At 40.5% G+C, this 57671-nt stretch carries 54 protein-coding genes and 1 tRNA gene (1 of these 55 running past the window's edge); 25 read left to right on the forward strand and 30 right to left on the reverse strand.

The annotated features are described in order from the left end of the window. From OU683_RS14650 to pruA, 3 genes are all read right to left on the reverse strand, one after another. Positions 1–1013: HYR-like domain-containing protein (locus tag OU683_RS14650; protein ID WP_442800856.1), on the reverse strand; the 1013-nt coding region annotated here is incomplete at its 3' end. A gap of 193 nt (positions 1014–1206) precedes the next feature. Continuing rightward, the gene (locus OU683_RS14655) at positions 1207–12006 is read right to left on the reverse strand and encodes a DUF8693 domain-containing protein (protein WP_268139610.1); all 10800 of its coding nucleotides are present in this window, start codon (positions 12004–12006) and stop codon (positions 1207–1209) included. A gap of 306 nt (positions 12007–12312) precedes the next feature. After that, entirely contained in the window at positions 12313–13938 is a 1626-nt protein-coding gene (gene pruA / locus OU683_RS14660; RefSeq protein WP_268139612.1) for an L-glutamate gamma-semialdehyde dehydrogenase, read from the reverse strand. A gap of 137 nt (positions 13939–14075) precedes the next feature. Here pruA and OU683_RS14665 point away from each other — a divergent pair, with 137 nt between their 5' ends. Next, positions 14076–14780: an NRDE family protein gene (locus OU683_RS14665; protein ID WP_268139614.1), complete on the forward strand. Its 705-nt coding sequence runs from the start codon at positions 14076–14078 to the stop codon at positions 14778–14780. Positions 14781–14964: 184 nt separating this feature from the next. On the opposite strand, the gene apaG is transcribed toward OU683_RS14665, so the two are convergent. From apaG to OU683_RS14680, 3 genes are read right to left on the reverse strand one after another with little or no spacing between them, the layout of a single operon-like run. Further along, complete coding sequence (apaG, locus tag OU683_RS14670; RefSeq protein WP_268139616.1) at positions 14965–15351, reverse strand: Co2+/Mg2+ efflux protein ApaG; 387 nt, start codon at positions 15349–15351, stop codon at positions 14965–14967. 1 nt (position 15352) lies between these two features. Further along, positions 15353–16447, reverse strand: coding sequence for a DUF3667 domain-containing protein (locus tag OU683_RS14675; RefSeq protein ID WP_268139618.1), 1095 nt, complete (start codon positions 16445–16447; stop codon positions 15353–15355). A 16-nt stretch (positions 16448–16463) separates the two neighbouring features. Next, positions 16464–17717, reverse strand: a complete 1254-nt coding sequence (locus tag OU683_RS14680) for a type IX secretion system plug protein (protein ID WP_268139620.1) — start codon at positions 17715–17717, stop codon at positions 16464–16466. 160 nt (positions 17718–17877) lie between these two features. Between OU683_RS14680 and OU683_RS14685 the strand changes: the two genes are divergently transcribed. From OU683_RS14685 to OU683_RS14720, 8 genes are all read left to right on the forward strand, one after another. Next, positions 17878–19224, forward strand: coding sequence for a Na(+)-translocating NADH-quinone reductase subunit A (locus tag OU683_RS14685; RefSeq protein ID WP_268139622.1), 1347 nt, complete (start codon positions 17878–17880; stop codon positions 19222–19224). A 10-nt stretch (positions 19225–19234) separates the two neighbouring features. Continuing rightward, positions 19235–20419 carry an NADH:ubiquinone reductase (Na(+)-transporting) subunit B gene (locus OU683_RS14690; RefSeq protein ID WP_268139624.1) on the forward strand — a complete coding sequence of 395 codons (1185 nt, stop codon included), beginning with the start codon at positions 19235–19237 and terminating at the stop codon, positions 20417–20419. A 2-nt stretch (positions 20420–20421) separates the two neighbouring features. Further along, positions 20422–21165, forward strand: a complete 744-nt coding sequence (locus OU683_RS14695) for a Na(+)-translocating NADH-quinone reductase subunit C (protein WP_268139626.1) — start codon at positions 20422–20424, stop codon at positions 21163–21165. 2 nt (positions 21166–21167) lie between these two features. Continuing rightward, a complete protein-coding gene (locus OU683_RS14700; RefSeq protein WP_268139628.1) occupies positions 21168–21926 on the forward strand; it encodes an NADH:ubiquinone reductase (Na(+)-transporting) subunit D in 759 nt (252 codons plus the stop codon). 24 nt (positions 21927–21950) lie between these two features. Beyond that, the gene (gene nqrE, locus OU683_RS14705; protein WP_268139630.1) at positions 21951–22565 is read left to right on the forward strand and encodes an NADH:ubiquinone reductase (Na(+)-transporting) subunit E; all 615 of its coding nucleotides are present in this window, start codon (positions 21951–21953) and stop codon (positions 22563–22565) included. A gap of 10 nt (positions 22566–22575) precedes the next feature. Then, positions 22576–23865 carry an NADH:ubiquinone reductase (Na(+)-transporting) subunit F gene (gene nqrF, locus OU683_RS14710; protein WP_268139632.1) on the forward strand — a complete coding sequence of 430 codons (1290 nt, stop codon included), beginning with the start codon at positions 22576–22578 and terminating at the stop codon, positions 23863–23865. Positions 23866–23955: 90 nt separating this feature from the next. Beyond that, a complete protein-coding gene (locus OU683_RS14715; protein WP_268139634.1) occupies positions 23956–24312 on the forward strand; it encodes a DUF8840 domain-containing protein in 357 nt (118 codons plus the stop codon). Positions 24313–24314: 2 nt separating this feature from the next. Next, entirely contained in the window at positions 24315–25328 is a 1014-nt protein-coding gene (locus OU683_RS14720; protein WP_268139636.1) for an FAD:protein FMN transferase, read from the forward strand. A gap of 139 nt (positions 25329–25467) precedes the next feature. On the opposite strand, the gene OU683_RS14725 is transcribed toward OU683_RS14720, so the two are convergent. From OU683_RS14725 to gpmI, 6 genes are read right to left on the reverse strand one after another with little or no spacing between them, the layout of a single operon-like run. Next, the gene (locus OU683_RS14725) at positions 25468–26235 is read right to left on the reverse strand and encodes a class I SAM-dependent methyltransferase (protein WP_442800857.1); all 768 of its coding nucleotides are present in this window, start codon (positions 26233–26235) and stop codon (positions 25468–25470) included. Continuing rightward, entirely contained in the window at positions 26232–26795 is a 564-nt protein-coding gene (locus OU683_RS14730) for an HNH endonuclease (protein ID WP_268139638.1), read from the reverse strand. Before OU683_RS14730 ends, OU683_RS14725 begins: the two co-directional genes overlap by 4 nt. Beyond that, a complete protein-coding gene (gene map / locus OU683_RS14735; RefSeq protein WP_268139640.1) occupies positions 26788–27612 on the reverse strand; it encodes a type I methionyl aminopeptidase in 825 nt (274 codons plus the stop codon). The genes OU683_RS14730 and map overlap by 8 nt, the downstream gene beginning before the upstream one ends. Next, entirely contained in the window at positions 27612–28028 is a 417-nt protein-coding gene (locus OU683_RS14740) for a BT0820 family HAD-type phosphatase (protein WP_268139642.1), read from the reverse strand. The genes map and OU683_RS14740 overlap by 1 nt, the downstream gene beginning before the upstream one ends. Positions 28029–28062: 34 nt before the next feature. Next, positions 28063–28620 (reverse strand): TlpA family protein disulfide reductase, encoded by a 558-nt coding sequence (locus OU683_RS14745; RefSeq protein ID WP_268139644.1) that lies wholly within the window; start codon positions 28618–28620, stop codon positions 28063–28065. 2 nt (positions 28621–28622) lie between these two features. Further along, a complete protein-coding gene (gpmI, locus tag OU683_RS14750) occupies positions 28623–30140 on the reverse strand; it encodes a 2,3-bisphosphoglycerate-independent phosphoglycerate mutase (protein ID WP_268139645.1) in 1518 nt (505 codons plus the stop codon). A 269-nt stretch (positions 30141–30409) separates the two neighbouring features. Here gpmI and OU683_RS14755 point away from each other — a divergent pair, with 269 nt between their 5' ends. Continuing rightward, positions 30410–31165, forward strand: a complete 756-nt coding sequence (locus tag OU683_RS14755; RefSeq protein ID WP_268139647.1) for a murein L,D-transpeptidase catalytic domain family protein — start codon at positions 30410–30412, stop codon at positions 31163–31165. Position 31166: 1 nt separating this feature from the next. Here OU683_RS14755 and OU683_RS14760 read toward each other — a convergent pair whose 3' ends face one another. Genes OU683_RS14760 through OU683_RS14775 form a run of 4 tightly spaced genes read right to left on the reverse strand, consistent with a single transcriptional unit; the run spans position 31167 to position 34091 of the window. Next, the gene (locus tag OU683_RS14760) at positions 31167–32783 is read right to left on the reverse strand and encodes a L,D-transpeptidase family protein (protein WP_268139649.1); all 1617 of its coding nucleotides are present in this window, start codon (positions 32781–32783) and stop codon (positions 31167–31169) included. Further along, positions 32780–33223 (reverse strand): GNAT family N-acetyltransferase, encoded by a 444-nt coding sequence (locus OU683_RS14765; RefSeq protein ID WP_268139651.1) that lies wholly within the window; start codon positions 33221–33223, stop codon positions 32780–32782. The genes OU683_RS14760 and OU683_RS14765 overlap by 4 nt, the downstream gene beginning before the upstream one ends. 8 nt (positions 33224–33231) lie before the next feature. Beyond that, positions 33232–33528: a GNAT family N-acetyltransferase gene (locus OU683_RS14770; RefSeq protein WP_268139653.1), complete on the reverse strand. Its 297-nt coding sequence runs from the start codon at positions 33526–33528 to the stop codon at positions 33232–33234. Between the two features lie 2 nt (positions 33529–33530). After that, positions 33531–34091: a ClpP family protease gene (locus tag OU683_RS14775; RefSeq protein WP_228912594.1), complete on the reverse strand. Its 561-nt coding sequence runs from the start codon at positions 34089–34091 to the stop codon at positions 33531–33533. Between the two features lie 30 nt (positions 34092–34121). On the opposite strand from OU683_RS14775, the gene OU683_RS14780 reads away from it, so the two are divergent. From OU683_RS14780 to OU683_RS14800, 5 genes are all read left to right on the forward strand, one after another. Further along, a complete protein-coding gene (locus OU683_RS14780) occupies positions 34122–34574 on the forward strand; it encodes a GNAT family N-acetyltransferase (protein ID WP_268139655.1) in 453 nt (150 codons plus the stop codon). 53 nt (positions 34575–34627) lie between these two features. Further along, positions 34628–34700 (forward strand) — tRNA-Gly (locus OU683_RS14785). 292 nt (positions 34701–34992) lie between these two features. Continuing rightward, a complete protein-coding gene (locus tag OU683_RS14790) occupies positions 34993–35190 on the forward strand; it encodes a hypothetical protein (protein WP_268139657.1) in 198 nt (65 codons plus the stop codon). A 32-nt stretch (positions 35191–35222) separates the two neighbouring features. Next, a complete protein-coding gene (locus tag OU683_RS14795) occupies positions 35223–36041 on the forward strand; it encodes a GNAT family N-acetyltransferase (protein ID WP_268139659.1) in 819 nt (272 codons plus the stop codon). 192 nt (positions 36042–36233) lie between these two features. After that, complete coding sequence (locus tag OU683_RS14800; RefSeq protein ID WP_268139661.1) at positions 36234–36902, forward strand: CPBP family intramembrane glutamic endopeptidase; 669 nt, start codon at positions 36234–36236, stop codon at positions 36900–36902. Here the strand turns inward: OU683_RS14800 and OU683_RS14805 are convergent. Beyond that, complete coding sequence (locus tag OU683_RS14805) at positions 36883–37644, reverse strand: hypothetical protein (protein ID WP_268139663.1); 762 nt, start codon at positions 37642–37644, stop codon at positions 36883–36885. The genes OU683_RS14800 and OU683_RS14805 overlap by 20 nt on opposite strands. After that, on the reverse strand, positions 37641–38978 hold the full coding sequence (locus tag OU683_RS14810) for a S41 family peptidase (protein WP_268139665.1): 1338 nt from the start codon (positions 38976–38978) through the stop codon (positions 37641–37643). The genes OU683_RS14805 and OU683_RS14810 overlap by 4 nt, the downstream gene beginning before the upstream one ends. A gap of 92 nt (positions 38979–39070) precedes the next feature. Here OU683_RS14810 and OU683_RS14815 point away from each other — a divergent pair, with 92 nt between their 5' ends. Further along, positions 39071–39667 carry an alpha-ketoglutarate-dependent dioxygenase AlkB family protein gene (locus OU683_RS14815; protein WP_268139667.1) on the forward strand — a complete coding sequence of 199 codons (597 nt, stop codon included), beginning with the start codon at positions 39071–39073 and terminating at the stop codon, positions 39665–39667. On the opposite strand, the gene OU683_RS14820 is transcribed toward OU683_RS14815, so the two are convergent. Continuing rightward, on the reverse strand, positions 39657–40586 hold the full coding sequence (locus OU683_RS14820; RefSeq protein WP_268139669.1) for a glutaminase: 930 nt from the start codon (positions 40584–40586) through the stop codon (positions 39657–39659). The genes OU683_RS14815 and OU683_RS14820 overlap by 11 nt on opposite strands. Then, on the reverse strand, positions 40573–41280 hold the full coding sequence (gene pepE / locus OU683_RS14825) for a dipeptidase PepE (RefSeq protein WP_268139671.1): 708 nt from the start codon (positions 41278–41280) through the stop codon (positions 40573–40575). Before pepE ends, OU683_RS14820 begins: the two co-directional genes overlap by 14 nt. A 255-nt stretch (positions 41281–41535) precedes the next feature. Here pepE and OU683_RS14830 point away from each other — a divergent pair, with 255 nt between their 5' ends. Then, the gene (locus OU683_RS14830; protein ID WP_268139673.1) at positions 41536–42327 is read left to right on the forward strand and encodes a BamP family beta-assembly machinery protein; all 792 of its coding nucleotides are present in this window, start codon (positions 41536–41538) and stop codon (positions 42325–42327) included. 162 nt (positions 42328–42489) lie between these two features. Next, positions 42490–43254: a BamP family beta-assembly machinery protein gene (locus tag OU683_RS14835; protein ID WP_268139675.1), complete on the forward strand. Its 765-nt coding sequence runs from the start codon at positions 42490–42492 to the stop codon at positions 43252–43254. Positions 43255–43478: 224 nt separating this feature from the next. On the opposite strand, the gene OU683_RS14840 is transcribed toward OU683_RS14835, so the two are convergent. From OU683_RS14840 to OU683_RS14860, 5 genes are all read right to left on the reverse strand, one after another. Next, positions 43479–44669, reverse strand: a complete 1191-nt coding sequence (locus tag OU683_RS14840) for an ester cyclase (RefSeq protein WP_268139677.1) — start codon at positions 44667–44669, stop codon at positions 43479–43481. Positions 44670–45122: 453 nt separating this feature from the next. Beyond that, positions 45123–45254: a hypothetical protein gene (locus OU683_RS14845; protein ID WP_268139679.1), complete on the reverse strand. Its 132-nt coding sequence runs from the start codon at positions 45252–45254 to the stop codon at positions 45123–45125. A 112-nt stretch (positions 45255–45366) separates the two neighbouring features. Then, positions 45367–45792 carry a hypothetical protein gene (locus tag OU683_RS14850; protein WP_268139681.1) on the reverse strand — a complete coding sequence of 142 codons (426 nt, stop codon included), beginning with the start codon at positions 45790–45792 and terminating at the stop codon, positions 45367–45369. A 90-nt stretch (positions 45793–45882) separates the two neighbouring features. Beyond that, a complete protein-coding gene (locus OU683_RS14855) occupies positions 45883–46653 on the reverse strand; it encodes a hypothetical protein (RefSeq protein WP_268139683.1) in 771 nt (256 codons plus the stop codon). A 119-nt stretch (positions 46654–46772) separates the two neighbouring features. Continuing rightward, a complete protein-coding gene (locus OU683_RS14860) occupies positions 46773–47519 on the reverse strand; it encodes a LytR/AlgR family response regulator transcription factor (protein WP_268139685.1) in 747 nt (248 codons plus the stop codon). A 434-nt stretch (positions 47520–47953) separates the two neighbouring features. Between OU683_RS14860 and OU683_RS14865 the strand changes: the two genes are divergently transcribed. Continuing rightward, a complete protein-coding gene (locus tag OU683_RS14865) occupies positions 47954–48601 on the forward strand; it encodes an NAD(P)/FAD-dependent oxidoreductase (RefSeq protein WP_268139687.1) in 648 nt (215 codons plus the stop codon). A gap of 132 nt (positions 48602–48733) precedes the next feature. On the opposite strand, the gene OU683_RS14870 is transcribed toward OU683_RS14865, so the two are convergent. After that, a complete protein-coding gene (locus tag OU683_RS14870) occupies positions 48734–48910 on the reverse strand; it encodes an Hc1-related histone H1-like protein (RefSeq protein WP_268139689.1) in 177 nt (58 codons plus the stop codon). A gap of 548 nt (positions 48911–49458) precedes the next feature. Between OU683_RS14870 and OU683_RS14875 the strand changes: the two genes are divergently transcribed. Beyond that, positions 49459–49815 (forward strand): hypothetical protein, encoded by a 357-nt coding sequence (locus tag OU683_RS14875; protein WP_268139690.1) that lies wholly within the window; start codon positions 49459–49461, stop codon positions 49813–49815. A 20-nt stretch (positions 49816–49835) separates the two neighbouring features. On the opposite strand, the gene OU683_RS14880 is transcribed toward OU683_RS14875, so the two are convergent. From OU683_RS14880 to OU683_RS14890, 3 genes are all read right to left on the reverse strand, one after another. Next, entirely contained in the window at positions 49836–50600 is a 765-nt protein-coding gene (locus OU683_RS14880) for a TVP38/TMEM64 family protein (protein ID WP_268139692.1), read from the reverse strand. A 74-nt stretch (positions 50601–50674) separates the two neighbouring features. Beyond that, positions 50675–51178: a hypothetical protein gene (locus OU683_RS14885; RefSeq protein ID WP_268139694.1), complete on the reverse strand. Its 504-nt coding sequence runs from the start codon at positions 51176–51178 to the stop codon at positions 50675–50677. A 102-nt stretch (positions 51179–51280) separates the two neighbouring features. Continuing rightward, positions 51281–51613 carry a hypothetical protein gene (locus OU683_RS14890; protein WP_268139696.1) on the reverse strand — a complete coding sequence of 111 codons (333 nt, stop codon included), beginning with the start codon at positions 51611–51613 and terminating at the stop codon, positions 51281–51283. A 198-nt stretch (positions 51614–51811) separates the two neighbouring features. Here OU683_RS14890 and OU683_RS14895 point away from each other — a divergent pair, with 198 nt between their 5' ends. The 5 genes from OU683_RS14895 (at position 51812) to OU683_RS14915 (ending at position 56388) form a co-directional block, all read left to right on the forward strand. Next, positions 51812–52135, forward strand: a complete 324-nt coding sequence (locus OU683_RS14895; RefSeq protein ID WP_268139697.1) for a hypothetical protein — start codon at positions 51812–51814, stop codon at positions 52133–52135. 85 nt (positions 52136–52220) lie between these two features. Further along, on the forward strand, positions 52221–53879 hold the full coding sequence (locus tag OU683_RS14900) for an SLC5/6 family protein (protein WP_442800858.1): 1659 nt from the start codon (positions 52221–52223) through the stop codon (positions 53877–53879). Positions 53880–54049: 170 nt separating this feature from the next. Beyond that, a complete protein-coding gene (locus tag OU683_RS14905) occupies positions 54050–55039 on the forward strand; it encodes a TerC family protein (RefSeq protein ID WP_268139699.1) in 990 nt (329 codons plus the stop codon). A 56-nt stretch (positions 55040–55095) separates the two neighbouring features. Next, on the forward strand, positions 55096–55350 hold the full coding sequence (locus tag OU683_RS14910) for a TFIIB-type zinc ribbon-containing protein (protein WP_268139701.1): 255 nt from the start codon (positions 55096–55098) through the stop codon (positions 55348–55350). 72 nt (positions 55351–55422) lie between these two features. Then, positions 55423–56388, forward strand: a complete 966-nt coding sequence (locus OU683_RS14915; protein WP_268139703.1) for a calcium/sodium antiporter — start codon at positions 55423–55425, stop codon at positions 56386–56388. Between the two features lie 476 nt (positions 56389–56864). Here OU683_RS14915 and OU683_RS14920 read toward each other — a convergent pair whose 3' ends face one another. Next, positions 56865–57671 carry the 3' portion of a sodium-dependent bicarbonate transport family permease gene (locus tag OU683_RS14920; protein ID WP_268139705.1) on the reverse strand. Its footprint extends 153 nt past the window's final position, so the window shows 807 of its 960 coding nt (coding positions 154–960); the start codon falls outside the window, past its right edge — the gene reads right to left on this strand; it ends in the stop codon at positions 56865–56867.

Genomic DNA, 57671 nt, shown 5'->3' on the forward strand with positions numbered 1-57671 from the left:
TCTGTAACTACTGAAATGTCGGGGTTAGGAACATCAGCCGGGCACTGCACATTTATGCCTGCAGGATTACTGGCAGTTGGAACTGTAGTATCATTGACAGTTATAGTTTGAGTTACATTTATAGAATTTCCTGCCTCATCGGTTACACTATATGTTCTTGTAATGACTTCTGGATTGGATTGTCCATTGCTTGAATCAGAAACGAAAGTCACGGTTGGATTTGCAGTACAGTTATCCGCTTCGCTTGTGACTACAGTAATATCAGCTGCAGGGACGTCAGCTGAGCATTGTACGCTTATAGCTGCAGGATTACTTGCGGTAGGATCTGTGGTGTCGTCCACAATTATTGTTTGAGTAACATTAATGGAGTTCCCTGCCTGATCTTTGACGTTATATGTTCTTATAATGATCTCCGGATTGGATTGTCCATTGCTTGAATCAGAAACAAATTCCACGGTAGGATTTGCAGTACAGTTATCTGCTTCGTCTGTAACTACTGAAATGTCTGGGTTAGGAACATCAGCCGAGCACTGCACATTTATGCCTGCAGGATTGCTGGCAGTAGGATCTGTGGTATCGTCCACAGTTATAGTTTGGACAACATCAATTGAATTTCCTGCCTGATCTTTGACACTATATGTTCTTGTAATGACTTCCGGGTTGGATTGTCCATTGCTTGAATCAGAAACGAAAGTCACGGTAGGATTTGCAGTACAGTTATCCGCTTCGTCTGTAACTACTGAAATGTCTGGGTTAGGAACATCAGCCGGGCACTGCGCATTTATGCCTGCAGGATTGCTGGCAGTAGGATCGGTGGTATCACTATTACAGTCATCAAAAGCAACTGCAAAAATGCCATTAGGAGACTCATACCAGGCGACAGAAATTTCGGGATGTTCCTGAGGGTAATCGTAGCTTTCCAGTGCTGGATAACTCCAATAGGAAGCAAGGGCTGAAGAGGTCAGCAGTAGAAAGAAAATCGAAATTTTAAGAGGAGTAAAGTTTTTCTTCATACCAAACCGTTAGAAATCAGGGGGTAAAAGTAGGAAAAAAAAGCACATTTTTTCTTATTTATGTTTTTTTTTGGAGGTAAAGTGCATGTTTTATAGGATTAAGTGTATATAGGAGTCAAATCAGATAGTGGGTTGTTAAAACAAAAAAAGCTGCAAAATGCAGCCTTTTAATTGGTTAGTGAGTTTTAAGGAGTTATTCCAGAATCACCTTTTTGACAATAATTCCCTGCTCGGTATGCACTTTCACAACATAAACTCCCGCGCTGAATCTTTGGACTGGAAGAGGAATTCTTCTTTCCAGAGGAATATTGTAATATACATGCACCTGTTGCCCCAGCATGTTATTCAGATAGACTCTCGAAATTTCCAGCAATTCCGGATTTTTAATTATAATTTCCCTGGTGCCGTTTACGTAGATCACCTCAATGGGACCTTCTTCTATGATTGGTTCTTCGGGTTCCTGAACAGCCCACCTGTCATGGAAGACAATTTGGAACCTGTTAGTGAAAGTTCCAGCCTCCGATTCTGTAACATAATCTTCCTCTCTTAGATCGTGTGTTATCTGTAAAAGGCTATCTCTTAAAAGAATATTCATTTCATCGGGAATATTTCTTAATTCGTCAATGGTTATAGTAAGTTCTCCTTTTTCTTTAACTTTTAACTCTAAATTAAGTTCCTGATCAAGATCAAAATTATTTACTCCCTGGATGACAAACTTATAATTATCAGGAGACCAATACATATCTTCTTCTATGTCCTCTATGAGTGGTGCATCATAACCCAGGTCAAAGCCGCTACTTGCATTAGGATCTGCTGTAACAAGAAGTTGACGATGATACTTCATGGGAGATTTAAATTTTAACCAGATTTTCTTTTGGTCATTTAATGTATTATTAGAAGCCAAACTTTTAATAGTTTTTTTCTCCTGAGTTTGAAAAACAGATCTTCCTTCAGTTTCTGTTTCAAAAGCTCTTTGTGTATTTCTAAGAATTATATTGTCTCCACCTGTCTTCGTGACCACATCTAATTCTCCGTCTTCCCCTAAGGTTGTGCTCATTACTTTGTTTACAAAAAATCCCTGACCTACAGGTATGAACTGTTCTGGTTTAGGCTCTGTGGAAATTTCTCCGGTATTGTTAATTCGTTGATCGACCGAGGAAGCCGCCTGTACTCCTCCAGAGAGGTTATAAGCTGCGTAACCACCAACATACTGTTGAAGATAGTGGCTTTTACCCGCAAAATGAGACCAGAAATAAATGGTGCCATTAAAGTTAGCATTTTCTACAGAAATATTTCCGATATTCATCTCCCCCTCGAGGTTTTCTCGAATGAATTTGTCTGCATCCAAAGCTGAGGGATAGGGATTTCCAATTAGATAGTTGTGATTAAGAGCACCACTAAAGTCTAAGGTAATGTTACCGTTGTGAGGTTTACCTCTAAAGGTGTAATTCTGAGTATTGTCCCATATATCCACTGTGCCATCTGTACCTTTCATGGTATAGCCTTCTCCTGTTTCTATATCACCGGTAGCTCCTATCCACTCCCAATCTGCATATAAACTGGCATAGCCTTTAAACTTCCACATCCAATAAGTGCTTAAAGTCATAGGATTTGTCAGAGGACCATCAGCTGCGGCATATTGGTCTGAGAATTTGATTGCGTCTGGATCATTTTTATGCCTAAAATCCCGTAACACATCGTAAATAGAATATGAAGCATTATTTGGTGTTGAACCCTGAGCACTAACTGGGCTGGACCAATAATTATAATTAAAACTTAGCTTTTTCCCTTGCTGATCCCTTTGCAGCCAACCACCACTGGCATTGTCCAGGATGCTGCCATGATCCTGTAAAAGCTGGGATTCACCTACGAGGTCTATGTTTCCGTTTAAAAGTAGATAATGAGTGATGGTTAATGGATTGTCCTTATTTATACTTAATAATCCTGAATCAGATAACAAACCAAGCATAATGATATTTTTACTCTCCGAAGTAATATTATGTTGAGTTCTGGCAATATTCCAGGTTATTGGTGTACCATCAAAAGTACTATTAGGATAATCCCAAACATCGGGTCGTGCCCAAGTATCTTTATCTGCCCAGATTCCGTCTGCCCCGGAACAATAGGGAGTAGGGGAAGTGTTTTCCTGGTCTGTTGTAATATTCACTAATCTACCAGGGACTTTGTTTATAGCATGGTCTGGTGTTACCCCTCCCGAAGGCTTTAAATTGTCATCAAAGGTTAGGCATTCTACAAGGTTGTCTGGATCAGGATTATCTGAAATTAATCTGTAATATCCGGCCAGGTCACCCCAGGTTTGATTATAAAACTCGACTCCGTCCTGATCCAGGTTGTGAGTATTAGTAGCAGTATCAGTATGGTAACTACTTATACCATCAGGAAGAGTCAAGTTAGGAACTACCTCTCCTTCTATCAGGGAACCGGTCGTTGCGACATCGTTTAGTTTGATACGCTGGTTCATCATAAACCGTAATTCTTTCAAAGTTGGAGGATTGGTCCAGATTCTTAGTTCATCGATCCATCCAGAGAAATGATTTGAAGTAGTTTTGGTGTTAGCATTGTAGCGAGCTCCTATACTGGTATTATTGATACCTGAACCATTCGTGCTAATACCGCCTGGTACACTTACACCATCAACCCATAGATCACCACCATTGGAAACTGCAATATGATACCAGCGAGTATTTTTAGCAATGGCTGCAGAAAGATCTTCCATTTTTATTTCGAATCCTGAGCTACTAAAAATAACACCTTTATTAGCATCGGTTGTGCCTCCTCCATCAATAGCTCTGTCGAAAGGTCTAATCCAGGCTTCAATAAAATAATTACCGTTATAATTGTTTCCCAGATCAACATAATCATCCACTCCATCAAAATCAAGGGTAGTACAGTCTGGGAGGTTGACTTCCACTGGATTAATAATAGGAGGACAACCTGTGTTTTCAATGAGTACATCATTTTCATCTACGACGCTTGGGGTTAGTTCCCATGTGAATGTATAATTGCCGATCTCTGCGCCTTCAAAAATAATGTTGGGGTTATTTACAGGGTTTAATTCGCTTTCAGAATCTGCATTAATAAGAGAATAATCTTCATTAGGTCCTGTGATCACCCATTTTCCGGAATACCCATCTATCGTCTTGAATCCACCTTTAGTAAATTCTTCAGTTACATCTCCCTGAAAAGCTCCTGTTATAGTAGCTACTAAATTCACGATAGTATTTCCACATTCCCCCGTTTCGGCAACTACATCTGTTGTATACTGATCGAAAACAAACACTCTAATAGTCTCCGAATTGTTAATGTCTTCACAAGGATCCCCGTTACTATCTAATATTAATGCCGTTTTAACTTCGAAATCGTTCCATCCTATCTTTCTTGGTGTAAAAGAGACAGTGCTCTCGTTGTCTAACCCTATTTGTTCTAATTCTGTAGTATTAGGATCTTTATCATCATAAAACCATTGTAATAATACATTTTGAGGTCCTTCCGGTACTTTAATATTGTCTACCGCCCATATATCTCCTAATCGTACTCCTCTATATTCAAATCGAACTCGCAGGTTGGACTCCCCAATGTAGCTACCCAAATCAAAGGTCATTTGATTGACCTGCTTCTCACCATAGCCAAAGTGATCCTGAGCACCACTTTTTGCCGGCCCCACCACTTTGTAAAGCTCTTTGTATTCCGATCCATTTTTAAGCAATACTACTCTTATTGAAGCATCGGTGGTTAGATTGTACGCCTGATCAAAAGTTAGCACGGCTTCATCGGTTGCCAATAAATTAAATGGAGGAGTATCCATGTTGGAGTCATAAGTACTCTGTGCAATTGCAAAATGTTCATTCTGTTGACCATCATTACGAGGATTCCACCATTGTTCGCTTGTATTGTAGGGAGAATTTATATCAGCAGTGATAAATTTCCACTTTGGCTGCGTTTTATGCCAGTGAATAGGAGTTCCTGAATCTGCATTTGCATTATAATTGATTTCGTTGCCATTAGGATCTGTAAAATCCCATCCATTATTTTTAATTCCGGCACTTGTAAAATCTCCACCTTCAAATTTTCCAAATTCTGATACATATTTAATTTCAGAACTCAAAGTGATCTCGTTTCCATAACAAAGGACTTCGGGTGTAACTTCAACCGGCTCAGGTTTAATATCTGAGGGGATCACACTTAAAATTGCTGTTTGAGAATAAACACCATTTTCGCAAGCTCCATTAACAATTTTAGCTCTAAAAATTGTTGTTTCCACATTGTTTTCTAAAATCGTTAAAAAATCTGAATTCGATAAAGTGGAACTTTGACTGTCATAAATTTCCCAGGTGAGAGTGGAAGCAGTTCTATATTCCCATTCCAGGATATTCCCGCTAAAATCCTCTAATTTTAAAGATTGCTCTAAATCGTTAGTCTGAATTTCACAGGTTAAAAAGATTCTTTGATACTCTTCCTGAGACCATGATAAAACACCTCCCTCTGGTAAAGCATCAATTGTGACATCAATGTTATTCGAGGACATTTCATCACACACACCGCTTTTTACTATGGCTCTAAATTTTGTAGCGGTTGTTAAATTAGTAAAATCGTAGGTTCCGGACGTATTATTAATAGAAATCCAATTCGTTCCGCCATCTTCAGATTTTTCCCAATATTGCACGTCACCTGTATGTCCGGATAATGTTAATGTACCATTTGGAGAGGTAACACAGACACTTTCCGGACCTGTTAGGGTACCGGGCACCGTTGGTTCATCAACTTCTATAGTAATGTTTCGGGTAGTTGTACAGCCACTTTCAAAACTTCCCGTCAAAATGTAGGTAGAAGCAGAAGTTGGATTGACAGTTAGCTCTGCGGAAGTGCCAATTTCCTGCCCATTTTCATCTTTCCAACTATATGAAGTAGCCCCATTTCCTGTAAGGACAATACTGCTTCCCGAACAGATCAAGGGATTTCCTGCATCTGAAACAGCTGTGGATTCATCAAACGTAATAGATAAGTCAGGAAGAGGATTTATTGTGAGCTTAATTTCCACTCTTTCACTTTCACATCCCTCCGTTGAGATCTGGCTTACCCAATATGAAATAGGGGTTTCAGTGACAGTCTCCGTGTTTGGAACGGGAGCGGATTCTAATGAAGTTGCAGCATCAGCACTGGGATACCAGTTTAAAGTTGCTCCGGTGTCTGCAGTGGCAGTTAAAGCAGGTGCCCCTTCTGCATTATGACAGTAAGCAACATCTGTAACGCCTGGGGCAGCCGGTCTTTGGTTTATGGTAATAGTTGATGGTGCTATAACTTCTGCACAACCGTTGGCCGCGGCAATAGTGTTTGTAACAGTATAAGTTCCAGGAGTACTTCCTGCTATGTCAATCTCTCCTGTTGTGCTATCCACAAAGGTCAATCCAGCAGGACTAGAGGTAAAATTACCTTTTATTGCATTTGCAGCCATTAATGGAAGAGGATTTACGGCATTACTGCAAAATGGAGTCTCTTCATAGGAAAAATCTGCTATTGGTTTTTCTCCTATAGTGAAGGTGAATTTCTTTTCTGCTACAGTACAACCTGCTGTTTGAGGATTTACTGTATATCTATAGGTAATTACATAATCGCCAGGAGTAGTTCCATTTGGTGTAATTGCCCCGGTTGAAGAATTAACCGTTAGTGCTGAATTATCTACTGAAAACACTCCTGTACCATTGGTCAAATTGTCACCGTTAGTATGAGGAGTGTAGGTGGTGTCATCAGTTTCACAAAATTCTCCTGTAGTTGCACTGTTATCTGTTGTGATGTAACTAAACTCAGTTATTACCGGTTGGGGAACAATAGTAACTGTTTTGCTATCTGTAGCTGCAGTACAAATTTGCTCTCCGTCAACTTTAAAAAACGTAGTAAGTGTAAATTCCAACACTTTACCATGATCTCCTTCAACCGGAGCATAGGTTGCAGCAGTTGGACTATTACCGTTCGTAATAGTTCCAAAACCATTACTTGTTGTCCATTCAAAGGAGCTAAAGTTTTCTGCTGTCGCGCCAGTGCCAATTGATATGGAGGTTGCTGTACTGCAAGCCTCAAAATCGTCTCCTGCACCTGCAGTTGGCGGTTCAAATGTGGCAACATTTACAATTTGAGAATATCCGGTATCGCAGGAAAAACCATCCGGACCGTCAATACGTGCACGATACTCTCCTGCCTGGCCAGTTGAAATTTCAGAAAAAAGTTCACCTGTCTCTGTAGCTCCGAAGTTGCTCCAGGCATCTTGTGAAGTGGCTCTGTATTCCCACTGGTATTGTATTGCAGTGTTATCTCCAGACGCCGTAGCCGCAACTCTTAAAATTGTTTCATCACCTGCACATATATTCTGACTTTGCGGCTGATCGTCTTCAGCGATTACAATATTTTCGTCTACAGTCACAGTCACCACCTCAGATGTGACCGGAGAACAGGCACTGTCTCCACTAACAATTACATAATAACTACCTCCGGTAGAAGAAGTTGCGTTGTTGAGTTGCAGGATTGGAGAATCTGTTCCCACTTGAGAATCTGAAGTTGCTCCAACCTTGAACCACTGGTAACTCAAGTTATCTCCCGAAGCTGCCATTTCAAGCTGAGTGGAATTGGCTGTACAAACCGCCACGGGAAAAGGTTCAGAAGTTATTTCTACACTGGTAACAATTGTTATAGGGAGGGTGGCAGCAAGTTCAGAACAACCTCCGGCTTCTCCTAAATAGTAATTCAAAGTATATTCACCAGCAGTAGCATTTGCAGGAGTAAAAGCTCCTGTTTCTTCATTGACGGTTAAACCCTGGGATGAAAACTGTCCCCCGGTGAAGGCTCCAGAACCTGTGAGTGTAGGTGTAAAGGTTCCCTGATAGGTATCATTACAAAAAGTCACCTGATCATTTTCAAAAGAAATGTCAACATCGGGTGTCGGATTCACAATGATCTCAGTAGAACCCGTAATGGTATTTGAACACTCCGGAGCATCAGGATATTCTATACTTACCAGTTCATAGGTGTAGGTTGTAACCTGATCGTTATTCACACTTAAGGCACCAGTTGATAAAGTAACTTCCCCGGCAGCATCCAGTGCTATTGTTTGGTGGCTTCCGCCATTTATGGTGTAGGTAACTATAGCATTAGGAGTTCCATTGGTAAAGAATATATCAGTCATCCCTGCATCACAGATTTCTGTAGTTCCAGAGATCGCTACTGTTGGTATGTTTCTTACTGTGAGAACAGCGGTTTGTGAAGTTACAGGGGAACATATAAAACTTTCGGGTCCGCTAATCACTACGTAGTAATTTCCCGCATCATTCAGAGTTGCTGCGTTGATGTCAAGAGAGGCTGAATTTGTGCCTACTGCAGTACCTGAGCCCGGTGTTCCTTTGAACCACTCATAGTTCAATATCTCATTACCCGATGATGCCTCGACAGATAAAGTTGCGTTTCCACCCACACAAATTGAGGTATTAGCCGGTTGTGCAGTAATAGCGATATCCTCATTGACAGTCAAAGCTACAGCTTGGGAGGATTTCATTGCGCAGGGAGATGTTCCGCCGACTTCTACATAATAATTTCCTGCAACTGCAGGAGAAACATTGTTAAGAGTTAAAGTCGCTGTGGTTCCATTCGCTACAGGAGTTCCGGCTCCGACAGCACCCTTAAACCATTGGTATTTAAGTCCATCACCGGTAGCTGAAACTGAAAACTGAGCATTTTCTCCTTCGCAGACTCTTATATTTGAGGGTTCGGTAGTAATTTGAACCTGCTCATATATGGTAACTTCTGTGGTGCTGATCTCTTCCCCGCACCCTCCATTAGCATCAATGGTATAGGTGACGGTATACGTTCCGGGAGTGACATTTGCAGGACTAAAAGCCCCACTCTCAGCATTAATTTCACCAGATAAAGCCCCACTCGCAGTGAATACCCCTTCATCCCATTCCCCTATACCATCTGTAAAGGAAACTTCTGCAACTGAAACAGAATTACAGTAGGCATCGTCATAGCTGATATCGACGGAAGGAGTAGGAGTAACAGTAATGGTTGCCGAATTATTAATTGTAACCGCTTGCTCACAGCCTAATTCATCAGCGTATTTTACTTTAGTTATTGTATAAATAAAATCAGTGTCAATATTGCTGACAGCATTTAATGTGCCGGTGTTTAATGTTGCTGTACCGCTGCCTCCTACTAAAATAGTTTGTTCTGAGCCATTATTGATGGTGTAAGTTACTGTTGTGTTTGGAGTTGAAGTGATAGTGAGATCAGCAGAATTGCCGTCACAGATTGCTGTTGTACCGACAATTGTAGCTGTGGGGTCAGGTCTGAAAAAGATGATCATTTCATCTTCTCCAGTTCCACAGGCATTTTTACCATTTGGTTTTGGTACTGTCATTTTAATAGTAACACTACCTCTATCAAGATCTGCTTGTAAAGGTGTATAGAAAAAATTAAAAGATCCTGAAACACCACTATTGCCTGGTAGGCCTTGGAAACCTGCATTTGCTGCCCGTCCGGTGGCCGTAAGAGTAGGTGTGAATTTGGAATTTCCAAATTCAACATTCGCGTCTATTCTCACCTGAGCCAGAGTGCTGCAATAAGTTTGATCAGCTCCGACATCGGTAATGATATAATTGTCAATATTAATTGCAAAAGAAGAAGTAAAATCACTCCAGTAGCACCCATTGCCTGCTCTTACCTGAACAATTTCAGTATCATTGTAATTATTTGTTGCACTGGCACTAACCATAACTGAGGTTCCTGCCGTATTAGTATTGGTGATGTTCCAACCGACAGGTACCTTCCACTCATATACCGTAGCGCCATCAACTGGATCAATTTCAAACTGCATCCCCTCATAAGGTGGACAAACATTTGGATTATTTGTAAAATCTTCTGATGACCTTATAATTGCTGGCGCATCCGGAGCCTCGTCTGTACTAACAACAGAGATTTCGATTGGTTCACCACTGTCTCCGCATTCATTCAGAGTATAAACGGAAATTAAGACATCATCTGAGCCTGCATTAACAGTTATCCTATTGGTGTTGGTTCCGCTAATGATGTTCCAGTTTCCCGGTACATTCCAAACGTAATCATCAGCATAATCTACAGCGGGAATTTCATACACGATTCCTGTATCAGTAGCACAAACTTTCTCCGGACCGGAAATAGAGATTCCGGCTGTTGATGGCGCCGGATTCTTAACGGTAACAAAAAAAGAAGCAGAAACTTCACCGCAGTGATCGCTTTTTGCAGTAACTGTGATGTTCCCATCCTGATTAAGGTTTCCGGAAGTGACAGTTAGTTCATTCGTATTCTGACCACTGGTAATTGTCCATCCGCTGGGGACTGTCCAGGTGAAAGTATCAACTTTTGAATCCACAGGAACAGAAAAAACTATTTGGGGAGTCTGTGGACAGAATTCAGAATCATCTGAGGCACTAGTTATAGTAATGTCATCGGGTGAACCATTATCAACATCTATTGACTTTGCGTTGGAAGGACCACTCTCACCGCATTCATTGACTGCAATCACACTTAACAATTTATCGTTGCCCGGTGCACCACTGTTAAAGGTGACTTGAGTAGTTTGCGTAGTTACCTCTGTACCATTTGGAAGGGTCCAAATATACGAGTCTGCATAAGTCACGGATGAAATGGTATAGGTCACATCTGTGTTTGGGCAAACCACAGATTCACCCGATATCGCACTTGGTGTTGCGGGGATAGGATCATGGATTGATAGTGTTACGTTACGAGCATCACTATCCAGACATGCATTTCTTGCAATGACAGAAGCTGTACCATTCTGACCGAAGTTTCCTGCTGTAGCTATAATTTGGTTGGTGCCCGCACCGGAAGCAATACTCCAGCCCGTAGGTAGTGTCCAAAGATATTCATCAACAGAAATATCACTAGGTACACTCAATGTTACTGATCCGCCTTCACAAATAAAATCATTTTCCTGAGAAGTGTCAACAGTGACTGCTCCGGGAGTAGCAGGTTTTCCCGGACCAACATTTATACTAGTCGAATTTTCTGTTGTACCGCAGTCGTTAATTGCTTGAACCTTAACAACCTTTTCATTGCCTATAGCACCTGTAGTTACAGTTACTTGAGTTCCCGTCGTCTGACCTGTCCAACCTGAAGGCAAAGTCCATTTATAAGAGGATGCCCTCGCCACATCTGATATGGACAAAGTAACAGAGGAATTGGGGCAGACCATTCCATCTTCATTTAAACCGTTCGTAATATTAATGGTTCCGGGAACATCTGGAGTTCCCGGTTTTTCTATGAATGTGATTGTATTTGTGCTATAAACAGGATCCACACACGGTACACTGGAGGTAACTAAAAGGCGGATTTGATCTCCTCCTTGTAAGGTGTTATTTGAAAAAGACGCGGCAGTACTGATTGTAGTGGTATTACCGTTTCTGGTCAGCTGCCAGTCGTATTTCGGAGTTGCTCCAAGATTGCCTGGATTTGAAGTAGTGAAGGTGACATTTTCACCAGGGCAAATGTCTGTATTACTTGCGGAAATAGTAATTTTTCCTTCCTTCTTTTCGTAAACTGAAATTATTCCCGATGGGTTGCTGGTTGTTGTTTTATCAATATCAGGCTCCGAGGTGAGACAGTAGGTTACTTTCAACCGAATTCTATTGCTCCCTAATGCCGGATTGTTGTATGACAGAGTAGATTCAATTGCATTGGCGATATCATTCCATTCTCCACTTCCAATTTGTACCTGCCATTGATATGACTTTACAGTATTGGATGGAATAGAAGAGGTGAAAGTAATAGGAGAACTGGTGGTCGTACCATTCTTGCACAAAGTAGATGAGCCGGTGGTATTGGTTATCGTTACTGCGGGTGCGGTAGCAACACATTCCTGCCCCCACCCCACAGCAGAGGTCAGTAATAAAGCCCAAAAAGTAAATACTTTTAGAAGTAATTTTTTTGCCATAAACAGCCTTGTTAGAGTAGGGGGAATTATAAAAAAGAACTCCTGCAAAGAGCTCAGTAACCAACTAATTTACAATATATAAGTCGTAAGATGCTGACTATTAGGTGAAAGTATGAAAAACATCGATTAGATTCTCCTTTTAAGAAAAAATTATGAGAAAATCTTTGTGAAGTGTAAGAAAAAGACTAATAAAAAAAGGAGCTGATTGTTAAAGAAATGTACATTTCTTTAACAATCAGCTCCTTAAAATTCCAAATGGGAATCCTCATCCTGGAGAATACCCAATTTTTGTTAAACGATTATTGTCTATTCGCCCAGGAACGGATACCTGTAATCTGTCGCGGTTACAAAGGTTTCTTTTATTGTTCGTGGAGAGATCCAGCGGTACAGGTTTAAAATTGAACCCGCTTTGTCATTGGTTCCGCTTCCTCGGGCTCCACCAAATGGCTGCTGACCAACAACTGCACCTGTAGGCTTGTCATTGATGTAGAAGTTTCCTGCAGCATTCTGTAATGCCTTGGTAGCTTCAGCTGCGGCGTAACGGTCCTGTGAAAGTATCGCTCCTGTTAAAGCATATTCAGAATCATCAACCAGCTTTAATGTTTCCTCCCACTGGTTATCATCATATAAATAAACTGTTACTACAGGACCGAATAATTCGGTACACATGGTACTGTACTTAGGGTTATCTGTAAGGATCACTGTAGGCTCTATAAACCAACCTTTAGATTTGTCATAATTTCCACCCACTACGATTTCTGCATCGCTGTCATTCTTGGCGGCATCAATGAATTTTGCCAGTTTGTCAAATGAACCTTCGTGGATCACTGCTGTAATGAAGTTGCTCATATCCTCCGGAGATCCCATCTTAAAAGACTTCAGATCTTCAACGACATAGCCTTTTACTTCTTCCCACATGCTCTTTGGAATATAGACCCTGGAAGCAGCACTACATTTTTGACCCTGGAATTCAAAAGCTCCACGGGAAATGGCAGTTGCAACTTGTTTTGGTTTCGCACTTGGGTGAGCGAGAATGAAATCTTTACCTCCGGTTTCTCCAACGATCCTTGGATAAGATCTGTAGTTGTGGATATTATCTCCAATTTGTTTCCAAAGGTTTTTGAATACAGTAGTACTTCCGGTAAAATGAAGTCCGGCGAAATCTCTGTGTTCAAGAACCACATCAGAGATCATTTTTGGATCTCCCATCACCATGTTAATAACACCATCTGGCATTCCGGCTTCCTTGAAAACTTCCATGATCACCTGTGCAGAATACACCTGGGAATCACTTGGTTTCCAAATTGCCACGTTGCCCATTAATGCGGGTGCAGATGGCAGGTTTCCGGCTATTGCCGTAAAATTGAAAGGAGTCACAGCGTAGACAAAACCTTCCAATGGACGATATTCAAGCCTGTTCCATGCTTCCGAAGAAGACTCCGGTTGCTCTTCGTAAATGCGAGTCATGTATTCCACATTAAAACGAAGGAAATCGATCAGTTCACAAGCCGCATCGATTTCAGCCTGAAATATATTCTTTGACTGCCCAATCATGGTTGCAGCATTGATCTTGTAACGATAAGGACCTGCAATAAGCTCGGCAGCCTTAAGGAAAACAGCAGCTCGCTGTTCCCATTCAAGGTTCGCCCATTTCTTACGGGCTTCCAGGGCTGCATCTATAGCTTTTTCCACATGCTCTTTCGAAGCCTTGTGATAGTCTCCAAGATGGTGCTGGTGATCGTGCGGCGGATTCATTGGTGCCGTGTTACCGGTTTTGATCTCTTTGCCTCCAATATAAAGCGGCACCTCTACTTTGCTGTTGTACAATTCTTTATAAGCCTTTAAGACGGCCTCTCTTTCGGGGGTTCCCGGAGCATATGACTTTACTGGTTCATTTACTGCCTGCGGAACCTGGAATACACCTTTTCCCATAGTTTTATCAGATTTTTTTGATTTCTAAATAAGTGTCGTAAAGGTAAAAAAATTAAAAGAATTTTACTTCCCCTAATTTTTTCTGAACTTTACTCAAAATCAGGAGCTAAAAGCTAATAAATCTTAATATTTTCATAATGTGCACCGTCAGCATAACCCCTTTAAAAGGCGATAAATTATTTGTTCTTACATCCAATCGGGATGAGGCACCCGGGCGGGAAACTTTGCCGCCAAAGATGTATGAAATAGAGGGCTTGAAAATGGCATTTCCAAAGGATGTTCTTGCCGGTGGAACCTGGCTTGGCGTGAGTGAGCGAAAGAGAGTGATCTGTTTGCTTAATGGGGAATTTAAAAAACATGTGCGAAAACTGCCGTACGGGAAAAGCAGGGGAGTGGTGGTTAAGGATCTTCTCGCTGCTAAAGATTTTGCTGAAGCTGCGGAAGCTTATGATCTTTCGGAAGTTGAACCTTTTACCATAGTAGCTGCCGATTGGCAAAAGGAGCTTTTTTTTGCTGAATTTGTCTGGGATGGCAGTACAAAACATTTCCGAAAGTTATCTCTTAAGCCGCACATCTGGTCTTCAAGCCCTCTTTATTCAGCTGAAATGAAGCAGGTGCGGGAAGATTGGTTTTCAGAACTTCAGCAACAGCAGGAATTAACGCCTGAAGCATTGCTGAATTTCCATTTTTCTGCAGGAGAGGGAGACATGGAACAGGGAGTCGTTATGGACAGGGGGTTTGTAAGAACAGTGAGCATTTCCCAACTAATTGTTGCCCCGGAAAAAGTGGAATTCTATTATAAAGACCTGGCTGCAAAAGAGGAGTCCAAAATGACATTTTAAAGGATAAGTTCAAGGTTAGGTTCGCCCTTAGGTCCAAAACCTGCCAGATCTTAACCAGAGATTTCCAGGTAATTTAATAAATTAAAACCTCAAAGGGCTTCAAAAAAGACATTTTAGGGAGGTAAATAAATTGTTATTTCTCATTTTGCCTTGAACAACAATCTGTTATCAAACCCAGATCGAATCAATTTAGTGCAAATGGAGCACTTAATTTAAAGGAAGGAATTGTAACCCTGAATTTTCGGGTAGTTGTGAAGTTGATCATGCTGTAAAAACCACTCATGGCACCAAAGGGGGAGGTGAGGAGGCATCCACTTTTGTAAGTGTGGGATTCTCCCGGCTTTATTACCGGTTTCTTGCCAATAACACCTTCGCCTTCTACAATTTCAGTTCGGTTTAAGGCATCTTTGATCTTCCAGAATCGCGAGGTAAGCTGCACAGAGTCTTTGCTTTGGTTTTCAATCGTTATCTGGTAGCCAAAGGCGAAGTGGACCCGGTAATTCTTGTAGAAGGTCCCCTCAAAATTAGTTTCTATTGAGATCTTAATGCCTCTGGTTACTTGTTGTATCATCTTAGTAAATCGCGAATGATGCCAGTACTGAAAATAATGCAGCCACTACCGCTAAAATAAAGAATATTATATTGATAATAATAAACTTTAAAATCGTTTTAACTCTTCCCTGACCATAAAATCTTCGAAAAGCTTTATACAGATAAAAGCCGAAGACGAGAGTCATTATTCCTGTAGCTGCATTGTTGCCTAAAATAGAATTTATTCCTACCGCTATTCCAAATAGTACAAACCATGTGGTTTGATTGTGGAAGGTGAAGATAAGGTGCTCCATATATGTGAATGGCCTTCGCAAGTATAACAACCATATAAAAAGTGCGAAAATGGGAAGATAGAAGAAAATGATAAAAGGTAATTTGCTGTAAAAATAATTCCAGAAAAGATCTGAATCTGAACTGAACCTTTCGGCATCAACAGTTTTTTTGTAGAACCACTGGTTGTAGCGGGTGTCCCGATAATTTAGACTGTCCATTGCCACATGCGGGTTGCGTGTTTCTGTTCTTTTGTAAAAATCGGAGAAGACCTTATACCTGGTTGTAATAGCTTCAGAAAAGTTCATGGTATCTAAAGCAGCTTCGGGTACATATCGGGAAGTTTGAACACTGTCCTCTACTGTTGATACTTCAGGAAGAATTATTCCGAGCTCGGGATTTTCAGCTCTTGTTGCAGCCAGGAGCGAATCTGCTTCCCGGCGTTGTGCCTCTGTAACCTCTGTATCTATATTAACCGGCGGTTCAATTTCGTGAGTCACACTCCAGAGGAGGAAAAATATTATAGAGGCACTCAGGTAGAACCGGTATGGATTGGCATATCGTACCCGCTTACCCTGTATATAATCTTTTGAAATTTTTCCAGGTTTAAAAAGCAGGACTCCTAAAGTTCTGTAGAACCTTGAGTCATAAGCAAAAATACCTGCAAAGAATTCATTGAAGAAGTCATTGAATGCAAGCTTTTTTGTGCTATTAAGCTGGCCGCAATTGGGGCAGTATTCATCACTTATGTCGAGTGGGTGATAGCAATTAAGGCACTCGGTGTTTCGGTATTTGAGCTTGTGACGCTCTTTATAGATGGTAGGCAGATTGTTTCCTTTTTCCATGAGCTTTACGGAAAAATTAGTTGCTGATATTTAATGATGTGGCACTGCCAACGCCAATGACCCTGGTATATCTTCCGCCGGGAGGCAGGTAATAAATTATGACAGTATAATTATTTTCGGTGCTAACAAAATTTCCGCTAATAAATCCTTCGTCAAGTATCCCGTCATTCCGCAGATATACATGTTTATAGTCATAATAACCTTGTTTAAAAAGCCGGGCATTTTCATAAGCACCAGTTTCAGGATTATATTTTAGCCTGGTACTCTCATCGAGAATGAAATTGTTAAACTCTCCATACAGATGTACCTCTCCGCCCTCAAGCGGTTCAGGAGTAAGAAGGGAAAAATGGGTCCAAACATAACCTGCTTCAATATCATCTTCCTCGGCCATAAATTTTCTCACCACAAATTTTCCATTGATATCCGGGTTGTAGGTGTAGGGTTCAAAGGCCCTAATTTTGTCGGGGAAAAGGTAATGATGGTAAAGATCCTGGACATCAATATACTGGATCTTTACTGTAGCAGAGCGCAGGTCTTTACTATCAAAATTTAGAAATTCATTACCTGCCCAAAAAGAGGTTAGCTCATCATATTTATAAATAAGGGTGGAGCCAATGTGGTATTGAGGGCGAATGTTGTAAATAGCAGTTTTTAAATTATTGTTTTGAAGAATAACAGCCCACACAGACTGTTCTGGTGTACGGATAATGAATTCCGGGGAATCGACTTCAAAATTTACTACTTGTTGACTATGGATCAACTTTACTTCCCTGGATTTTCTTACGTCTACCTGCACCCTGGTAAGAGGTTCGTAAACAATGAACTTTCGGGAGAATACCAGTTCCTTATTATCGTTGAAGATCTTGAGCAGGTAATTTCCGCTTACTTTTAAGCCACGGGTATTTTCATTTGGTATGTTAAGTTCGTAATGGGAGTAAAGCTGAAGGGTATTGAATGAATTTTTATAATCTGTGATTCTTACATTATCAAAACCTTCCAGATATTCATTTTTTAATAATTCTGAAGGTGTCCAGTCGTAGTTAAAATGTTCAATGGTATAATAATAGTTTGCTTCATCTCCCACAAGATCATCAAAAGAAAGGAATATTGGTTCTCCCAGACGAACAATGGGCACGCCACTGTATTCCTCGGCACCGGTAAAGATCACGGTCCTTATATAGGTTGGCGGGTTAGTTTCAATTATTTGCTGGGCAGCAGCAAAGTAGATCCCGGAGAATATTATAAAGGAGAGGGTAAAGAATAACTTCATGCACCAAAAATAAATCTAAATATACTGAAAAACTGATTACAGTCATTATTTGTTCGATTTAACAATATGGAGCGGAATTAATTCAGTTTAAATTGGGATTTATGGGTCGGAAATCTGTAAATTTGCCCGAATTTTAAATGAAATTTTAACACTTCGTCCTATGTCCAACGACATTAGAATTAAAAGAGGGCTTACGCTTCGCCTTAAAGGAGAAGCCGAAAAGACCCTCGTTGACGCACCCCGCTCTAAGACCTATGCTGTAAAACCACCCGATTTTCATGCGGTGATACCAAAGATGGTTGTTAAGGAGGGTGCAAGAGTACAGGCAGGTGATGAGCTTTTCTTTTCGAAATATACCGAGAAGATTCGTTTTACTTCCCCTGTTAGTGGTACTTTAAAAGAAATATTAAGGGGTGATAAACGCCGTATCCTTGAGGTAGTGATTGAAGCCGATGCTTCTGATGAATTCCGGGAATTCGGAATTCTTGATCCTCTTAAAGCCGATTCTGAGGCTGTAAAAGAGAGGATTCTTGAAAGCGGAAGTTGGGCTTTTATCAATCAACGACCTTACGATATTCCAGCCGATCCCAAAGATACTCCAAAAGCTATTTTCGTATCGGCAATGAACACTGCGCCCCTTTCTGCAGATGTTGAGTTTATACTTAAAGACCGTATGGAGGCATTCCAGGCAGGGCTTGATGCTTTAACCAGGTTGACTCCTGGGAAAGTTCATGTCTCTGTATCCGGAAAAGGAGAAGGCATTTTTAATGGTCTTAAAAATGTCGAAATGCATAAAGTTTCTGGTCCTCATCCTGCGGCTAACGTAGGGGTCCAAATCCATAAAGTTGACCCTATCAATATTGGCGAGAGGGTATGGACAGTACAACCAGAAGATGTTGCGAATATTGGAGATCTTTTCCTTACCGGAAAGTATACTGCGGTTCGTACTGTAGCTGTTTGTGGAAGTGAAGCCAAAGACAGAAAATATTTTAGAACTACCATTGGAACTCCTGTTTCCGATCTTGTAGGTGCTGTGGATACTAAAAATGTCAGGATTATTTCCGGAGATGTTTTAACTGGTGAGCAGGTAAATAATGAACAGTATATTGGCTTCTTTCCAAATGAACTTACTTTAATACCCGAGGGTAACAAGTATCGTATGTTCGGATGGTTGCCTTTCACGTACAACAATATTCCATCTAACTCCCGTACTTCTTTATCCTGGATGTTTCCTAAGAAAAAATTTGAGGTGAACACCAACCTTCACGGTGAAGAAAGAGCACTTGTAGTGACAGGTGAAATGGAGGAGGTAATGCCAATGGATATTTATCCTATGCAGCTGTTAAAGGCCTGTATGGCAGCCGATATTGAAAAAATGGAAAATCTTGGGATCTATGAAGTGGCTCCCGAAGATTTTGCACTTGTCGATTATGTGAACACTTCAAAAATAGAGGCGCAAGAAATAATACGCTTAGGATTGGATCTTATGATCACCGAAGTTGGATAAACTGTTTACTATGGAATGGATTAGACAAAAATTAGATAAATTTAAGGAGCCCTTTTCAAAGGGAAAGAAACTGGAAAAGTATTCCCCGGCAATCAATGCGCTGGATACCTTTCTTTTTACTCCAAATCATACTACTAAAAAAGGAGCCCATGTGAGAGATGCGGTGGACTTGAAAAGAGTGATGATTACAGTGGTGCTCGCTCTTGTTCCTGTGCTGCTCTTTAGTATGTGGAATGTTGGTTACCAGTACCTCAAACAAATCCAGCCCGAAGTTGATTTTTGGGATGCATTTGGTCACGGTGCTCTAGAGATATTGCCAATGATCGTGGTTTCTTACGCGGTTGGGCTTGGAATAGAATTCGCTTTCGCCATTTTTAGAGGTCACGAGGTGAATGAAGGTTACCTGGTTACAGGGCTTTTGATTCCTATGATCATGCCTGTTGGCTTGCCATTGTGGATGCTTGCAATCTCTGTTGTTTTTGCTGTTATCATTGGTAAAGAAGCCTTTGGTGGAACCGGGATGAACATCCTTAACCCTGCGCTTACTGCACGTGCTTTTGCATTCTTTGCTTATCCTACATATATGTCGGGTAACCAGGTTTGGGTTATGAACGCTGCAGAAGTTGACGGTGTTTCGGGAGAAACTATCTTAGGGACTCTTGCTGCCGGTCAACCTGTTGAATACACTACTATGGATATGTTCTGGGGAATGATTCCGGGATCGGTTTCAGAAACTTCGGCAGCATTATGTCTGTTGGGAGCGCTATTCCTTATCTTTACTAAAGTAGGTAGCTGGAGGATCATGTTAAGTGCTGTGGTTGGTGCTTCTGTAATGGGCTTGATCTTTAATGCGCTTCCTGCAATGGGAATTGAGGGTAACGCCCTTACCAATTTCCCTTGGTACAACCACCTGGTTGCCGGAGGATTGGCTTTTGGTATAGTTTATATGGCAACAGATCCTGTTTCGGCCTCACAAACTTATAAGGGGAAATGGATATATGGATTTCTTATAGGTTTCTTATCGGTAATGATCAGGGTGTTTAACCCTGCCTATCCCGAAGGAGTAATGCTGGCTATTCTATTAATGAACGTTTTTGCTCCAACTATTGATCACTACGTGATACAGGGCAATATTAAACGAAGATTGAAAAGAAAGACAGCAGGAATTAACAAACAAGTTGAAACTGTAGTATAGTTATGGAAGAGAAAACTGTAAATAAAACGAACACCAACTCATATACCTTTATTTTCGCCATTGTTATGGTGGTAGTAGTTGGGGTGGTGCTTGCTTTTGCCGCTACTTCATTGCAGCCTATGCAATATGAGAACATGCGCCAGGAGAAGATGCAAAATATCCTTGCTACTGTAGGTGTTGAAACCGACAGGGCTGGAGCCGAGACTTTGTTTCAGGAATATATTAAAGAACAGCTTGTTCTTAATAATGCAGGTGAAGTTAAGGAAGGTGTAAATGCTTTTGATGTTGATCTTGCAAAGGAACTTAAGCGTACTCCCGAAGAACAGAATTATCCGCTTTATCTGGCAGAAGTAGAGGGGGAGACTTACTACATCATTCCTCTAAGGGGTGCAGGTCTTTGGAATGCTATTTTTGGATACATCGCTTTAAAGGATGATGTGAACACTATTAAAGGAGCCGTTTTCGATCACCTTGGAGAAACACCGGGTCTTGGAGCCGAGATCACCCAGGAGTGGTTTAGAGAGCGTTTTACAGATGAGAAGATCTTCAATGAGAATGGAGAGTTAATAGGAGTATCTGTGGTTAAAGGTAATGCCAGTACTTCTAAGGAGGATAATAAGGTTGATGCGATCTCGGGTGCAACTATTACCGGAGATGGTGTTTCAGATATGATTTCTGAAAGGCTTAAGCATTATCTGCCTTATTTCAAGAGCAAAACCGATATTAACGTTGCAAGTAATTTATAATTATGGCACAGGAAATAAAAAATAAGCCTGAGCAATTGGCTGAGGTGGACAAGGAAAACAAGAAAGATGCGATGATCCTTTTCCTTTCAGATTCAGAGGAGAAAGAGCATTTTCTTTCACGAGCCAACAGAAGGCTGCTTACAGATCCTCTTGACGATGATAACCCTATTACCGTACAGGTATTGGGAATCTGTTCTGCACTGGCGATCACCGTGCAGTTAGAACCGGCTATTGTTATGGCAATTGCGGTAATGGCAGTAATGGCCTTTAGTAACATGATCATTTCGGCATTGAGGAATCTAATCCCAAACAGGATAAGGATCATCGTTCAGCTGGTTGTGGTTGCGTCCCTGGTGGCTTTAGTAGATCAGGTTCTTAGAGCATATGCTTATGATGTGAGTAAACAGCTTTCAGTATTTATTGGTCTTATTATTACCAACTGTATAGTGATGGGGCGTCTGGAAGCTTTTGCCCTTGGAAATGGCATTTATAAGTCCTTTCTTGATGGGATAGGAAATGCAGCAGGATATGGTCTTATACTTATTATTGTTGCTTTCTTCCGTGAATTGTTAGGAGCCGGAAAATTATTCGGTTATGAAGTACTTGGGCACAAAGGAGTTACTCTTGCAGAGTCTACTGGTCTTTATGCTCTGGGATATGAGAACAATGGATTAATGCTGTTATCACCCATGGCACTTATCGTGGTTGGGATTATAATTTGGGTACAGCGTGCAAGGAATAGAAAACTCATTGAAGCCTAATCACAAACCACAAAAAATTCGAATATGGATTATATAAATTTATTCGTACGAAGCATCTTCATAGAAAATATGATCTTTGCTTATTTCCTCGGGATGTGTTCGTACCTGGCAGTTTCCAAAACAGTGAAGACTGGGGTTGGATTAGGAGCAGCGGTTATTTTCGTTCTTTCTATTACCGTTCCTATTAACTTTTTACTGGATAAATATCTTCTAAGACCTGGAGCACTTACCTGGTTAAATGAAGAATATGCGACTATTGACCTTAGTTTCTTAAGCTTTATTATGTTCATTGCTGTTATTGCGGCCATGGTACAGCTTGTAGAAATGGTAGTGGAGAAATTTGCACCGGCTCTTTATGGAGCTTTGGGGATCTTTCTTCCTTTGATAGCGGTGAACTGTGCCATCCTTGGAGGTGCACTTTTCATGCAGCAAAAAGATTTCTCCGGGATTGGAGAAGCAGCTACTTATGGCTTTGGAAGTGGAATTGGCTGGTTCCTGGCAATTCTTGGAATTGCGGCCATTCGCGAAAAAATTGCCTATTCAAATGTTCCTGCCCCATTAAAGGGATTGGGAATAACTTTTATCATCACCGGACTTATGGCTCTTGGATTCATGAGTTTTATGGGAATCAAAATATAGAGAGAAAGCAATGGAAGTAATTATAGCAAGTGTTGTCGTATTTTTAGTCCTGATCTTAATTTTAGTGGCAGTTCTCCTGGGAGCAAAAGCAAAATTAGTTCCGTCGGGACCTGTAACGATCAATATTAACGGAGAAAAAGATTTGGAAGTTGGGTCCGGGGGAACCTTGCTTTCAACTCTGGGAGAGAACAAGCTGTTTCTGCCGTCTGCCTGTGGTGGTGGTGGAACCTGTATGCAGTGTAAGTGTATTGTTTCTGAAGGGGGGGGAAGTATCCTGCCTACCGAAGAACCAAACTTTACCAGAAAAGAAATTGCCGACGGTTGGCGCTTAGGTTGCCAGGTAAAGGTTAAGCAGGATATGAAGATCACGATTCCTGAAGAAGTCTTTGGAATTAAGAAATGGACTGCAACAGTAGTGAGTAACTATAACGTAGCATCATTTATTAAGGAGTTCGTGGTAGAGATCCCTGAAGATATGGACTACAAAGCAGGAGGGTATATTCAGATAGAGATTCCTAAATGTGAGGTCAAGTATGCAGATATGGACATCACTGCGCATCCCGAAGAGCACCCCGGCGATCCACAGAAATTTAAGACTGAATGGGATAACTTCAATTTGTGGCCATTAGTAATGAAGAACGTGGAAACTGTTGAACGTGCTTATTCGATGGCTTCTTATCCTGCCGAAGGTAGAAGGATCATGCTAAATGTGCGTATCGCTACTCCGCCATGGGATCGTGCTAAGAATGACTGGATGAGTGTTAATCCAGGTATTGCATCTTCTTATATCTTTAATCAAAAAGAAGGAGATAAAGTTGTGATCTCAGGACCTTACGGGGAGTTCTTTATCAACCACAGTGAGGCCGAAATGCTTTACGTTGGTGGTGGGGCCGGAATGGCGCCAATGCGTTCACACCTGTATCACCTGTTTAGAACACTTCAAACCGATCGTAAAGTGACTTACTGGTATGGAGGTCGTTCTAAAAGAGAATTGTTCTATGTAGACCATTTCAGAGCACTTGAAAAAGATTTCCCTAACTTTAAATTTTACGTTGCTCTTTCTGAACCTTTAGAAGAAGACAACTGGAAAGTAAAAGACGGAATTGACGGGGAAGGCGATGGATTCGTTGGTTTTATTCACCAGGTGGTGATCGATAATTACCTGTCCAAACATGATGAACCCGAAGATATTGAATTCTATTTTTGTGGACCGCCATTGATGAATAAGGCAGTAGAAAAAATGACCGATGACTTTGGTGTACCACCGGAGAATGTAAGATTTGATGATTTTGGAGGATAATCCAAAACTTAAAACAAAAACAGCTGCCTTTTGGCAGCTGTTTTTGTTTTAAAGCTAACTGTATTAATTGGAAATAGTTAAATTTGTTTCATGTCGCAACTTACGAAGCAGGAACTGCATAATCTGGCTATGAATATAGTTGGCAAAGACCTCGAAGATCAGGGTTACGAATTTCTCGGGGTAAACAGTGATTTCAAAAAAGATCCCCAGTTCGTGGCATTGAAAGATAAGAAGATTCATTTTGTTGTGGTAAGAGCTATAGATTATCCTTTTGATCCCCGGGAGATCGATATGATCTTTCTCGAGACCGTGAAGCAGCATGCGATTAAGTTCAACGCACGTACTTTCTATGCAGGAGTAGGACTTGCCAATTCCAAAGATTATGATTTGCCTGTTTCCAGCACAGAAGATTATGTAGTCAATTACCCCGGATTAAAAGAGATCTAAAAATGACATTTTCAAGACCTATAGCTGTATTTCTTTTATTTTTTCTTAGTCTTTCCTGTTCAGAGATCGATGAGCAAAGGAAGGCCAATGGAGAAGCATTGGGCACTACCTATTCCATAACTTACTACTCTGAAGATATGATCCCCCTTGATAAAGCGCTGGATTCTATTTTTGAGAGGGTAAACCATTCCATGAGTACCTACAGAGATTCATCTGACATCTCGAGAATCAACCGGGGAGATAGTCTCGTAAAAGTTGACAGTCTTTTCCAGGAGGTCTTTTTGATTTCTAAACAGGTGTGGGAGGATAGCAACAGGTACTTTGATCCTACTGTGGGAGATTTAGTTAACCAATACGGTTTTGGACCCGAAGCAGGCTCTAAAGAAATAGATTCTATGGCAATTGATTCCCTTATGCGATATGTGGGTTTTGAAAAACTGGAGTTAAGAGGTGACAAACTTATTAAGGAATCTCCCGAGGTCTATCTCGACTTTAATGCCATTGCCAAAGGTTATGCAATTGACCTCATTGGTCATTATATGGACTCAAAAGAAATTGAGGATTATCTTATTGAACTGGGAGGAGAACTTCTTGCAAAGGGGGTCAACAGGGAGAGAGGATCGTACTGGACTGTTGGTATTGATGATCCAATGCAGGAAGAAGGACAAAGGGAGCTAACAGCCACAATAGAACTTCGCAATAGAGCCATGGCTACATCAGGTAATTACCGGAAACACAGAACAGATCCTGAAACAGGAGCTCTTTATGTTCATACTATAAACCCTCTTACCGGCTTTGCTCAAAAAAGTGATCTTTTAAGTGTAACAGTTCTTGCTGAAAATTGTGCTTTAGCCGATGCTTATGCGACTGCTTTTATGGCTATGGGCTATGATCTCTCAAAGCTGCTGCTTTCAAAAAATGACAAACTTGATGCTTTTCTTATTTACTCTACTCTGGAAGGGGAAATCAAGGAATTTGCCACACCCGGTTTTGAAGAGCTAATGGAGGATCTTTAAAAGGGTCCTTAGCTGGGAGACACCCCAAGGTTACCAAAATTTAAATTTGGGAAGTGAACCTGCTCTAATTTCTGTTAAGCTATAGTTTTAAGGAAGCGATCCTTACTCTCTTTTAAGGATTTATAGTAATATTACCGTTCTATTTTTTTGCCACGGGAATAATTTCCCCTTTGGCCAACCTGTATTTTTCGATAAGCTCTGGAGATAATGGGGAAGTGAGATCTACTTCTTCAACCTTAAAACCTATTCCTCTTAATTTTTCAAAATAATCCCGGCCGTAGACTCTTACATGATCATATTGGCCAAAGATCTTTGCCCGCTGCTTTGGATCCTTTATAGAATCATCTTCAAAGGTTTTTTCCCTTTTTAGATCCTGGGGTATTTGTAAGATTGCCGTGCCACCGGGTTCTAAGATTCTGTACAGTTCCTGCATTGCTTTGGTGTCGTTGGGAATATGCTCCAGGACATGGTTGCACAAAATGAAATCAAAACTGTTGTCCTCGAATGGAAGGTCACAAATATCAGCTTTTACATCGGCGAGGGGGGAATTGAGATCTGTGGTTGTGTAATCCAGGTTCTTCAGTTTCCGAAAGCGCTTATAAAAAGCCTGTTCAGGTGCAAAATGCAAGACTTTGTGAGGGGCAGAGAAGAAAGTGGTATGATCCTTCAGGAAAAGCCAAAGGAGGCGGTGTCGCTCGAGAGAAAGGGTAGAGGGGGAAAGAACATTTTCCCGCTGCTCTTCATAACCGTAAGGCAAAAATTTTGAAAAACTACGGCCATCGATGGGATCGGTATATTTGTTACCTCTTAAAGTGAATAGAAAAAATGGCTTCACAAAATAGCTAAGCCGAATGAGCACAGGACGGGGAATCTTGTTTAGAAAAAACTTAAAAGTCTTCCCGATCATACCTTAATATCTCCCCAATTTTCTCCCGACTTGATCCTGTACAGTTGCATTTCTGAAACCCCAAATTGCTTCGCCAGGATCCTAATGCGGGTCTTGCGGTTTGGATCAAGCAGCTTTTTCTTAAGGATGGTCGCCTGAGCGTAAGAAAGTTTAGAATAGCATTTGATGGTGCCAAGCTTGCGCTTCAGCTTATTCTCTTTTACCTGCGGATTGTTTTGCTGGTGAGCGACCCATTCTTTTTTAGTGACCCAGGCAAGATTATTTACCTTGTTCTCGGTTTTCTGGTAGTTCTTATGGATGACAAATTCATCTCCTTCTTTCTTTGGAATAAAAAGTTCAGCAACTACTCTATGAATGTAACAGGCTTGTTTTTTGCCACTTTTGAGAGTAGCTACAAAGGTGAGGAAGCCCTGTGATTTACCGCCTTTTAGAAGATCTCCGTCAGGGTTTTTAACGTAACTAACTACTCTTCCATAATTTGAAATGGCATAGTGAAAACGTTCATGCCAGTTCTCTCTGGAATAAGGGAGCCACTTTTCTTGACGAAAATTCTTAATCATTGAAGTTGATGGTTTGGGCCCTGAATTCTTCTTCTTCATCGCTTTCTATTCCCAGAGCCTGATAAATGTAGTGAAAAGTTGATAATAGTTCCGGTTTTCCGTCGATTAATGCAACATCATGTTCAAAGTGGGCACTGGGTTTATTATCTGCTGTTAAGATCGTCCAGCCGTCACGTAATTGTTTAATGCGGTGAGTACCTGCGTTGATCATTGGTTCAATGGCTACCACCATTCCTTCAACAAACTTTTTTCCGCGGCCGCGCTTCCCGTAATTCGGCATTTCAGGATCTTCGTGCATCTTGGCACCAAGACCATGGCCAACCAACTCCCGTACCACTCCAAAGCCGTTCTTTTCTGCATATTGTTGTATTGCAAATCCCACGTCTCCAACCCGGTTTCCCATTTTGAACTCCCGGATCCCGACGTACAATGATTCCTTGGTTACATCCAGAAGCTTTTGAGTTTCCTTATCTATTTCGCCTACGCTAAAGGTATAGGCATGATCCCCGTAAAAGCCATTTTTGAAAGCTCCGCAATCTATAGAGATCACGTCTCCTTCTTGTAAAGGTTCATTATTTGGGATCCCGTGTACCACCTGTGCATTGGGGCTCATACATAAAGAATTGGGGAAATCATACATGCCAAGAAAACCCGGTTCGGCACCATGGTCGCGAATAAATTCTTCGGCCATTTTGTCCAGGTGCAGGGTGGTGACTCCGGGTTTAACTTCCGAAGCGAGCATGCCAAGGGTTTTCGACACAATCAAGGCACTGTGGCGTATGAGTTCAATTTCTTCTCTGGTCTTTGGTATGATCATTATAACTTCTTAAAAATTTCAAGTAATCTATTGTTTTTCTTCCTTGGCTCTAAGGCTTTTGAAGAGGAGTTGGCGAGCTTATGATAGATTTCTCCCCATGGAGGTAATCCATTGATGTTGCGGTCATCAATAAAAATATCTGCCAGGATCTTCCGGCTCATGACCTGGTCTTCATATTGCTCTTCGGGATAACTCTTATTTATCGCATAAAATTTAATCCCTTTACTTTCGCAAAATTCTACTGCTTCTGTAAGTTTAATGCCGCTTCTATAGGTCCAAAGTATAATTTGATGTCCCTCCTGTTGAAGTTTCTTTAGGGTTTCAAAGGCAAACAACACCGGTTTTCCAATCTTTGGATAACGATTCTCCACCAATGTTCCGTCAAAATCTACTGCTATAGTTAACAAATTGGGCATATGTAAAAACGACAATTAAACATAAAAAACCGTATTATTGCTGGTAAGGATGCATATATTCCTGTCCAGACACAATTTTCGCAATATCCTCTTCCAGTTCTTCATTTGAGTACTCAACGAACCTGCCTACTTCTTCTCCATCTTTTAAGAATATAATTGTGGGAACATATATTACATCATATTCTTTTTGACCATCATTAGGAAGAGTTTTGTCTTCACTTACAGCTTTTACCTGCAGCCGGGACAGATCGTAATCACTTAACTCTAAAAGTTTATAGAACTTTGGAACTTCCCGCTGGCTATCTGCGCACCAGGTGCCCATGAACATAACGATCTCATAGTCATTGATATTCTCCTGAATCGTTTTTAGGGCTGCCTCATCTGGTGCATAAGATTTGTACATAGGATCAAACCAGGTGGAGAAAGGTGGCTGCTGAAAATCCTCCAGCTCTACTTCACCTATCAACAAATCATTTTGAGCCTCCTGTGAAACAGTCTCTTTGGGAATATTTTTATTTTCAGTTTCTGGTGCTTTAGAGCTACCGCAATTGGCAGCTGTTATCAACAGCATTAAATAAAGAAAAATTTTCATTCTTAAAATAAAGGTTTTTGGGTCATTAACTGGGGTTTTTCTACGCCCATAAGTTTTAAGATAGTGGGTGCGATATCTCCTAAGATACCATCTTTGACCGCTTTTACATCCTTATCTACCAATATAAACGGTACGGGATTCGTAGTGTGGGCAGTATTAGCACTCCCATCACTATTTATCATGAATTCACTGTTACCATGATCGGCTATTACAAGAACAGAGTAGTCGTTCTCAACAGCAGCATCCACAACTCTTTTAGCGCACTCGTCAACTGTTTCACATGCTTTTACCGCTGCTTCAAATACTCCCGTATGACCTACCATATCGGGATTTGCGAAATTGAGACAGATGAAATCGGCAGATTTCTTTTTAATCTCTGGCACTATTGCATCGGTTAATTCATACGCGCTCATTTCAGGTTGGAGGTCGTAAGTTGCTACCTTGGGAGAATTGATCATGATACGCTGTTCCCTCTTAAATGGAGCTTCTCTCCCGCCGGAAAAGAAAAATGTTACGTGAGGATATTTTTCTGTTTCGGCAATACGAATCTGGGATTTACCCGCACGTTCAAGCACTTCACCCAGAGTAGCCTTAATGTCTTCTTTATTAAATACTACATTAATATTTCTAAAGGTCTCATCATACCGTGTCATGGTAACAAAGTACAGAGGCAAAGTTTTCATATCCTGTTCAGGGAAATCTTTTTGAGTCAAAGCCTGGGTAAGTTGACGGCCGCGGTCGGTCCTAAAGTTAAAGAAGATCACTACTTCTTCCTCTTTTAAAGTGGCGACAGGATTGCCATTACTGTCTGTCATCACTATGGGTTTGATGAACTCATCGGTGATACCATTGTCATAACTCTGCTGAATGGCTTCAGCAGCATTTTGATGTTTTTCCCCTATGCCCTTGACGATAACATCATAGGCCATTTTAGTTCTTTCCCATCGTTTATCCCTGTCCATGGCGTAGTATCTGCCAATCACAGAAGCAAGTTTCCCATTTGTTTTCTCCAGGTGCTCCTGTAAGTCCTCAATAAAACCTTTTCCGGAGTTTGGATCAACATCACGACCATCGGTAAATGCATGGACGTATTTCTCTTTTATGCCATATTCTTCTGCGGCAAAGAGCAGTCCCTTTAAGTGGTTGATATGGGAATGTACCCCACCGTCACTTACAAGTCCCATAAAATGAACTGGTTTATTATTGGCTTTAGCGTAATCAAAAGCCTGTTCTAAAACCGGTTCTTTTCCGAGGGTATTATTTTGTACGGCCAAATTGATCTTTGCCAGATCCTGGTAAACAATTCTTCCCGCACCAAGGTTCATGTGGCCTACTTCACTATTGCCCATTTGCCCTTCGGGCAGTCCCACGTTCATTCCGTCGGTTCTCAACCTGCTATGAGGATATTTTTTATAAAGGGAATCTATGAATGGGGTATTTGCTTTGTCAACGGCCGACGTATTAGGGTCATTGCTAATCCCCCAGCCGTCAAGGATCATCAATATTACTTTCTTATCCATTAAAATAGGTATTTGCGCAAAGATACGAAATATGACTGGTGAAGAAAGTTTTAATAGGAGTATGTGATAGTACAAACAGGATGTTAGCTGTTAATAAAAATTTTAACAGTATTCAATTTACATTATATAATATTTTTACAATTAATGCGTTTATATTTGACAACGAGAGGATTGTTAACATCCTCATTGTTACTGAATTATTCTCGCTTTTATGGTCTTTGGTACGACCTTTGAAACATATATGGCAACTAATCACTTAACAAAAAAATATGATAAATAAAATAACTGTCTCTGTTCTCTTTTTGTCTTTAACCGCCACATTTGCCTTCACCACCTACGAACCTAATGCCGAGGCTGCCCTTGCCGCCAGCACTTCTGAGAAAGAAGAAGTGGAAGCAATAGCTGCACCAACCGCCGAAGAAAAAATTAACCTTCTTTATGAAGAATTTGCCACTGTAAATGAAAATATGCCTTCCAGGGTTTCTTTCACTTATGCAATTACAGGGTATAACAAACTTGAAGACGAGGAAAAGATTGAAAATAGACTCCTAAGTATTGTAGATTTTAGCCTTCCTTCTACAGAAAAAAGATTGTGGATACTTGATATGGAAAACAATAAGGTTCTTTATCATACCTATGTCTCCCACGGAAAGAATACAGGAGGAAACATGGCCACAAAATTCTCTAATACACCAAATTCCCTGCAGAGTTCTCTTGGTTTTTATGTTACCGCTGAAACTTATTATGGAAAAAATGGTCTATCCCTTTTTATCGACGGTATGGAGAAAGAATTTAACTCCAAGGCTCGTGAGCGATACGTTGTAATTCATGGAGCAGATTATGCTAAAGAGTCATCTATTCAAAGACTTGGAAGATTAGGTCGTAGCTATGGATGTCCTGCCGTGCCTACCGAAGTATCTAAGGAGATCATCAATAAAATCAAAGGTGGATCAGCGTTGTTTATCTACCACACAAATGATAATTACATCGCAAACTCCACTTATATTAATGACCAGACAGTATAATTTATTCTGCTGTTAATTTCGTGTAGATCTGTTTATCGAGATCATATACATCATTAATCACTATAGTTTTATTACCGGCCCTCCAGGCAGTCCAATAGAAGTGATGGACCTGGATGGGCTGGTCTACTTCTACAGTAGTCGTTTCTCCTGAATTTATAATTTCCTTAATCCTGTCCTGGGTCCATTCATCCTGGTTTTCTACTACATAAGAAGCCAGATCAATGGCATTTTCTACTCGTACACAACCCGAACTTTCTGCACGTTGTGTTTGGCTAAACAGGCTTTTGGCTGGGGTGTCGTGAAGGTATATTAAATATTTGTTGGGGTACATGATCTTCACTCTTCCCAGAGGATTAGAAGGTCCTGCACGTTGTGTAAAGGTGTAATTTTGGGCATCGGGGCTGTTCCAATTCACTTTGAACGGATCAATTTGTTCGCCCGTTGTGCTCGTGATCATCATGTTGTTCTTTTGAGAATAGGATTGATCGGCCGCCATTTTAGGAATTATATCCTTGGATTTAATAGTAGGTGGAACCGTCCAGGTAGGATTGATCACCAGGTGATTAATGGTGTCCGAAAATATTGGTGTTTGACGTGCTTTCGCTCCAGCAATAACATTATGCTGCCTAATTATATCTCCGTCTTTTACTACCGCCAGTTTAAAATTGGGAATGTTTATCAAAATATAGTGATCTCCCAAATCTCTTGGATACCAGCGCCACCTCTCCAGGTTTGCGAGAATCTGATTGTAAATATCCTTTGGTCCTTTATTTAGTTCATCAATGGTAGAGTTCCCTATAATACCATCGGTTTGAATACTTTTACTCTGCTGAAATTTCTTTACTGCTTCCACCAGATCTTCTGAATAGACATTACCAGTTCCTGAAGTATCTGCTTCAAAGCCATTCAATTCCTGAAGCCTTTTTGTGATAGCAGCGACCCTGGGATCAGATTCACCCGGTTTTATGAGTTCTCCATGGGGAATTTTCTTAGAAGAGGCCTCTTCGGCCTGAACATCCTTAAATTCAGCAAGACTTTTCTTTAAATTGCTATAAATCTGGTGAGACGGTTTTAAGTCTTCTAAAATGGCAGGGATTTCATTATTTTCGATCCCCTGTTGAAGCAGGGCCGCGAAATCTTTCTCTTTTCGTGATATTCCCCAAAACTCATGTAGCTCTTCAGGATTAAGTTTTCCGTAATAGAGATCCCGGGCATAAGTAAGAAAAGCATCAGATAATATTAAATCGAGCCGGGCTGCCTGCGTAGAGTTAAGATCTGTGGCCGAAAGTAACGAATCGATCTCTTCCCCGTGATAATCATTGAAGTTAAGCCCTTCTTTGTCTGCACTTTTTAAACTGTTGTAAAAAGCATGTAGCCTTTCACCGTCACGCCACAGGGATTTGTAATCGCGCTCACTGTAAATTTTTTCCAGTGATTCCCCTTCAAAAATGTCATTACTGGCAGATATTTCTGTTTTAATTCCATCGGGGGAAGCTTCAGCTATTTGTTTTGAAGCCTCCATCGATGATGCCTTTGTTGCAGGATCACTTTTATCTCCCTCGCATGCGCTAAGGCTAATGAATAATATAAGAACTGGAACTAAAAGTATTCTTTTCATAACTCTGGGGGATTTTTGTACATCACAATATGCATACAAACATTGGGAATCATAAAAGCGGGGCCTGTAGTTTTATACCCGTACTTCTCATAGAAACCTACTGCGGTCTCTCGTGCATTAAACCATAGAAGAATGTTGGGATTTTTCTTTTTCAGGAGTTTCTCCCCTTCTAAAAGGAGTTTTTGACCCAGCTTTTTTTGGCGATAGGCGTCCAAAACGGCCATGCCCCTTAACTGGTACTGGTTTGGGTTTTCAAAAAGGGCATTTTTACGGGCTACATAAGTTGCAACTGCAACAAAATTTTCGCCGTCAAAATAACCTAAGTGAATGGTGTCTTCTTCCAGGTCTCCTTCAAAAAAGCATTCTTTTAAAGGCCTTCCCGGGCGCAGGACTTCCTGCCGTACCGGGTAGGTTTCTTCGGCTGTAATCTTCCGGATCAAAGCTTTGGTTATTCTTCGGTAGCCTGTACCTCCTGGTATTCTTCGTGTCGCTCAAATTGTTTTGCGGCATATTTACAAAGTGGATCTATCTTCAGGTCTTTTTCCCTTGCATAATCCACGCTGTGCTTTACAAGATCGCTGGCTAAACCTTCCCCGGAGTGTTCGGGGTTGGTTTCTGTATGGTCCAGGGTCATGATATTATTATCCTGAAGGGTGTAGGTAAGTTCGGCAATAATGTCACCATCTTTTTCAATGTAGAACATTCCTTTCCCGTCTGTTTCTTTCTGCTGAATATCTTTTTTCATCTTTATTTTTTTTGGAGGATCTCGTCTACGATCCCGTATTCTACAGATTCTGATGCGTCCATCCAGTAATCACGGTTGAAGTCTTTGTAAACACGTTCGTAAGACTGACCGCAATTTTCTGCCAGTATCCGTGCACTCTGTTCTTTGATCTTTAGGATCTCTGCGGCCTGTATTTCTATATTGGAAGCCTGTCCCTGGGCACCGCCACTAGGCTGGTGGATCATAACTTTTGCATGAGGCTGCACAAACCTTCTGCCTTTGGCTCCTGCCGAAAGCAAAATTGACGCCATTGAAGCGGCAAGACCCGTACAAATTGTAGAGACCGGGCTGTTAAGGCTAAGCATGGTATCATAAATAGCAAAGCCGGCAGTAACATACCCTCCGGGGCTGCTAATATAAAACTGTATCTCCTCGTTACCGGTAGCGTCAAGATACATCATCCTTTCAATAACATGTTTGGCTGTTTTTTCATTTACCGTTCCCCAAATAAAGATTTTTCTATCGTTGAGCAGGGAGCGTTCTATTTGATCCTGAATTTTTCCGGTTTTATCTGTGTCTTTCATGTGGAATTTTAAATTATTCTAGCTAAAAATATGACTATTTTTGCAGAAAAGAAGGGGATGAACCTTGCATTTAACAAGATTTTAAAGGAAGAAATTCCGCAAATACTGCCTATGATCCAGGAGTTGATGGGACATCAGTTTTCTAATGAGATCCTTACCCAAAGGTTTTCAGAAATGTTCGATCAAAATTATGAGTGCTTTGGAATTTTTCATGAGGGCAAACCTGTGGGAGTTTTTGGGATGTGGTTTATGACCCGGCACTATGCAGGTCGCTCCTGTGAACCAGATCATATATTCATTAAAGAGTCCTACAGGAGTAAAGGAGTAGGGAAAAAACTTTTTGAATTTATTTATGAATATGCCATAAAAAAGGGATGTGAAACATCTGAACTTAACAGCTATGTGAGCAACTATCGTAGTCATAAATTTTACCTCAATGAGGGTTATGAGATCAAAGGTTATCATTTCCTGAAAAAGCTTTAAAATTATTTTGAGCAATAAAAACTTTCAGTATATATTTGCAGTGCAATACCAACGCGGGAGTAGCTCAGTTGGTAGAGCGTCAGCCTTCCAAGCTGAATGTCGCCGGTTCGAACCCGGTCTCCCGCTCAAAGCCTCGTTGAAAGACGGGGCTTTTTTTATGGATTTGTGTCGGCACGGATTACAAATCCGCGCCAACTTCTAAAGCTGTCCGGAGAGTCGAGGGGGAACCCCGGTCTGTCTGCCAAAATGTAATGAAGGTGGATAATCTCCCGCTCAAAGCTTCGTCGAAGATCTTTGGGTATGTTGTCATCTCAAACTACATAGAACTCCTTGAAACTGTTAATTGTTTCTTATTAACAATAGCGAATAGCCGGCATTATTTGTACATTAATAAAAGATTCAATTTAAATCTTCAAAAATGAGACAAATCAACCTCTTTTTTCTTATCGGCACCCTCGGCATGCTTTTCACATCTATGTTACACGTTCTAATGGCAGCCATTACTTCTGAAGAAGCTGCTGCCGCAAATCTGGAGATATTGTATCCGGTTTTCGCCATATTTCTAATAGTGGGGACATGGATAATGATGAAAAGAAAACAGCCTCAAGAGGAATAATATTCCGTAATTAGGACCATAAAACCTGGTTCATGAAAATCCAAAATCTTGCTGCTACACCTTTCGAAGAGGTGATGTCCTGCTTCCTTTCTGCCTTTGAAGGTTACTTCGTGACCCTTCCGCAGAAGACCGAATACTGGAAAGAACGTTTTTTAAAAGCCCGGGTGGATTGGGAACTTTCTTTCGGGATGTTTGATGATGATCAACTTGTTGGATTTATTATTCATGGGGTGGATCTTCACAATGGAGTATTAACAGCATATAATACCGGGACCGGGACTATTCCTGAATATCGCGGAAAAAGAATCATCGAAAAACTTTATGTTCATGCAATTCCTGCTTTTAAAAATAAGGGGGTTGTAAAATGCCTGCTGGAGGTGATCGTGGAAAACGAAAGGGCTCGTAAAGTTTATGAAAGGATTGGCTTTAGAGTGACGCGTACTTTAAGATCGTTTAAAGGAGTTCTGGATGCAGATGGGGGAGATGAGTATGAGATTGAGAATGTTTCATATCAAAGGGTTATCGACCTGGAACTTTATGATCATAAGTTCTATAGCTGGGATAATTTGGCAGAAGCAGTAAAAATAGCCGAAGAGAAAACCGAAACCCACTTATTAATAGACGGTGAAAATGAGCCTTCAGGTTATTTTACCATTGATAATGATCAAAATATTCTTCAGCTCGATAGTGCAGACAGGCATTTTTCGGGGCTGCTTGACGCTATTTCCAAGGTGTACTTATCAATCCAGATAAAAAATGTTCCTGAAGAACGTACCGAGCTTGTCGAAGAAATACTCTCCAGGAAGTTTGAAAATACAATTAATCAATACGAGATGGAAATGTTCCTCTAAACTGTAACATTTGAATAATTGTTTTGTTATTCTGGTATGAAAGCAACAGAGAACATTCGCAAATTTTTATTATTCACCTTTTTATTTTCATGGTTGGTGTGGGGTGCAATGATAATTTTCCCTCTATCCCAAAACTGGTTTATTCCTCTGCTTTTTCTGGGGGCATTCGGTCCTACATTAACAGCTGTATTAATGGTTCAGACCTCGTGGAGTATTAGGGAAAAACAAAAATTCTGGAAGCGTGTATTTGACATTCGCCTTATAGGGAGGAAATGGCTTCTCCTTATTTCTCTTATTTTTCCCGTAATTCTTTCTTTCGGATATTTTATTCTGTTTTTGATAGGAAAGGAAATTCCAGATTTCTCCTTGTACTTTAGTGGTTTGGACAATTTTGAGGCTGTAGTTCTATTTCTGGTGTTTATGCTTTTGGGTGGCCCACTGGCTGAGGAATTGGGCTGGCGTGGATTTTTATTGGATCCACTTCAGGAAAAATGGGGAAGTTTAAAAGCAAGTTTGATTGTCGGATTTTTCTGGCTGATATGGCATCTGCCGCTATTTTTCATAGCAGGTACCTCTCAATCCCAGAAAGGCTTCGGCTTTTCCTTTTGGAGCTGGTCCCTGCAAATTATAGTACTGTCTGTGATCTTCACCTGGATACATAACCACACCAAAAAAAGCATATTGGCAGCTGTTTTGCTGCACTTCATGGCAAACTTTTTCTATCCCCTGAATTTGGATGCACAGGGAGAGATTATTTTTTCAATAGTAAGAATATTGATCATCCTGCCAATTCTTATTTCCTGGACCAGGCAGTCTCGTTTTATTTCAAAGGTAATTACACCTAAGGTAGATCTTTCATAAAGTTCAAATCCCTCACAAGCTCTACATTTTTGTTCATTAAAGAATCAACAAGGCGGTTGCGATGATTGGCGCCAACGAGGATCAATACTTTCTTCTTAGGGTTATCTTCAATAAGTCTCAGGGCATTTTTGGTGATCTGCAGGTCACGACGGTTGTTGAAAACCGGATATGCAGCGTAAATACTATTTTTAAAGAGGCTATCCTCGATATGGTACTGTAAACCGGTAATGCTGTCGTATTCTCCTTTCAGGAAATCTTCAGCCGAATAATTCATTGCCATTCTTCGCTGCTCCTCCTGGATCATGGGAATTCGGGTTTGTTGATATTGGGCAACAAAAGAAGAATCAAGCTTCATGGTTTGGGACAAACGTGTCATCCTGTAAATTTCAGAAACAGTGTCTAAAAACATTTCCCGACTCACCCTTATGTTCCGGGTATCTTCACTGTAGTAATCAATCCCGTGCACCTTATCCGGAAAAGAGTCCCGAATCATGATCATCTCCAGCGGATAAAATAGATCCAGAGAATCTGATTGTATTTGGAAATCTTCTGGCCTAATTTCCACCCCAATTATTTCGGGACCATAGGCATTGACGATTCGCAGGAGGTCGTCGTAAGTATAATTTGGGTTCATTTCATGTGCTCCGTGTATTACCGGAAGCACAAGGACTTCCTGCTTCTGCTCTTTGGTACATGCTGAAGCCAAAAGGACCAGCATGAAAATCCATATTAAAATTCTCACTGTTTCAGAATGTTTAATGCAGTCTCCAGGGTTTCATCTATTCCTGCAATAAAGGCAGACAGGGTGGGTTGTACTTCAACATCTGGATGTATACCTACACCTACAAACTCTGTCCAGTCGGGCTGTACATCCCGCTTGGCGCACACCACTCCCAAACCACCAAAGGGAAGGGGAAAAGTTAAAGGCTGCCCTGTGCTGCCGCCGGTAGTTTGGCCAATGATCGTTCCTCTTTTTATATGTTTGAAAGAGGAGAGAAAATCTTCGGCAGCCGAGTAGGTGTCGGGGCCGGCAAGTACGATGACTCTTCCCGTAAAAATATTTTTTTGATAAGGCATCCAGTCATATTCGCCAATTTCAAGAACGTCAGGTTCTCCACCCCAGGCCCGTTGCACCGGCTTGTACCTCCGCATTATTTGTTTGCTCATTGGGAAAGGTTCCGAGGTAAGATATCCAATAAGTTCAAATCCATTGTTGCCGTTTCCACCTCCGTTTTCTCTTAGATCAATTATTAAATTTTTGGGATGTGGGGCCTTAAAAATGCTGTCGTACAATTTGATTACATCCGGCTGCATAAAGGTGTTTATCGTTAGGAGAGAAGTGCTCTCATCCAGTTTCTTGTAGCTATAATCATTAGTAGCAGGAAGTAATTGATCCATTTTCTTCCGTGGGAAACTATGTGTGAAAAGCTTGCCTTCGGGAGTTTCCAATTCCAGGATGACCGGTTCAGAAAGTTTTCCGCGAGTGAAAAAGAAAGAGTAGAGCCGGGCGTTGAGATCATGAGGAGTGCTTGAATTGATCGATGGGGCAATATGTCTCTCGGTATATTGTTTTACCGGTTGGCCATTGATCTTATGGATAACTGTTCGAGGTTGTAAAAGTTTATATACCTCCTCTGTGCTTTTAAGGCGGGTAATCACCACCTTACCATCAAGAAGTTTTGTCTTTATAGGAAGCGTGGCATACATCTCGTCCCAAAGCTCCCTTGGAGCAACAATAAGTGTGTGGCCGTCATTAAGAGGTTTGTAGAACTCCACCAGGACCTTGTAATATTCCTCTTTATTTTTAGTAGCCAAAACTCTGGGAATATAAGCATGATAAATACTGTCCCAATTGACTTGTGGGACAAGATCAAAATTCGCAAAATTATATTTTGCTTCGGCCCAGGCCCTGCTAAGGCCGGCAATCTTGTTTTCGGTGGTCAGGCTGTCTCCAAAAGCCGTTTTTTCGAAGAGATTTTTATAAGTTGATTTATAGGCGACAGTATCAAACTGCTGCTGGGCATTCCCAAAGCCGAAAAACATAAAGCTCAACAGGATAAGAATAACTTTTTTCATATATTTCAATAAAAGTGAATTAAAAATAAGCAAAAGAATCACTCGTTGATGTGTCTATTCATCTTCCTGAAAAAAATAAATTAGAACTGCTCATGAAATCCATTAATTATCCTGCTAATTTGTTGCCTGCAGACGGGGAGAGTTATTACTTCGGAAGAATTCTTAGTGAGCAGGAAGAGAAAAAATTTTTTGAGATTTTGCTGAAAGAGGTAGATTGGAAGCAGGATGAGGTGATCATTTTCGGAAAAAGGATCGTGACCAAAAGAATGACAGGCTGGTATGGCGAAAAGGAATTTGAATACACCTACTCGAAAATCACCCGAAAAGCTAAAATCTGGACGCCAGAATTGATTGAACTAAAGAACCTGGTGGAGGAGAAAACGGGCCTCAAATTTAATTCCTGCCTGCTCAATCATTATCATACCGGCGAGGAGGGAATGTCCTGGCACAGTGATGCAGAAGCAGAATTGGGCAAACAGCCGGCAATTGCTTCAGTAAGTCTCGGGGCACAAAGAAGATTTGTTCTAAAGCATAAATCTTCCGGAGAAAAAATAGAGCTTCAGCTGGAACCGGGAAGCTTGCTGCTCATGGCAGGAGAAACTCAGAAATACTGGTTGCACAGCCTTCCGAAGTCAAAGAAAATAAAGGAGCCAAGGATCAACCTTACTTTCAGAAACATTAAAAAATAGAAAAACCTGTTAGGGTGGTAAGTCGCTCGAGAGATGCCATGCCTAAAGCCGAATTTCCTTTAGGGTTAAGCGGCGGACTCCATACAGCTACTGCAAACCTGTCGGGATGAACAGCAACAATACCACCACCTACACCACTTTTCCCCGGAAGGCCTACTTCAAAACTAAATTCCCCTGCCTCGTCGTAAAATCCGCAGGTTTGCATAAGTGCATTCACCCTTTTCACCTGTCTGCCGGTGAGAAATTCCCTTTCCGACCCTATAGTTGTTCCGTTATTGGCAAAAATAATGAACGCATTAGCCAGCTCTTTACAGGACATGGCGATGGAGCACTGGTGAAAATAAAAATCCAGGACTTCCTCCACATCATTCTCAATATTGCCAAAAGATTTGAGATAATTGACAATGGCGTAATTGCGATAACCTTCAGATTGCTCGGAAGCTGCCACTACGGGATCAAAATCAATTTCCTGATTTCCTGTGATTTCGCGTAAGAACGTAAGTAAGGCAGCTTTGGCATTGCTAAATGAAGACACCAAAACATCGGCTACTACAAGGGCACCAGCATTGATAAAAGGATTTCTGGGAATCCCCGAATCATTTTCCAGTTGCGAAAGCGAATTAAAAGGGTCGCCCGAGGGTTCTACGCCTACCCGGTTCCACAATTTGTCACCCATTGCTTTCATAGCAAGTGAAAGCGTAAAAACCTTTGAGATGGACTGTATTGAAAATCGCTCTTTGCTGTCCCCAAAACTGTAATTATTTCCCTCCAGATCATAAAGGTGCATCCCGTATTTTGTTGACGGCACCTTAGCAAGTTCGGGGATGTAGGATGCCACCTTGCCCGATCTTGGCTGGTCTATATATTCCTGATTGATCTGGTTAAGGATCTTTTGGTAATCTACATTATGTGATGTCATTTAACAGGGTTTCCGGTTCTACTTCAAATGGTTCTTGATTTGCTTCAAAAATACGGGCTGTGAGGCTTCCTTTTAATCTTATATTCTTTCCCTTGACTTCCAGCCAGCTCCCCTCGCGGAGACCTACAACCGGCGGAGTGTTATGATGATGGAATTCTTTTATACGAGTCTCCCTTGTCTCTCCCTTATGGGTGGAATTAGGATCTGGATCCAGGTAATGGGGATTGATGTTGAATGGCACCAGTCCCAGTGCATTAAAAGAGGGAGGATATACAATAGGCATATCATTTGTTGTTTTTATGGTAAGACCGGCAATGTTAGTGCCTGCACTTGTTCCCAGGTAAGGAGTTCCATTGTTCAGGGTTTCTTTTAGAACAGGGAGCAGGTCATATCTGTAAAGTTGTTGGACCAGGAGGAAGGTATTTCCTCCACCGGTAAATATTCCTTCAGCATTTTTCACAGCCTCATGAGGGGAATCATATTCATGTATGCCTTTAATCTCCAGGCCTGCTTTTTTAAAGGCTTTTTGTGCAGTGGCAGTGTAATCGTCATGCGAGACTCCACCGGGACGGGCATAGGGGATGAAAAGGATTTTATTACAGTTTAAAAAATGCCTTTTTAAAATGGGGATCAAATATTCAAGATATTCCTGACTGTGCAAGGTGGAAGTACTGGCAAGAATTAAGTTTTTCATGCGGTTTTATTAGCAGTTTGTGTAAAATTAAGAAATATGCCAGAGGCAGATTCTAAAATTTGGCTAATTCTCTCGCTGCGTGTTTAAAGTTTAATTTTCGGTAAACAAATTTCATTAAAGCTGAACCCCGGGATTTCAAATTTGAGCATTGAAACTTCTTTTCCTGTAGCTGTTTCCACAACCTTTAACTAAAGTTTAGTCGGAAATTAGATTTTTATAAAGATTAGATTTTGTTCCTTTAAGAAAAGCATAATTATGAAACCCATTTTATCCTATTTTATATTCTTCATTTCCCTCACCGTTATTGCCCAGGACCGGGTACAAATAGATGGAAAAGTCACTCCGCCAATGGGAGAGAGTCCCGAAGGAATTACTGTGTTTAACCGCACAGGAAAAAGTCTGACCGTAGTTAATGAAGAAGGAGAATTTTCAATGAGAGTAACTGCCGGCGATACCTTGCAGTTTTCTGCGATTCAATTTCAGGATTTTTCGGTTGTTGTGGATGACGGTGTAATTAACAACAGGCAGCTTAATGTTTTTGTTTCTGAAGCGGTGAACACCCTGCCAGAAGTAGTGGTCTCACCTTACGACCTTTCCGGAAATGTACAGGTAGATGTAAAGATCATTCCAGTAGTGGAGGCAGAACTTCCCACAAAATCTGCAGCCGAAATTAATCCTTACGAAAATACTTTTCGTCCCGATTCCCTGGTTTCTCCCCCAAATGCTGCTATGCGCAGCGGAATGATCTACAGCGGTATGAACTTCGCCAATATCTTCAGGAATATTTTTACCACGCGTGATGTAATGACGACAGTGGGAGGTGAGGAAGATATTGATGACGAGATCCTGCAGTTACGCGAAGATGAATTCTTCAAAGAACAGCTAAACATTCCGCAGGAAAATATTCGTGAGTTTATATATTTCGCTGAAGACAACGGCTTGACCCGCCAAATGCTGAAGCCGGAAAATGAAATGGAACTAATCGAATTTCTGGTGGCTCAAAGCCAAAAATATAAGCAGCGTAAAGCTGAAAGTGAACGAGAATAGTTTTTTTGATAAACCTTAAAACTTTATTCGCATTTTGCCATTTTTCATGGTTTATTTCAATGTTACCTATAAAAATTTCACTAATCGCTATAATTATTTTTAATTTTTGGCGTTCTTTGAGATATGAAGCGCCTGCTACTCCTCTGCTTTTTGTTCTTTTCAATGACCACCATAGCCCAAACTCTTGGAGAGGTTGAGATCAAAGGAAAAATCACAGTTCCTGCTGAAGCTGATGCTGAGGGAATAACCATTTATAATAAAAATTCCGGTAAAGGAAGTATCTCCAGCAAAAATGGAGAATTTGCTATTTCCGTAAGTTTGAAAGATTCCCTTTATTTTTCAGCTTTACAGTACAGCGACCTTCTGGTGGTGGTAGACGAGAACATCATTAAGACGGGTAGCCTTCACGTAGAAATCACCGAAAATATCAATGAACTGGCCGAGGTGGTGATAAGGCCGCATAACCTCACGGGAAATCTCACTGCCGATCTTAAAAATATTCCTGTTCAACAACTTGATCTGCCCACATGGTCGGCTGCCGAAATTAATAATATGGATTTTTCTTTTGCTCCCGATGTGCAATCTGGGGTTTCTAATGCCGCCATGGGTGGAGGCGGTGGTAAATATGGTTTTCAGCCCAAAAAGATCATTGGAGGACTGGTAGATATTTTAGCGCCTACTTCAAGTGCCAAGGCTGTAGATCCTTTTAGAAAAAAAGCCTCTTTCACCATGCTGGAAAGGGAGTTAACGAGCCGCTATGATCCCGAATTCTTTTTGGAAGTGTTACAAATTGAAAGGGAAAAGATCTCAGAGTATATTGCCTTTTTAAGTGAGCAGGGAGTGGCGCAGGTTCTTTTGGAAAAGGAAAACGAATTGCAGCTGCTCGACCTTATGGTGCTTCAAAGTTTTGACTACCGGCAAAGATAGGCGGCATCACCTGTTTCAGAATTTTTCTGTAGAACAGGGGGGCTGTGAATATCTTTCAGCAGCGCTTATACCAGGAAAACCAAATGTTTGCCATTGAGATGAAAGATTATTTTTATCACTCTGGCAGCCAGGATTCTTCAGAAAATAGACTGTATTTTTACTGTAAATTTTTTAGAGGGAAAAATGAAGCTTCCGGAGTTTTAATTCCCGGAAGCTGTAAGAGATTAGAAATTTCTTCCGCAGTAGAGGGCGAATTCATCTGCAGAGTGACTTACAGAATGCTCATAGATTTTTCCTTCCCGCCATTTATCACCATCGAGTTGGCGATTCTTCAGTTTTTTTGCAATTAGAAGAGCAATGTTTTTATCTTCTGAAGCTACCTTGACATGTTGTATCTTTTTGTCTTTAGAAATAGAAAAGAAAACGGTAAGGTCATCTCCTTCATCAATTCTGAAATTGGCACTTTTTAGCAGAAATTCGATTTCCGGAGAAAAGGAGTCCAGATCAAAAAGTTTCGAGTTGGAAGTGGCATAAAAAGGTGCCCTTAATGCTTCATTTAATTGCTTTGTATCTGCATATTGTTGGAAGGCACTAATTTTGCCATTCTTTAATGTCCAAAGGTGAGCTGCCTGAGCATTGTATGCCTCACCATTTTGCTTCACTTTGGCATCATAACGCAGGGTAGCAAGAATTTGGTTGTTATTCATTTCGTGGAGTTTAATGTCCTGCAGATTGAAATATTCATGGTCTGCCCCTATGCGTGCAAAGACGCCATTCAGGATAGCCTCTGGTCCAATATAAGGATTACCCTTTGCATAAATATTGCCTTCGGCTTCATTCCATATAATTTCGGGGTCCATATTCTCCAGAATCGAGGGAATATCACCTTTAGCAAAAGCTTTGTACAGGTTATCGATCACCTTAATGTTATTAGGATCTGATATTAGACCTATTTGTTTCAAAAAGGTCATATTGTCAACGAAATCCTGCTCCCGGGCTATTTTCCCATTCTTCATTTCCACAAGAGTGACGCCATTTATATCTACCTGTTTTCCTGTGGCAGGTATTCCGAAGAAGTTCCCTGTATGTATCCCTTTAAAATTCCAGTGTTTTACGATGTTATTCCCGTGTCCAAAAGCCTGGGTGATGGTAAAGGAAATATTCGAAAAACCGTTAAGATAATTTTGATAATATTCTTTAAAGGCATCGATGCCTACAATAGCTTCGGGTTCAAGCGGAATAGTGATTTCTGCATCGAAATATTCTTCATTTATAAGGTCTATTTGACCTTTGTTGGTAATGTTATCCCATAACTGGATATACATTTGAAGATCTTTATCAATGTTGCTTTGTTGAGCAAACGTGCCTGAGGTACTTGTCAAGGCCAAGACGAATATTAAGATTAAATTTTTCATGATCCATAATTTTAGTCAACGAATTATTTCAGTTTCATTTCGGCTCTTTTGAGACGAATAAGGTTCTACTCATAAGCATATTAGAAGAATGCGATGCCTGTTGAGTATTGAAGATGGCTTGGGAAAAGTGAAAAGTACCAGGTTCCAACCGCCTTAAAAAGGACAATCTTCATATTCCTGAAGTTAAGATTTAGGGAATATGTAGTGCATTACGACCAGGGGTGATAGAGAGGCTCAGGTTTACCGGGAGAAAGACTCAGGACCGGCACTTTCACCTGTTCAACTTCACCATTCAAATGTATAATCTTCGGTGTGGTTACAGCTTATGGTTCAGCTATTTGATCGTATATTTTTTATGCCAAAATTTCGGTGGTAGTCCTTAAGCTGTACATTTTCTTCAAGCCGTAAGTTTTCCAATTAAAATTAAAATTGCTTTCATGTATTACGAATTTTTTAAGTTGAATAATTATTCAAAGTTTCTTTGACAGGTCTAAAGTGGATTCCTAAATCCAGCTTCGCGAGCTCGTTTTTGTATGCCAGTTGTGCTTTTTCCCGTGGTTTCCGGTGATTCAGTATCTCATGCATATCCCATATTTTGTAGGCTTCACTTGTTAATTAGGTAATCTTTACCATGAAGATGGTAATATAGCTTCGAATAAAACCTGAACCACCTGTAATTCCTACGGTTTTCATAATTTTAATTTTGTGATCCTTCAGTAAAGCCTGCAATTTCCCCGGCGTTTAATGACCAGTGATGTATAAATCTTGTGGTGATAAATTCACAATCCAGGGGGCGACGTCCTTTAACTACCCCCGTAACAAATACCTCATTCTCTACAGTTTTGAAATTGAGATCATCAAATTGAAGGCTTCCCCATTCATTTTGCATAATTGAGCTAAGGGAGATGTTGTATCGGCTATTTATTCCAGGCTGGTTTTCAAATAAGTTCCAGTTTATTCGTGGTGAAATAGCTGCAACATCTTGCGAAGTAGTATTTCTGTCCTGTAACATTTCATAAACCTGTTTTACCACAGTATGGTTTTCTATCACCTGCCCCCGTAAATTGAGGGAAGCGGAAATTCCAATTATTAAAATGAGGCAATAACTATATGGGTTTTTCATGATCATAATTTTTAATTGGTTCTTTCAATAAATTCCCCGAGATCCAATATTGCAGCGATCTTGAGTTATTTCCGGGCCTGTTTTAATTAATCATTTCTTAGATAAATACGCCAGGTCGGGACGCATGCGGCCTGTTTTTGATTCATATCTATAGACGTATTTCAACATTTCATCAAATAATTTTTCACCTTCCTCACCTAATAGAATATCTGTTTCTTGAGATGTTTTTGCATAAGATTGGGCATCCTTTGCTGATATTACCACGAGATAATAATCTCCCGAGTTTCCGAAGCCATTGCGGTAAACCCTAAAATGTTGTTTGGCATCTTTTTTCTCATAAAGGGATTTGATATCTTTCATCTTGGTTCTAAGATTCGCAACATTTTCTGGAGTGACATGGAAAAAATGCCATTTTCGATAGTCTTCGCCAAGTGTGTTTGTGGTGAGGCCTCCCGGCATATAAGACATGTCATTTATTAAATGGACAACATAATCCCGGTGCGTATCATAACATTTATTGAAGCGGCTGAAAATCTTTGTAAACTCTTCTTCTCCCATTTTTTCAGCTAAGGGCGCCATGGTGTTTTTGTCAAAATCGGCCATGCTTTTAATAGGGGAAATACTTAAATAGGTTCCATCGTCAATACTTGCAGTAGACCAATCTGAATCTTTAAGATCGTGTTTCTTACATTGATCAATAAAATCTTTTGTTACTGCTTCATATTCTTTAATCATTGAAGGTTTTACCTGGTCTTCGTGTACCCAAAAAGCTTGATTTACATTAGAATTTTGCGCGAAGAGTTCACTAGTTTGAAATACTACTATTGCCAAAAACAAAGTGATAAGGTTTACATTTTTCATAATTTCCTGATTTATAATTTAATTTCAGGGGTAAATTACTTCTGTAAAAATCTGTAAACAAGAGGTTTAGGATGAATGGGGGTAAATACTGTCCTAAGTGACAATAAATTTACCGGGTATTAAATGGTCTGTAATCTTTTAAGGAGCTCCTGTCGCATTCCCCTGGCCATGGGGATGGCCTTACGAGAAATAACTACATGAGTATTGGCAATCTCATCAATACGGGAAAGATTGATTATGTAAGATCTATGGATCCTTAAAAAATGCTTCTGAGGCAGTTTTTTTTCCATTTCCTTTAGTGTAGACACCAATAGATAATCCTTTTCGGTTGAAAAGATCCTGCAGTAATTACGTTCTGCTTCAATGTAGCGAATAGCTTTGATATCTACCTTTACCATATTTTCCTGGTGTCTTACAAAAAGGCAATCCTTTAAAACTGAAGTAGCATTCTCGTTTGGTGGCTCACTGGACGAAGTGATGATATTACATTTTAGTTGATTAACTGTAAGTTCAATACTGCGTTGCAGGTCCAGCTTTTTAAAAGGTTTTGGAATAAAAGCATAAGGATGTGTCACTTTTGCCCGGTTAAAATTGGCTTCATCGGCATTTGCCGTGAGATAAATGACGGCCAGGTTGCTTTGGAATTCCTGCATCTTTAAAGCGGTATCGATCCCGTCCCATTCGCCTTTTAGCTGGATATCGATCAACACTATATCGGGAAGATTTTGTTTTATGTAGGTCAATGCGTCTTCCCCCCTGGAAACAATACCCGAAACCTCATAACCCATTTCTGAAAGTTGCAGAGAAATATTGGCTGCAATGATCATTTCATCTTCAACTATCAATATTTTAATGGGTTGAATCATTGGCCATTCAAATTAAAACTTATGAGGTTATGGAATTATTACAGTATGGTCTTTTTCTAATGAAAACTCTCCAAATTTGATGGAAAATTCAGCTGGTAAATGTTGACAAATTAACTCCTGCCTCAAAATTGGGGAAGAAATAAGTGGGGGAGTGGGATCATATCGTTTTCAATCATCGAAAGAAAACGGTAGATGCTAATTTAAAGAATAATTATCTCAAATCCGATTTTTATGCGGTAGATGGTATTTTGGAATTTGAAAAAATGATTACCCTTTTTAGGGAAGACAAATAAAGGTAATGAATTCAACTCCTAACCCCGGTCATAAATATTCGTCACAATTCCCCTCAATTTTGCATTTTGAGAATAATTAAGGTTACCTGTTCAAAATGAAAAAGATGAGCAGAACCTAATCCTGAATTTTAGAAATCAATTATGGAGAAACAGAAGATAGTTATAGTTGGGGGAGTCGCGGGTGGCGCAACAGCTGCCGCGAGATTAAGACGGCTAAGCGAAAATAGTCATATAGTCCTGCTTGAAAGGGGAGAACATATCTCTTTTGCTAATTGTGGACTGCCATATTACATAGGAGGTTCTATAGAAAAGCGGGAGAAGCTACTGGTGCAAACGGTAGAAGGAATGTCCAGAAGGTTCAGGCTCGATATTCGTAATTTGAACGAAGTGCTCTCGATAGATCGATTGGCCAAAACGGTTAGAATAATGGATTTAAGAACGGGAAAGGAGTACGAGGAATCCTATGACGTGCTGCTACTTTCCCCCGGTGCCAAACCTTTTCTTCCACCTATAAAAGGAATTGCTGAAGCTAAGAACCTTTTTAGCCTCAGGAATATCCCCGATACCGATAAACTCAAAACCTATGTGGATGATTTTGAGCCAAAAAGTGCAGTGATCGTTGGTGGTGGGTTTATTGGTCTGGAAATGGCAGAAAACCTGCATGATCTAGGAATAAGTGTGCGCCTGGTTGAAGTTTCGGAACAGGTTATGGAGGCCCTGGATTTTGAAATGGCTTCAATTCTTCAGGATCATCTTCGCAAGAAAAATATGGTGCCTGTGGTTTATTAAAACCGGGAAAGAAGGAGAGAGTCTGAAAAAGCACCAACACATAAGTCGGTACAAATAAAAAAATCCGCAACCACTTTTTATAAGTGTGTTGCGGATTAATTTTAGGACGCAGTCCAATTAAAGAAAAGATTTTTACTTCTTCGATTCTGCGATAGAGACTTTTCTAAATTCTTTTAATAGCTTTTCCAATTCCAAAGAAGATTTTCTTGCTCTGGTTCCGGCACTTTTATTTCCATTTTCTAATTGTGTATTGGCATCAGCTTGAAAGGATTCAAAAGTGCTTTGGATGTTTTCAATAAGATCTTTCATGATATTTTTTTTAATGAAGTGCTAAAATAACAGAATATTCTTGGGCTGCCATAATTTTTATTTATTTAAAGGCTTCAAAAAAGAGTAGGAGAATATTGTCGCTTGTAACCCTGTCCCTTGCATAAAAGACGAATTAAACATTTTTCATAACTAATTATAAAAATATCTACTCGTTTATAAAAAAGAATATTCAAAAGGGATCGATATTTAATTTACTGCCTTTTACCCTAATAAGGACACAAAACATGCCTAATAATTGTACAAAAAATCCACAACTACTTTATTTTAAGGGTGTTGAAAATTGATTCTGTGACCCCGACATGATGTTTTTCCTTGAGTCCCCGCCTGAAAATACAAATTCCGCCCCGCCTGTCGGTGTTACATTTTTTATATTCCTACGAAGCTTCAGGCAGGCCTTGGCTCTCCGTAAAACGAAAAAAGTCCGCAGCTTTCGCTGCGGACTTTCTGGAAATCTATATTGACAAACTTTTTTATGTTGCTGTTTAATTCTAGTACTTGTAAATTTGGACTGACTTTTTTTATCATAAATGGAATCAAATAAAGATATAGTTACAGCTGCTGAAGTAGTTTTGTTAATTATAAAAAACGAAGGAGATCTGGAGGATGATTTTGAATACCCTGTGGAGTTTTCTGAAGCTTACAGGCTTCTTCTGGCTTTAGATGTAATTCAGTTATTGGAGGAAAAGTTTCTTCCCTCAAAAAATTTCGACGCTGCACATCGAGTTGGTGTGCAAAAGTTTTTAGAGGGTGAAAATTATAAAAAGGAGGCATTAGAGAGGCGACGCAGTCAAAATAAAAAAGTCCGTGTTGCTGTTTTTTCAAGTGCAGCAATTGCTATAGCGGGATATTTAATTAGGAGAGCAAAAGCAAATACCCGAATATAGTTATTTACAGTTTTCATTTTTTAATGGTCCTCTACGATCGACTTTTTTGGCGGTATCTGGTAGAAAATTGACTTCTTCTTTAGAATAATTTTATATCCAACCAATATTACAAGAGCAATTCCAGAACCCACTAATAGATATGTGAGGGTTTGGGTGCTTTCTCCAAAAAAAGCTATTATTAAGATTAGAGGAGTTATGCCAGTAATGCTGGCAAAACTGAATTTCCAGTAGTCCATTTTAACCATTCCGCTAACCAGGCTCACCACATCATTTGACAGAAAAGGATTTAGGCGTGTAATAAAAATTGCCCAAAAGCCATATTTCTCAAGAAAAACTGTAGTTCTGGCCTTTGCTGTACTTCCTAATAATTTTTCTACAGTAAATGATCCAAAAACACGGCCTATGAAATAACCTGCCGATGAAGCACTATAAATAGCAAATAAAGCTAAAGCGCTGCCCCAGATTGGACCATACGCCACTATACATACTATTAATAATAATGTGGTTGGTATTACCATTAGAAACATTTGGCCTATCATAGCCAGCACCAGGAGGATAGGACCGAACCAGCCAAAATTTGTGACCCAACTTCGAATATTCTCTTGGTCATTACTGATAAGTACTCGGATGGCGTCATGCATCCAAAGTTGGACTTCTGGAATAAAAACATAAGTCAGGAATGTGAGAGCTACAATAATAAAGGTGATAAAGAGAGAAAATTTGATTTTTGGTTTTAAAGGTTTAATGGCGTTTCTATTGCCGTCTGCCAAGACTTCTTCTGTCATATATTTCTTAATCTAAAAATTGATTCTATTGCGATAAAAGGAGGGCCAGTTAAAAAAAACTGGCCCTGATAAGTTTAAGCGGCTGACTGCACCAGCGGCCGAAAGCTGATAGATTCTTTGATGATCTGGCTCCATTTTTCTGCATTTTTCATCTCATAATCCTGGTAATAGGTCATGTCACAGTCAAAGAAGCTGATGGTCTGAATATCTCCGTTATACATGGATAGCTCCAACTCCACCTTTTGAAGAACCTCCTCCTTCTTTTTGTCGATCTTGACAGTAGCGGTCTCATGAAGCAGCACACTACTTTTAATAATTTTTAGATCTATGACCTGTACTACGATCTCCTCTCTTCTTCGTTGCACAAAAACAACCTTTTGACGGGTTTTGTCAATCCCGATAATGTTGGAATTCCACCTGTCAACCCAGTCTAACTTAAGATCGAGCGCTATTGCTTCGCTGTTGAATCTGGATCTTAAGTCTTTTCTTTGCCTGGCTGCAGCGAGGACGAATAAAATATATGGTACGGCCACTGCGGCCACTACCGCAAAATGGACAATTAGGATGTCAATTTTCATGATGAATAATATTAAAATATAAAACTGATTTTTGGTCCCGCCATAGAACGGCTGTGGGAAAGACGAAAATTCTACTCCCTCAAAAAAGGGAGAAGGCCGGAATCACAGAAAAACGTGGAAAGGGAAAATAATGGCCGGCGTGTCAAGTCCGGGGTCGATCTCTTTTGAACGCCTAATGTAATCGTTGTGAGAACGGGTTTCAAAAGAGCTCTGAAGTAAAAAACTTTTGCTGCCTGTAAATGAATAGGCCTGAAAGACATTCGTCTTTAAGAATGGAACTGTTCCCTGGTAGAGATCAGCAGTTTCTTCTTCAAATTCAAAATCGTTTACTGAAATTTCCTCCTTATCAAAAGGCAGGCTCTCATGTGAAAATGAAAAGGAGGTACCGCAGGAGAGCAGTAGAAGTAAAAACAAAAAGACCCCTTTGGCAGTCATTTTACTTTTGATATTACAGAGCAAATGTATATGATTAGTATGTTAAAATTACAAATATATTTCAGCTTATAAGTTAAATTTTACACCCCATTGCATAGCTTCGGTTTGACTACTAAAAATATTTTATTTCCAGAACATTTATTTTTTAAAAATTAACATTGCGTTGTACTACATTTACCCGAAATTCTACATACTAAAATGATAAAAATTCTGTGCACTTTTTTCCTCCTGTTTTTAGGTCAGAGTGTGTTTCCATCTCCATTAGATTTTTCAGCTCTTTCTGAAGACAATGAGACTTTATTATTATTAGAGAACCCTGAAGAAATAACTGCAGGCTCTGAAGTAGAATTTGCACCCGGGCTTTTAAAGGAACTTCACAAAACAAAGATCATCCTAAAGGCAGATTTTAGCTCTTTTTGCGGGAGCTTCAGGCCGGCGGATAGGATTACAGTAAAGTTCCGGGAGAACATCCTCAATCTTAACACTGCCAAGATCATCTATCCTTTCCATTCCTTTCCGTAGAAGATAATTTCCCACGGCTTCGCTCCGTGCCATAAAAGGCTGCGGAAGCATTTATTATTTTGATCCAGTTTAACCTTCTGCACTAATGGATGTACAGAAAGAACAATGGGGCAGCCGTCTGGGCCTCATTCTCGCTATGGCGGGCAATTCAGTCGGGTTGGGTAACTTTCTTCGGTTTCCTGTGCAGGCGGTACAGAACGGCGGGGGTACATTTATCATCCCCTACCTAATTTGTTTCGTGCTCATGGGGCTGCCGCTGCTTTGGATTGAATGGTCTATGGGACGTTTTGGCGGTCGAAAAGGCCATCATTCCACGCCTTTTATACTTGGCTCTATGGGAAAAGCCAGCCTCTGGAAATATTTAGGTGTTTTTGGAATTTTCACAAACCTTGCGGTGGCAGCCTACTACTGCTACATCGAATCCTGGACCCTCTCCTATGCGCTGCACAGTTTGATGGGCACATTTCAAAGCCTATCTCAGTCTGAGATCGCACAATATTTCAACACATATGTCCTCATGGGCACTTCCTTCCTCGGAATTCCTAATGAAGCTCTCTTATTCTTCATTATTTGTATCCTCATTAACACCTTTATCTTAAGCAAAGGCCTGTCGGGAATCGAAAAAGTGGCAAAAATTGGAATGCCGTTGCTTATTCTTTTTGGAATCTTTCTGGCTATAAGAGGACTGACCTTAGGAACAAGTGCTGCTTCTGCGGAATTTCCTTTAGCCAATGCCTGGGACGGCCTGAATTATCTCTGGACCCCCGATTATTCTTCCTTGTACAGCCCCAAAGTGTGGTTGGCTGCTGCGGGGCAGATATTCTTTACGCTCTCGGTGGGAATGGGAACAATCCACTGCTATGCAGCTTATCTCGACAGTAAAGATGATATCGCCCTGAATTCCACCTCCGCCGGGTTCACCAATGAATTTGTGGAGGTTGTACTGGGAAGTCTTATTGTAATTCCCATTGCTGCCGGATATTTCGGGCTTGACTGGATCATTGAGAATATGAGCTTTGGAACCGCTTTTCAAACCATGCCTTTTCTATTTAATCAGTGGGGAACTGTACTGGCGGCTTTTGCCGGCGTCTTCTGGTTCGGCCTGCTTTTCTTCGCCGGAATCACCTCTTCGCTGGCCATGGGCACGCCATGGATTGGTTTTATGCGGGATGAATTTGGGTGGAGCGCAAACAAAGGAGCCTATTCCTTCGGATTTTTGACCTTTTGTTTAGGTCTCCCCTGTATACTTTTTTATCAATACGGCTTTTTTGACCAGTACGATTATTGGGCGGGAACTGTATCGCTCGTGGTTTTTGCACTGGCGGAAACCATTTTGTTCTCCTGGTTCTTCGGAATTGGTCCCGGCTGGAAAGAGATCAATCTGGGTGCAGATATGAAGATCCCCGGTTTCTTTAAATGGGTGATTAAATACGTCACCCCTGCATTATTGGTAGCCGTATTTTTGGGAGCTCTTATTACGCCTGAGGGCAACCTGTGGATTGAGGCTTTTTCTTCACTGCTTAATGGCGGCATCTGGCCGCTGGATAACAACTCCCTGATCCTGCAGATCTCGAATACGAAACTGCTCGAGGACCTCGCGGGTTCAACAGATCCTGGAAGAACAGATTTTCTTGAAAAACAGATTTTTTACACGAACATGGCGAGACTGGTACTTCTAAGTCTTTTCCTCTTCATTTGTACCCTTGTTTTTATAGCGCATAAAAAGAGAAAAAACGCGAACTAATATGGAAACTGAACCACTTATCATCATGCTGCTTGTCCAGATTTCGGTCACCGCTTTTATGGTCTACTGTTTCTGGAAAGTATTGCGCAAAAAATAGAGGAGCCGGAGTATAAACTTCGACCTCTGAACTTTAACTAAACCTGAATTCTAATACCTAAATTTAAAATATAATGATCGTTTGGATTTTATTTTCTGTTGCAATTTTGTTCTTCCTGGCTTTAGATCTGGGAGTTTTTAACAGGGAAGCTCATGTCATAAAGACTAAGGGAGCTGCTATTTGGACCAGCATCTGGGTATCCCTCGCCCTTGGCTTTTCGGCAGTTATCTGGTGGCTTTTTGAAAATGGGCAGGTAGCCAACCCCACCGGTCTTACGCCGGGAGATGCTGTGTTAAAATATATCACCGGCTATCTCATTGAATTGTCTTTGAGTATAGATAACGTTTTTGTCATTGCCGTGATCTTTAGCTCCTTTAGCATTCCGAAAATGTATCAGCACCGGGTCTTGTTCTGGGGAATACTCGGCGCCATTGTTTTCAGGGCATTAATGATCGTGTTTGGGGTCGCTTTGATCAATAAGTTTGACTGGATCGTCTACGTCTTTGGTGTCTTCCTTATTTACACTGCCTACAAAATGCTGAAGTCCGACAACACGCAGTTCAATCCAAAGAATTCCTGGATCTTTAAGAGAACCCGAAGATTTCTCCCGTTTACTGCCTTCTTCTATGGTGACAATTTCTTTATCCGCCGAATGGGTAAATTGATCGCAACGCCACTTTTTATGGCGCTGCTCATGGTAGAGTTGACAGATGTTCTTTTTGCACTTGACAGCATCCCCGCTATTCTGGCCATTACGGCAGATCCATTCATTGTTTTCAGCTCAAACATCCTGGCGATTCTCGGCCTTAGGTCAATGTATTTCCTAATTTCACAAATGCTGGACAAGTTCCGCTTCATCAGTTACAGTCTAGTAGGTATCCTTACGTTCGTAGGTTTGAAGATGATCTTTTCGCACCACATCGAACTACCGGAATGGTTATCCTTGATCGTTATAGCTGGAGCTCTTGCTTCGGGAATTTTAGCTTCTGTTCTAATGAAACCGAAAATGGATCACGAGGTGAAAGAGGAAGAACTTCATGAAAGTAGTTCCATTAGCAAATAATGCTCTGGGAAGAAGAGAAAGTTTTACTAACTTAGAAACAAATAAAAAAGATCAATATGAAATGTCCGAATGATAATACCACCTTAGTGATGACTGATCGTAATGGTGTAGAAATTGATTATTGTCCAGAATGTCGGGGTGTCTGGCTGGACAGGGGAGAGTTGGATAAGATCATTGAACGATCCTCAGCTCCCATGCAAGGAAACCAGGCTTCACAGCACCGGAGTGATAGATATTCAAACCCAGGAGAAAATAAGTACCAAAAACCGCGAAAAAAAGATTCCTTTCTTGGGGACTTATTTGACTTCTAAAAATTAGAACCTAATTGCTAATCTTTAATTCAAAAGCTATAATTTTTTGAATAGATAATTCTTTTCCATTTAATGATCATAACTGTTTTACTGTTAATCGCGGGTTTTGTAGCGCTCATTTTTGGCGCTTCCAAATTGGTAGACGCAGCTTCGAGTATAGCTGTCGGTATGGGTATTCCTAACATAGTTATTGGACTAACAATAGTAGCTTTTGGAACATCGGCGCCAGAACTTGTAGTAAATTTAATGGCGGCCGTTTCTGAAAATACGGAAATGGTTGTAGGGAATGTATTAGGGAGTAACATCTTTAATATTCTGGGCATACTTGGAATCTGTGCTTTAATCTCACCTCTTACTGTTAAATCCAGCACAACCTGGTTGGAAATACCTCTCAGCTTTTTAGCTGCGGTCTGTGTTCTATTTATAGGTGCGGATCAATATTTAAACGGGGCTTTAGACAACGTTCTTACAAGATCCGAAGGTCTGACATTGCTTCTTTTCTTTCTGATCTTTCTTGTCTACAATTTAACCGTGGCGAAAAGTGCAGGAACAGATGAGAAAATAGAGACGAAAAAATACGGGACCTGGAAAGCAATCCTTTTTATTGTTCTTGGATTGGCAGGTCTTGTTTTAGGAGGGAAATTGATTGTCGACAGTGCAGTGGAGATCGCTCAAGTATTTGGAATGACTGAAAGAGTAATCGGTTTGACAATTGTGTCAATTGGTACTTCCCTTCCCGAACTTGCCACTTCCATTGTAGCAGTTCGTCGTAAAAATGTAGACATCGCTATTGGAAATGTTGTTGGCTCCAATATCTTTAATATATTCTTTATTCTTGGTCTTTCAACAGCAATAACTCCTGTTCCTCTTTCCTCCGGATCTTTCTTTGATATAATTGTATGTATAACTGCAAGCCTCCTACTTTTCATGTTCGTATTTACCGATAAAGGAAATAGAATTCAACGTTGGGAAGGAGGTGTTTTTTTGTTGTTGTATATTCTATACGTTGGTGAACTTATTACGGGAACTGCTCTATAAACTCTTGAATTGTAAAAGGTCATTAAACATCTGTTGTGCATCAAAGAATTATCTGCATTTGCGGCATCAGGTAGATAGGAGATGGTGGAGATAATCAATGGAATGCTGTGGGGTATATCTCCTTTCGGAGAGACAAACAAAGCCCTGCTGGAAATAAAAAATAAAAAAATCAGAGGAGCCAAGATGTTATGAATTAGCGATTAAGTGAGGGGCTTTTTATTACTAAAAAAACATCAGTTACTAACAAATCTAACACCTAAAAGAAGCTTTTGTACCAATGCTTATAAAGCAGATATGTGAATTATCAATATTACGGCAATAAGCGGACATACTTCCGAAAAGGTTTTTTATTATTATATAAAAGCTTCACCAATGGAGCGGTTGGAAAAGATTTGAAGTATTCCTTTTGGAGAGGAGAATGTATGCTTCCGGAGATTCCGTTTTTTTGAACATTAAATAAATATATTTGGACCTTCTTATATGACAATCAACGCCATGTAAAGCGGCATCCCAAAAGTAATATTGAAGGGAAACGTAACGGCCAGAGCCATGGGCAGGTAAAGACCGGGATTTGCTTTTGGTACTGCCATCTTCATTGCAGCCGGTACAGCAATATATGAAGCACTGGCGGCCAAGATTGCCAGCATGAATCTATCTCCAACATTTCCTGTTACGAGACCGCTGGCCCAGGCAACAGTACATCCATTTATTACCGGTATGATTATAGCAAAAAGAGTAGTGAACCAGCCGCTTTTTATAAAATCTGTCAATTTTCTTCCGCTAATGATACCCATATCCAGGAGAAAAATAGCCAGAAAGCCTTTAAAAATGTCATTAGTAAAAGGGGCTATTCCCTGAGCCTGACTTTCACTTGCTACAAAACCTATAATTAAACTTCCCAGGATCATCAGTACACTTCCGTTAGAAAATGAATGACCTATTAAACTGGACATTTTAGGTGATGTATTATCTTTCTTTCCATACAGTGAAATAAGTGCCACGCCAACAATGATTGCAGGAGCTTCCATTAAAGCCATTAATGCCACCATATGGCCACTGTAAGAAATCTGCTGAATTTCCAGAAAGGAAACGGCGGTGACAAAGGTTACGGCACTAATTGAGCCATATGCGGCGGCGATGGCTCCAGAGTTTTCTGTACTTAATTTTCTTCTAAGGAGGTAAAAAGTATAAATTGGTATAACGAGGGCTGTAATAACACCGAACAAAATTGTCCAAATGATTTCCATAGAGAATTGACTATGTGCCAATTCCCGGCCTCCATT

The organism is Salinimicrobium sp. TH3 (assembly GCF_026676115.1).
Classification (GTDB): Bacteria; Bacteroidota; Bacteroidia; order Flavobacteriales; family Flavobacteriaceae; genus Salinimicrobium.

Bases quoted from the DNA above. Each gene is read 5' to 3' on its own strand.
- OU683_RS14835 (WP_268139675.1), top strand. From the start codon at position 42,490: ATGACCACCATAGCCCAAACTCTTGGAGAGGTTGAGATCAAAGGAAAA.
- pruA (WP_268139612.1), bottom strand. From the start codon at position 13,938: ATGGGAAAAGGTGTATTCCAGGTTCCGCAGGCAGTAAATGAACCAGTA.
- OU683_RS14875 (WP_268139690.1), top strand. From the start codon at position 49,459: ATGGAATCAAATAAAGATATAGTTACAGCTGCTGAAGTAGTTTTGTTA.
- OU683_RS14695 (WP_268139626.1), top strand. From the start codon at position 20,422: ATGGAAGAGAAAACTGTAAATAAAACGAACACCAACTCATATACCTTT.
- pepE (WP_268139671.1), bottom strand. From the start codon at position 41,280: ATGAAAAACTTAATTCTTGCCAGTACTTCCACCTTGCACAGTCAGGAA.
- map (WP_268139640.1), bottom strand. From the start codon at position 27,612: ATGATCATACCAAAGACCAGAGAAGAAATTGAACTCATACGCCACAGT.
- OU683_RS14720 (WP_268139636.1), top strand. From the start codon at position 24,315: ATGACATTTTCAAGACCTATAGCTGTATTTCTTTTATTTTTTCTTAGT.
- OU683_RS14730 (WP_268139638.1), bottom strand. From the start codon at position 26,795: ATGATTAAGAATTTTCGTCAAGAAAAGTGGCTCCCTTATTCCAGAGAG.
- OU683_RS14915 (WP_268139703.1), top strand. From the start codon at position 55,423: ATGATCATAACTGTTTTACTGTTAATCGCGGGTTTTGTAGCGCTCATT.
- OU683_RS14740 (WP_268139642.1), bottom strand. From the start codon at position 28,028: ATGCCCAATTTGTTAACTATAGCAGTAGATTTTGACGGAACATTGGTG.
- OU683_RS14725 (WP_442800857.1), bottom strand. From the start codon at position 26,235: ATGATCGGGAAGACTTTTAAGTTTTTTCTAAACAAGATTCCCCGTCCT.
- OU683_RS14690 (WP_268139624.1), top strand. From the start codon at position 19,235: ATGGAATGGATTAGACAAAAATTAGATAAATTTAAGGAGCCCTTTTCA.
- OU683_RS14815 (WP_268139667.1), top strand. From the start codon at position 39,071: ATGAAATCCATTAATTATCCTGCTAATTTGTTGCCTGCAGACGGGGAG.
- OU683_RS14900 (WP_442800858.1), top strand. From the start codon at position 52,221: ATGGATGTACAGAAAGAACAATGGGGCAGCCGTCTGGGCCTCATTCTC.
- OU683_RS14655 (WP_268139610.1), bottom strand. From the start codon at position 12,006: ATGGCAAAAAAATTACTTCTAAAAGTATTTACTTTTTGGGCTTTATTA.
- OU683_RS14780 (WP_268139655.1), top strand. From the start codon at position 34,122: ATGACTATTTTTGCAGAAAAGAAGGGGATGAACCTTGCATTTAACAAG.
- OU683_RS14850 (WP_268139681.1), bottom strand. From the start codon at position 45,792: ATGAAAAACCCATATAGTTATTGCCTCATTTTAATAATTGGAATTTCC.
- OU683_RS14855 (WP_268139683.1), bottom strand. From the start codon at position 46,653: ATGAAAAATGTAAACCTTATCACTTTGTTTTTGGCAATAGTAGTATTT.
- OU683_RS14775 (WP_228912594.1), bottom strand. From the start codon at position 34,091: ATGAAAGACACAGATAAAACCGGAAAAATTCAGGATCAAATAGAACGC.
- OU683_RS14840 (WP_268139677.1), bottom strand. From the start codon at position 44,669: ATGAAAAATTTAATCTTAATATTCGTCTTGGCCTTGACAAGTACCTCA.
- OU683_RS14685 (WP_268139622.1), top strand. From the start codon at position 17,878: ATGTCCAACGACATTAGAATTAAAAGAGGGCTTACGCTTCGCCTTAAA.
- OU683_RS14810 (WP_268139665.1), bottom strand. From the start codon at position 38,978: ATGAAAAAAGTTATTCTTATCCTGTTGAGCTTTATGTTTTTCGGCTTT.
- OU683_RS14715 (WP_268139634.1), top strand. From the start codon at position 23,956: ATGTCGCAACTTACGAAGCAGGAACTGCATAATCTGGCTATGAATATA.
- nqrE (WP_268139630.1), top strand. From the start codon at position 21,951: ATGGATTATATAAATTTATTCGTACGAAGCATCTTCATAGAAAATATG.
- OU683_RS14675 (WP_268139618.1), bottom strand. From the start codon at position 16,447: ATGGAAAAAGGAAACAATCTGCCTACCATCTATAAAGAGCGTCACAAG.
- apaG (WP_268139616.1), bottom strand. From the start codon at position 15,351: ATGATACAACAAGTAACCAGAGGCATTAAGATCTCAATAGAAACTAAT.
- OU683_RS14665 (WP_268139614.1), top strand. From the start codon at position 14,076: ATGTGCACCGTCAGCATAACCCCTTTAAAAGGCGATAAATTATTTGTT.
- OU683_RS14910 (WP_268139701.1), top strand. From the start codon at position 55,096: ATGAAATGTCCGAATGATAATACCACCTTAGTGATGACTGATCGTAAT.
- OU683_RS14905 (WP_268139699.1), top strand. From the start codon at position 54,050: ATGATCGTTTGGATTTTATTTTCTGTTGCAATTTTGTTCTTCCTGGCT.
- OU683_RS14700 (WP_268139628.1), top strand. From the start codon at position 21,168: ATGGCACAGGAAATAAAAAATAAGCCTGAGCAATTGGCTGAGGTGGAC.
- OU683_RS14885 (WP_268139694.1), bottom strand. From the start codon at position 51,178: ATGAAAATTGACATCCTAATTGTCCATTTTGCGGTAGTGGCCGCAGTG.
- OU683_RS14845 (WP_268139679.1), bottom strand. From the start codon at position 45,254: ATGCATGAGATACTGAATCACCGGAAACCACGGGAAAAAGCACAACTG.
- OU683_RS14870 (WP_268139689.1), bottom strand. From the start codon at position 48,910: ATGAAAGATCTTATTGAAAACATCCAAAGCACTTTTGAATCCTTTCAA.
- OU683_RS14890 (WP_268139696.1), bottom strand. From the start codon at position 51,613: ATGACTGCCAAAGGGGTCTTTTTGTTTTTACTTCTACTGCTCTCCTGC.
- OU683_RS14820 (WP_268139669.1), bottom strand. From the start codon at position 40,586: ATGACATCACATAATGTAGATTACCAAAAGATCCTTAACCAGATCAAT.
- OU683_RS14860 (WP_268139685.1), bottom strand. From the start codon at position 47,519: ATGATTCAACCCATTAAAATATTGATAGTTGAAGATGAAATGATCATT.
- OU683_RS14895 (WP_268139697.1), top strand. From the start codon at position 51,812: ATGATAAAAATTCTGTGCACTTTTTTCCTCCTGTTTTTAGGTCAGAGT.
- OU683_RS14790 (WP_268139657.1), top strand. From the start codon at position 34,993: ATGAGACAAATCAACCTCTTTTTTCTTATCGGCACCCTCGGCATGCTT.
- OU683_RS14830 (WP_268139673.1), top strand. From the start codon at position 41,536: ATGAAACCCATTTTATCCTATTTTATATTCTTCATTTCCCTCACCGTT.
- nqrF (WP_268139632.1), top strand. From the start codon at position 22,576: ATGGAAGTAATTATAGCAAGTGTTGTCGTATTTTTAGTCCTGATCTTA.
- OU683_RS14865 (WP_268139687.1), top strand. From the start codon at position 47,954: ATGGAGAAACAGAAGATAGTTATAGTTGGGGGAGTCGCGGGTGGCGCA.
- OU683_RS14800 (WP_268139661.1), top strand. From the start codon at position 36,234: ATGGTTCAGACCTCGTGGAGTATTAGGGAAAAACAAAAATTCTGGAAG.
- OU683_RS14880 (WP_268139692.1), bottom strand. From the start codon at position 50,600: ATGACAGAAGAAGTCTTGGCAGACGGCAATAGAAACGCCATTAAACCT.
- OU683_RS14770 (WP_268139653.1), bottom strand. From the start codon at position 33,528: ATGAAAAAAGATATTCAGCAGAAAGAAACAGACGGGAAAGGAATGTTC.
- OU683_RS14755 (WP_268139647.1), top strand. From the start codon at position 30,410: ATGATAAATAAAATAACTGTCTCTGTTCTCTTTTTGTCTTTAACCGCC.
- OU683_RS14795 (WP_268139659.1), top strand. From the start codon at position 35,223: ATGAAAATCCAAAATCTTGCTGCTACACCTTTCGAAGAGGTGATGTCC.
- gpmI (WP_268139645.1), bottom strand. From the start codon at position 30,140: ATGGATAAGAAAGTAATATTGATGATCCTTGACGGCTGGGGGATTAGC.
- OU683_RS14760 (WP_268139649.1), bottom strand. From the start codon at position 32,783: ATGAAAAGAATACTTTTAGTTCCAGTTCTTATATTATTCATTAGCCTT.
- OU683_RS14680 (WP_268139620.1), bottom strand. From the start codon at position 17,717: ATGAAGTTATTCTTTACCCTCTCCTTTATAATATTCTCCGGGATCTAC.
- OU683_RS14745 (WP_268139644.1), bottom strand. From the start codon at position 28,620: ATGAAAATTTTTCTTTATTTAATGCTGTTGATAACAGCTGCCAATTGC.